General features: G+C 62.1%; 61 protein-coding genes and 1 pseudogene (1 of these 62 only partly in view). 34 read left to right on the forward strand and 28 right to left on the reverse strand.

The features are described from left to right. Nucleotides 1-149 (reverse strand): MerR family DNA-binding transcriptional regulator (locus tag AOT83_RS27525; RefSeq protein ID WP_131726956.1); only part of this gene is annotated, 149 nt, incomplete at its 3' end. A gap of 159 nt (nt 150-308) precedes the next feature. Between AOT83_RS27525 and AOT83_RS24645 the strand changes: the two genes are divergently transcribed. Beyond that, nucleotides 309-797, forward strand: coding sequence for an Hsp20 family protein (locus AOT83_RS24645; RefSeq protein ID WP_078313492.1), 489 nt, complete (start codon nt 309-311; stop codon nt 795-797). 686 nt (nt 798-1483) lie between these two features. Beyond that, nucleotides 1484-1657: a hypothetical protein gene (locus AOT83_RS27970; protein ID WP_157858393.1), complete on the forward strand. Its 174-nt coding sequence runs from the start codon at nt 1484-1486 to the stop codon at nt 1655-1657. Between the two features lie 86 nt (nt 1658-1743). Here AOT83_RS27970 and AOT83_RS24650 read toward each other — a convergent pair whose 3' ends face one another. Then, nucleotides 1744-2682 (reverse strand): SDR family oxidoreductase, encoded by a 939-nt coding sequence (locus AOT83_RS24650; RefSeq protein ID WP_057966478.1) that lies wholly within the window; start codon nt 2680-2682, stop codon nt 1744-1746. Nucleotides 2683-2798: 116 nt separating this feature from the next. On the opposite strand from AOT83_RS24650, the gene AOT83_RS24655 reads away from it, so the two are divergent. Further along, on the forward strand, nt 2799-3656 hold the full coding sequence (locus AOT83_RS24655; RefSeq protein ID WP_109394794.1) for a helix-turn-helix transcriptional regulator: 858 nt from the start codon (nt 2799-2801) through the stop codon (nt 3654-3656). A 764-nt stretch (nt 3657-4420) separates the two neighbouring features. Here AOT83_RS24655 and AOT83_RS24660 read toward each other — a convergent pair. Beyond that, nucleotides 4421-5611 (reverse strand): serine hydrolase domain-containing protein, encoded by a 1191-nt coding sequence (locus tag AOT83_RS24660; protein ID WP_057966474.1) that lies wholly within the window; start codon nt 5609-5611, stop codon nt 4421-4423. A 111-nt stretch (nt 5612-5722) separates the two neighbouring features. Between AOT83_RS24660 and AOT83_RS24665 the strand changes: the two genes are divergently transcribed. Next, on the forward strand, nt 5723-6358 hold the full coding sequence (locus AOT83_RS24665; RefSeq protein WP_052399615.1) for a TetR family transcriptional regulator: 636 nt from the start codon (nt 5723-5725) through the stop codon (nt 6356-6358). Nucleotides 6359-6413: 55 nt separating this feature from the next. Here AOT83_RS24665 and AOT83_RS24670 read toward each other — a convergent pair whose 3' ends face one another. Further along, the gene (locus tag AOT83_RS24670) at nt 6414-6941 is read right to left on the reverse strand and encodes a hypothetical protein (protein ID WP_030097804.1); all 528 of its coding nucleotides are present in this window, start codon (nt 6939-6941) and stop codon (nt 6414-6416) included. A 67-nt stretch (nt 6942-7008) separates the two neighbouring features. Next, nucleotides 7009-7455: a DUF3887 domain-containing protein gene (locus tag AOT83_RS27140; protein WP_078313476.1), complete on the reverse strand. Its 447-nt coding sequence runs from the start codon at nt 7453-7455 to the stop codon at nt 7009-7011. Nucleotides 7456-7700: 245 nt separating this feature from the next. On the opposite strand from AOT83_RS27140, the gene AOT83_RS24680 reads away from it, so the two are divergent. Continuing rightward, on the forward strand, nt 7701-8657 hold the full coding sequence (locus AOT83_RS24680) for a 2OG-Fe(II) oxygenase (protein WP_057966473.1): 957 nt from the start codon (nt 7701-7703) through the stop codon (nt 8655-8657). A 27-nt stretch (nt 8658-8684) separates the two neighbouring features. Further along, entirely contained in the window at nt 8685-9521 is an 837-nt protein-coding gene (locus AOT83_RS24685; protein WP_057966472.1) for an SDR family NAD(P)-dependent oxidoreductase, read from the forward strand. Here the strand turns inward: AOT83_RS24685 and AOT83_RS24690 are convergent. Both AOT83_RS24690 and AOT83_RS24695 read right to left on the reverse strand, forming a co-directional pair. Continuing rightward, complete coding sequence (locus AOT83_RS24690; RefSeq protein WP_057966471.1) at nt 9518-10042, reverse strand: hypothetical protein; 525 nt, start codon at nt 10040-10042, stop codon at nt 9518-9520. The genes AOT83_RS24685 and AOT83_RS24690 overlap by 4 nt on opposite strands. A 19-nt stretch (nt 10043-10061) precedes the next feature. Beyond that, nucleotides 10062-11072, reverse strand: coding sequence for an alcohol dehydrogenase catalytic domain-containing protein (locus tag AOT83_RS24695; RefSeq protein WP_057966470.1), 1011 nt, complete (start codon nt 11070-11072; stop codon nt 10062-10064). 184 nt (nt 11073-11256) lie between these two features. On the opposite strand from AOT83_RS24695, the gene AOT83_RS24700 reads away from it, so the two are divergent. Continuing rightward, nucleotides 11257-11835: a TetR/AcrR family transcriptional regulator gene (locus AOT83_RS24700; RefSeq protein WP_057966469.1), complete on the forward strand. Its 579-nt coding sequence runs from the start codon at nt 11257-11259 to the stop codon at nt 11833-11835. Between the two features lie 12 nt (nt 11836-11847). Here the strand turns inward: AOT83_RS24700 and AOT83_RS24705 are convergent, their stop codons facing one another. From AOT83_RS24705 to AOT83_RS24715, 3 genes are read right to left on the reverse strand one after another with little or no spacing between them, the layout of a single operon-like run. Further along, nucleotides 11848-12267, reverse strand: coding sequence for a hypothetical protein (locus AOT83_RS24705; RefSeq protein ID WP_057966468.1), 420 nt, complete (start codon nt 12265-12267; stop codon nt 11848-11850). Between the two features lie 8 nt (nt 12268-12275). Beyond that, nucleotides 12276-12710 carry a cupin domain-containing protein gene (locus AOT83_RS24710; RefSeq protein ID WP_057966467.1) on the reverse strand — a complete coding sequence of 145 codons (435 nt, stop codon included), beginning with the start codon at nt 12708-12710 and terminating at the stop codon, nt 12276-12278. Nucleotides 12711-12716: 6 nt separating this feature from the next. Further along, nucleotides 12717-13670 (reverse strand): NADP-dependent oxidoreductase, encoded by a 954-nt coding sequence (locus AOT83_RS24715; protein WP_030097810.1) that lies wholly within the window; start codon nt 13668-13670, stop codon nt 12717-12719. Nucleotides 13671-13812: 142 nt separating this feature from the next. Between AOT83_RS24715 and AOT83_RS24720 the strand changes: the two genes are divergently transcribed. Together AOT83_RS24720 and AOT83_RS24725 are read left to right on the forward strand one after the other, a co-directional pair. Beyond that, entirely contained in the window at nt 13813-14700 is an 888-nt protein-coding gene (locus AOT83_RS24720; protein WP_030097811.1) for a LysR substrate-binding domain-containing protein, read from the forward strand. Nucleotides 14701-14961: 261 nt separating this feature from the next. After that, on the forward strand, nt 14962-15648 hold the full coding sequence (locus tag AOT83_RS24725) for a class I SAM-dependent methyltransferase (protein ID WP_057966476.1): 687 nt from the start codon (nt 14962-14964) through the stop codon (nt 15646-15648). Here the strand turns inward: AOT83_RS24725 and AOT83_RS24730 are convergent. Continuing rightward, nucleotides 15645-16073: a cellulose-binding domain-containing protein gene (locus AOT83_RS24730; RefSeq protein WP_030097813.1), complete on the reverse strand. Its 429-nt coding sequence runs from the start codon at nt 16071-16073 to the stop codon at nt 15645-15647. The two genes, AOT83_RS24725 and AOT83_RS24730, sit on opposite strands and share 4 nt — an antisense overlap. Nucleotides 16074-16200: 127 nt before the next feature. After that, on the reverse strand, nt 16201-17085 hold the full coding sequence (locus tag AOT83_RS24735; RefSeq protein WP_057966466.1) for an alpha/beta hydrolase: 885 nt from the start codon (nt 17083-17085) through the stop codon (nt 16201-16203). Between the two features lie 222 nt (nt 17086-17307). Between AOT83_RS24735 and AOT83_RS24740 the strand changes: the two genes are divergently transcribed. Continuing rightward, nucleotides 17308-17520: a TOBE domain-containing protein gene (locus AOT83_RS24740; protein ID WP_057966465.1), complete on the forward strand. Its 213-nt coding sequence runs from the start codon at nt 17308-17310 to the stop codon at nt 17518-17520. 24 nt (nt 17521-17544) lie between these two features. Here the strand turns inward: AOT83_RS24740 and AOT83_RS24745 are convergent, their stop codons facing one another. Together AOT83_RS24745 and AOT83_RS24750 are read right to left on the reverse strand one after the other, a co-directional pair. Beyond that, entirely contained in the window at nt 17545-17736 is a 192-nt protein-coding gene (locus AOT83_RS24745) for a hypothetical protein (RefSeq protein ID WP_057966464.1), read from the reverse strand. A 94-nt stretch (nt 17737-17830) separates the two neighbouring features. Next, nucleotides 17831-19192, reverse strand: coding sequence for an FAD-dependent oxidoreductase (locus AOT83_RS24750; RefSeq protein WP_057966475.1), 1362 nt, complete (start codon nt 19190-19192; stop codon nt 17831-17833). Nucleotides 19193-19448: 256 nt separating this feature from the next. On the opposite strand from AOT83_RS24750, the gene AOT83_RS24755 reads away from it, so the two are divergent. Next, complete coding sequence (locus tag AOT83_RS24755; protein ID WP_030097818.1) at nt 19449-19979, forward strand: FKBP-type peptidyl-prolyl cis-trans isomerase; 531 nt, start codon at nt 19449-19451, stop codon at nt 19977-19979. A gap of 1 nt (nt 19980) precedes the next feature. Here AOT83_RS24755 and AOT83_RS24760 read toward each other — a convergent pair whose 3' ends face one another. Next, nucleotides 19981-20865, reverse strand: a complete 885-nt coding sequence (locus AOT83_RS24760; protein ID WP_057966463.1) for a hypothetical protein — start codon at nt 20863-20865, stop codon at nt 19981-19983. A 44-nt stretch (nt 20866-20909) separates the two neighbouring features. Next, complete coding sequence (locus AOT83_RS24765) at nt 20910-21269, reverse strand: Rv2640c family ArsR-like transcriptional regulator (RefSeq protein ID WP_030097820.1); 360 nt, start codon at nt 21267-21269, stop codon at nt 20910-20912. A gap of 101 nt (nt 21270-21370) precedes the next feature. On the opposite strand from AOT83_RS24765, the gene AOT83_RS24770 reads away from it, so the two are divergent. The 4 genes and pseudogenes from AOT83_RS24770 (at nt 21371) to AOT83_RS24785 (ending at nt 24654) form a co-directional block, all read left to right on the forward strand. Further along, entirely contained in the window at nt 21371-21802 is a 432-nt protein-coding gene (locus AOT83_RS24770) for an ArsI/CadI family heavy metal resistance metalloenzyme (RefSeq protein WP_030097821.1), read from the forward strand. Continuing rightward, the gene (arsB, locus tag AOT83_RS24775; protein WP_057966462.1) at nt 21799-22890 is read left to right on the forward strand and encodes an ACR3 family arsenite efflux transporter; all 1092 of its coding nucleotides are present in this window, start codon (nt 21799-21801) and stop codon (nt 22888-22890) included. Before AOT83_RS24770 ends, arsB begins: the two co-directional genes overlap by 4 nt. Before the next feature lie 8 nt (nt 22891-22898). Beyond that, nucleotides 22899-23312: pseudogene (locus AOT83_RS24780) on the forward strand (arsenate reductase ArsC); the annotation flags it as partial. 358 nt (nt 23313-23670) lie between these two features. Continuing rightward, nucleotides 23671-24654 carry an acyl-ACP desaturase gene (locus tag AOT83_RS24785; protein WP_030097824.1) on the forward strand — a complete coding sequence of 328 codons (984 nt, stop codon included), beginning with the start codon at nt 23671-23673 and terminating at the stop codon, nt 24652-24654. Between the two features lie 6 nt (nt 24655-24660). On the opposite strand, the gene AOT83_RS24790 is transcribed toward AOT83_RS24785, so the two are convergent. Both AOT83_RS24790 and AOT83_RS24795 read right to left on the reverse strand, forming a co-directional pair. Beyond that, entirely contained in the window at nt 24661-25527 is an 867-nt protein-coding gene (locus AOT83_RS24790) for a formate/nitrite transporter family protein (protein ID WP_057966355.1), read from the reverse strand. A 178-nt stretch (nt 25528-25705) separates the two neighbouring features. Then, on the reverse strand, nt 25706-29794 hold the full coding sequence (locus AOT83_RS24795) for a bifunctional nitrate reductase/sulfite reductase flavoprotein subunit alpha (protein ID WP_057980055.1): 4089 nt from the start codon (nt 29792-29794) through the stop codon (nt 25706-25708). A gap of 187 nt (nt 29795-29981) precedes the next feature. Between AOT83_RS24795 and AOT83_RS24800 the strand changes: the two genes are divergently transcribed. The 5 genes from AOT83_RS24800 (at nt 29982) to AOT83_RS24820 (ending at nt 34154) form a co-directional block, all read left to right on the forward strand. Next, the gene (locus tag AOT83_RS24800; RefSeq protein ID WP_057966357.1) at nt 29982-30380 is read left to right on the forward strand and encodes a PPOX class F420-dependent oxidoreductase; all 399 of its coding nucleotides are present in this window, start codon (nt 29982-29984) and stop codon (nt 30378-30380) included. Nucleotides 30381-30903: 523 nt separating this feature from the next. Next, on the forward strand, nt 30904-31956 hold the full coding sequence (locus AOT83_RS24805; protein ID WP_057966358.1) for an acyltransferase: 1053 nt from the start codon (nt 30904-30906) through the stop codon (nt 31954-31956). A gap of 104 nt (nt 31957-32060) precedes the next feature. Next, nucleotides 32061-33050 carry a phospholipase D-like domain-containing protein gene (locus tag AOT83_RS24810; RefSeq protein WP_057966359.1) on the forward strand — a complete coding sequence of 330 codons (990 nt, stop codon included), beginning with the start codon at nt 32061-32063 and terminating at the stop codon, nt 33048-33050. Next, nucleotides 33043-33612, forward strand: coding sequence for a chromate transporter (locus tag AOT83_RS24815; RefSeq protein ID WP_057966360.1), 570 nt, complete (start codon nt 33043-33045; stop codon nt 33610-33612). The genes AOT83_RS24810 and AOT83_RS24815 overlap by 8 nt, the downstream gene beginning before the upstream one ends. Next, nucleotides 33609-34154 (forward strand): chromate transporter, encoded by a 546-nt coding sequence (locus tag AOT83_RS24820; RefSeq protein WP_057966399.1) that lies wholly within the window; start codon nt 33609-33611, stop codon nt 34152-34154. The genes AOT83_RS24815 and AOT83_RS24820 overlap by 4 nt, the downstream gene beginning before the upstream one ends. 7 nt (nt 34155-34161) lie before the next feature. On the opposite strand, the gene AOT83_RS24825 is transcribed toward AOT83_RS24820, so the two are convergent. Continuing rightward, the gene (locus AOT83_RS24825; RefSeq protein ID WP_057966400.1) at nt 34162-34380 is read right to left on the reverse strand and encodes a hypothetical protein; all 219 of its coding nucleotides are present in this window, start codon (nt 34378-34380) and stop codon (nt 34162-34164) included. 138 nt (nt 34381-34518) lie between these two features. Between AOT83_RS24825 and AOT83_RS24830 the strand changes: the two genes are divergently transcribed. From AOT83_RS24830 to AOT83_RS24845, 4 genes are read left to right on the forward strand one after another with little or no spacing between them, the layout of a single operon-like run. Continuing rightward, entirely contained in the window at nt 34519-35142 is a 624-nt protein-coding gene (locus tag AOT83_RS24830) for a class I SAM-dependent methyltransferase (protein ID WP_057966361.1), read from the forward strand. Beyond that, entirely contained in the window at nt 35132-36025 is an 894-nt protein-coding gene (locus AOT83_RS24835; RefSeq protein ID WP_196325574.1) for a DUF1295 domain-containing protein, read from the forward strand. Before AOT83_RS24830 ends, AOT83_RS24835 begins: the two co-directional genes overlap by 11 nt. Continuing rightward, entirely contained in the window at nt 36022-37182 is a 1161-nt protein-coding gene (locus AOT83_RS24840; protein ID WP_057966362.1) for an FAD-dependent oxidoreductase, read from the forward strand. Before AOT83_RS24835 ends, AOT83_RS24840 begins: the two co-directional genes overlap by 4 nt. Nucleotides 37183-37186: 4 nt before the next feature. Then, a complete protein-coding gene (locus AOT83_RS24845) occupies nt 37187-37600 on the forward strand; it encodes a cupin domain-containing protein (protein ID WP_057966363.1) in 414 nt (137 codons plus the stop codon). A gap of 5 nt (nt 37601-37605) precedes the next feature. Here the strand turns inward: AOT83_RS24845 and AOT83_RS24850 are convergent, their stop codons facing one another. After that, nucleotides 37606-39426 carry an amidohydrolase gene (locus AOT83_RS24850; protein WP_057966364.1) on the reverse strand — a complete coding sequence of 607 codons (1821 nt, stop codon included), beginning with the start codon at nt 39424-39426 and terminating at the stop codon, nt 37606-37608. 19 nt (nt 39427-39445) lie between these two features. Then, on the reverse strand, nt 39446-39898 hold the full coding sequence (locus AOT83_RS24855; RefSeq protein ID WP_081343749.1) for a TIGR03618 family F420-dependent PPOX class oxidoreductase: 453 nt from the start codon (nt 39896-39898) through the stop codon (nt 39446-39448). 161 nt (nt 39899-40059) lie between these two features. Between AOT83_RS24855 and AOT83_RS24860 the strand changes: the two genes are divergently transcribed. Genes AOT83_RS24860 through AOT83_RS24875 form a run of 4 tightly spaced genes read left to right on the forward strand, consistent with a single transcriptional unit; the run spans nt 40060 to nt 44553 of the window. Then, nucleotides 40060-40740 (forward strand): TetR/AcrR family transcriptional regulator, encoded by a 681-nt coding sequence (locus AOT83_RS24860; RefSeq protein WP_030097840.1) that lies wholly within the window; start codon nt 40060-40062, stop codon nt 40738-40740. Between the two features lie 14 nt (nt 40741-40754). Beyond that, nucleotides 40755-41732: an SDR family NAD(P)-dependent oxidoreductase gene (locus AOT83_RS24865; protein WP_057966365.1), complete on the forward strand. Its 978-nt coding sequence runs from the start codon at nt 40755-40757 to the stop codon at nt 41730-41732. Beyond that, the gene (locus AOT83_RS24870) at nt 41722-43374 is read left to right on the forward strand and encodes an AMP-binding protein (RefSeq protein WP_057966366.1); all 1653 of its coding nucleotides are present in this window, start codon (nt 41722-41724) and stop codon (nt 43372-43374) included. Before AOT83_RS24865 ends, AOT83_RS24870 begins: the two co-directional genes overlap by 11 nt. A 24-nt stretch (nt 43375-43398) precedes the next feature. Then, on the forward strand, nt 43399-44553 hold the full coding sequence (locus AOT83_RS24875; RefSeq protein ID WP_057966367.1) for a lipase family protein: 1155 nt from the start codon (nt 43399-43401) through the stop codon (nt 44551-44553). A 12-nt stretch (nt 44554-44565) separates the two neighbouring features. Here the strand turns inward: AOT83_RS24875 and AOT83_RS24880 are convergent, their stop codons facing one another. Next, nucleotides 44566-45924, reverse strand: coding sequence for an amino acid permease (locus AOT83_RS24880; protein ID WP_057966368.1), 1359 nt, complete (start codon nt 45922-45924; stop codon nt 44566-44568). A 172-nt stretch (nt 45925-46096) separates the two neighbouring features. On the opposite strand from AOT83_RS24880, the gene AOT83_RS24885 reads away from it, so the two are divergent. From AOT83_RS24885 to AOT83_RS24900, 4 genes are all read left to right on the forward strand, one after another. Next, nucleotides 46097-46792: a GAF and ANTAR domain-containing protein gene (locus AOT83_RS24885; RefSeq protein WP_057966403.1), complete on the forward strand. Its 696-nt coding sequence runs from the start codon at nt 46097-46099 to the stop codon at nt 46790-46792. Between the two features lie 493 nt (nt 46793-47285). Beyond that, entirely contained in the window at nt 47286-47819 is a 534-nt protein-coding gene (locus tag AOT83_RS24890) for a DUF6328 family protein (protein WP_057966369.1), read from the forward strand. Between the two features lie 200 nt (nt 47820-48019). Beyond that, nucleotides 48020-48319: a protein UsfY gene (gene usfY / locus AOT83_RS24895; RefSeq protein WP_057966370.1), complete on the forward strand. Its 300-nt coding sequence runs from the start codon at nt 48020-48022 to the stop codon at nt 48317-48319. Nucleotides 48320-48799: 480 nt separating this feature from the next. Continuing rightward, nucleotides 48800-49255, forward strand: a complete 456-nt coding sequence (locus AOT83_RS24900) for an anti-sigma factor (protein ID WP_057966371.1) — start codon at nt 48800-48802, stop codon at nt 49253-49255. A 28-nt stretch (nt 49256-49283) separates the two neighbouring features. Here AOT83_RS24900 and AOT83_RS24905 read toward each other — a convergent pair whose 3' ends face one another. From AOT83_RS24905 to AOT83_RS24920, 4 genes are all read right to left on the reverse strand, one after another. Next, entirely contained in the window at nt 49284-49706 is a 423-nt protein-coding gene (locus tag AOT83_RS24905) for an STAS domain-containing protein (protein WP_057966372.1), read from the reverse strand. A 443-nt stretch (nt 49707-50149) separates the two neighbouring features. Beyond that, entirely contained in the window at nt 50150-50968 is an 819-nt protein-coding gene (locus tag AOT83_RS24910) for a SigB/SigF/SigG family RNA polymerase sigma factor (protein ID WP_057966373.1), read from the reverse strand. 483 nt (nt 50969-51451) lie between these two features. After that, a complete protein-coding gene (locus tag AOT83_RS24915) occupies nt 51452-51967 on the reverse strand; it encodes a flavin reductase family protein (protein WP_057966374.1) in 516 nt (171 codons plus the stop codon). A 62-nt stretch (nt 51968-52029) separates the two neighbouring features. Continuing rightward, entirely contained in the window at nt 52030-53268 is a 1239-nt protein-coding gene (locus AOT83_RS24920; RefSeq protein ID WP_057966375.1) for an oxygenase MpaB family protein, read from the reverse strand. 88 nt (nt 53269-53356) lie between these two features. Between AOT83_RS24920 and AOT83_RS24925 the strand changes: the two genes are divergently transcribed. Then, nucleotides 53357-54004, forward strand: a complete 648-nt coding sequence (locus AOT83_RS24925; RefSeq protein ID WP_057979794.1) for a TetR/AcrR family transcriptional regulator — start codon at nt 53357-53359, stop codon at nt 54002-54004. An 11-nt stretch (nt 54005-54015) separates the two neighbouring features. Here AOT83_RS24925 and AOT83_RS24930 read toward each other — a convergent pair whose 3' ends face one another. Both AOT83_RS24930 and AOT83_RS24935 read right to left on the reverse strand, forming a co-directional pair. After that, nucleotides 54016-54252, reverse strand: coding sequence for a YdeI/OmpD-associated family protein (locus tag AOT83_RS24930; RefSeq protein WP_198530414.1), 237 nt, complete (start codon nt 54250-54252; stop codon nt 54016-54018). A gap of 23 nt (nt 54253-54275) precedes the next feature. Further along, nucleotides 54276-54788 (reverse strand): hypothetical protein, encoded by a 513-nt coding sequence (locus AOT83_RS24935; protein WP_057966378.1) that lies wholly within the window; start codon nt 54786-54788, stop codon nt 54276-54278. A gap of 67 nt (nt 54789-54855) precedes the next feature. Between AOT83_RS24935 and AOT83_RS24940 the strand changes: the two genes are divergently transcribed. Next, a protein-coding gene (locus AOT83_RS24940; RefSeq protein WP_057966379.1) for an alpha/beta hydrolase crosses the window boundary here: on the forward strand, nt 54856-55239 show its 5' end (the start). It continues 618 nt past the right edge of the window; 384 of the gene's 1002 nt are visible here — the first part of the coding sequence; its start codon is at nt 54856-54858; the stop codon falls past the right edge of the window.

Raw genomic sequence — 55239 nt, forward strand, 5'->3', positions numbered from 1 at the left:
CCTCCATCGGTCCGCGCCGGGGCAAGCAGGCCGTGGCGTTCCCACAACCGCAGCGATTGTGTTGGCGCCCCAGATAATTCGGCAGCCACCGTGATCCCATATACCCCTCGGGTCGGCGCGGGAAGCCCATAGCCGGGGGTTGAGCCCAGCGGGGACGCACCGTCGTCGATCACGTTCAAATTTTTCCCGTTTCCCTACTTGCACTCAACGTTGGTGAGTGCTAAATAGAATCTATACCAACTGGCATAGATAAGCTAGTTGGGAACGCAGAGATGGCACAGGAGAAAGGACAGATGGAGGTGGCTACCATGCTGCTGCGTACAGACCCATTCCGGGAGTTGGACCGTCTCGCCCAGCAGGTGCCGGGCACGGCGGCCCGGCCAACGACGATGCTGATGGATGCGTGGCGCGACGGGGACGAGTTCCACGTGGAGTTCGACTTGCCGGGCATCGCGGCAGATTCGCTGGATCTGGATATCGAGAACAATGTCGTCACGGTGCGCGCCAACCGCGCTCCAGTGGATTCGTCCCGTGAAATGCTCGCCGCCGAGCGGCCCCGTGGCGTGTTTTCTCGCCAGCTTGTGCTGGGCAACAACCTGGACACCGGCCGGATCACCGCCGACTACCGTGACGGGGTACTACGGCTGGTAATCCCTGTGGCAGAGAAGGCCAAGCCCCGCAAGATCACCGTCGACCGGCGCGAATCCGCCAGGGCGATCGATGACAACACGGTGATCACCGAGGACGGTGAGCGGGTGCACGGCAACGCTGCCGCCAAAGAACCGGTCAGCGCCTGATCTGGGAGCGGTCACCCTGAAGGGTGTCCCGGGGTGACCGGGCAGCTCGCTTCGCTTGCCCGGTCACTCCCCCGCCAACGGCGGCGCCCGGGGCGCTCTGGGATCCTCATTGGTCGGTCCGACGCTGACAACGGAAGGAGATAGCGATGACGCAGTGCACCACGATGGCAGCGCCAAGTTCCATCGAGCCATACACCCTGGCCACGTCCCTGACCGTGGACGACCCGCCGGTGGTGCTGGCGCTAATCGACGAAATCGATGCCATCTTCGCGTCCGCTGCGCCCGCCCCTGTCAGCCAGTGGCCGGCGCCACCAGCGGTTGGGTGTGCCCTGTGTGGGCCCCGGCGTGCTGGTCGGTCTTACCCTCATCGACAGGCCGCGCACAGCGAACCGGTTCAGCGGATCGACCCGACACAACGCAGCCCTCCGCGCCAGCTGAAGCACCCTTGAAACCCGACGACCGTATTGACTGACACGTGAAAGCGAGGTGGTGGCATCACAACCGCGGCGGTCGGCCGCCCGCCATCTGGACCACACCCTCGGCGCCGATGCATCAAGCGCGCCAACGCCTAACCTAGGCAACACTTCCCATGGCTGGGGCGGCCCCGCCACCACAAACTTGAAGCCCTGCAATCGTCACCCACGACCGCATTGTTGTCATCCTCCCGACACAGGAGAGGCCGAACCATGCTCAAACACGACGACATACCCACCGGCAACACCCGCGTCCTCATCGTGGAAGCAGACCTGACCGACTGGTCCGAACAACACCACGCCGTGGCGCTACCCGACGACGAATACCCCCATACCGCCCATCGACATATTGCAGCAGCTGACGAGCCGTATGCGAAAGGTTGTTAGACGGCAGCACTCACACCTACGACGGGCCTGGTGAACCGATACGTCGAGCCGTCGACCTACCTTCGTACATATCCCGGTGCTCAGTCTCAGGTGAATGTGAGTCCGGTGAGTTCCTCAGACACTGTCCAGATCCGTGATGCACTCTCGTTGTCGCGCAGCGGCTTCCAAAGTTTCTGCGCGCCTGCTGGTCCGCCGACATTACCTGGCCACTGCGGGCCGTAGAACCCACCGTTTTGGGCCTGAAGCGACGTGGCCGCCAAAAGCGCCGGCAGTTTGGCGCTTTCCACTGTCCCGACCACGAGCCCTCGCTCTGATAGCCAGCGGATAATTCGCACGCCGGCGGCGTCGTCGGGCCTGTCAATCTCCGGGCGCGCAGCCAACAGGCTGGTTGGGGCGACACCTGGATGCGAGATATTGCTGGTGATGCCCCACCCTCCGGCGTGGCTGCGTCGGCTTAGTTCAAGCCCGAACAGGCCGAACGCGATCTTGGATTGACGATAGGCGCGCATGCCGTCATAGCTGCGCTCCCAGTTCAAGTCATCCCAGTTGATCGCGCCGCTGCGCGCTGCGACGCTCGTCTGCGACGTCACGTGGGCGTGTCCCGCCTTCAACAATGGAAGAAGATGAGCGGTGAGCGCGACGTGGCCCAGATGGTTCGTACCGAACTGGATCTCGAACCCATCGGCGGTGGTTTGCCGATCCGGTGGTGTCATGACGCCTGCGTTGTTGATGAGCAGGTGGATCGGCGCCCCGTCCGCGCGCATCCTGTCCCCGAACGCCACCACCGAGGACAGTGAGGACAAATCCAATGTCTCCAGCGACAGCTTCGCATGCCAATGTTGATCACGGATGGCGGCGACTGCCGCCTCCCCTTTGCGGGGATTTCGTACCGGCATGATCACTTCGGCGCCAGCGCCAGCCAGCGCCGAGGCGATCCCGAACCCGATACCGTCGCTCGCCCCAGTCACCACTGCTCGCTTGCCGGATAAGTCAGGAATCTTGATGTCGTACTTCGTGCGTGTCATATGTTCGCCCCTATGATCGGCCTGCGTTGACGCACCGATGCGGTGCTTGATAGCCAGGGTTGCCGACATGCGCAAGGTTATCCATGGTCTGTCGATCCCTGGCTGAGCAATTCGGCATGGGCGAAGATGGCCGTGTGATTGATCGAGTAGGTCTGGCGGAATTTCTCGTACACCGCCGCAACGCGCTGCAGCCGGAGGACGTCGGACTCCCGCGTGGGCAGCGCCGCCGAACGACTGGCTTGCGCCGGGAGGAGGTCGCGGCGTTGTGTCATATGTCGACGGACTACTACTCGCGCCTGGAGCAAGAACGTGGACCGCAGCCCTCAGAACAGATGATCGCATCGATAGCTCAGGGGCTACATCTCTCTCGGGACGAGCGCGACCACCTGTTCCGGCTTGCCGGACACCAACCGCCAGTTCGCAACTCGTGCAACGAGCACGTCAGTCCCGGCATCCTGCGTATCTTCGATAGGCTCACTGACACCCCTGCTGAGATCGTTACTGAGCTCGGTGAGACCCTGCGCCAGACGCCACTCAGCGTCGCGCTCCTGGGCGATCTGTCCAGGCACAGCGGGGCGTCGCGAAGCAGTGGGTACCGGTGGTTCACCGACCCGGCTGCACGTGACCTTTATCTACGCGAGGATCACGAGTTTTACTCTCGCATGTACGTTTCGGGGCTCAGAGGTGTACTCACTCTCCGGGGCTCCGAGTCGAAGGCGGCCCGGTTTGTGGAGTTACTCATGGCCGAGAGCACGGAGTTCCGCAGCCTGTGGAAGCAGCACGAGATCGGCGTCACGCCACGAGAGATCAAGCGCTACCAGCACCCGGAGGTCGGGCTTCTGGAACTCCACTGCCAGATCCTGATGGACCCGTACGAGTCGCACTCGCTCTTGGTCTATACGGCAGTGCCAGGGAGCGAAAGCTACGAGAAGCTCGAACTGCTCTCGGTTATCGGCGTGATCCCGTTCGGCTGACTAACAGCGCCTACTTCGTGATCGATGGGCCGCTGCACTAGATCAACGAGCCGGGCGTAGACGAGGGTGAGCGGCCTTACCGCGGTGGACCGATCGACAATCTCCTAATGGATGCCCTGTCGAGGCCGCAATGAACGCAACCGACCGAGACTTATCAGCACCATGGCTAGAAACGCCGCCCCTTCCGGACGGTAGCACCCGGCTTCTCGCATCAACCCTACGAACTCTCCCGCAGGGAAGCTGTGAAGGAACGCGGCACGTCGTGAAGTGACCATTTGGCAAGAGCCGGTGAACATGAGGGCAGGCCGCTCCCCTAGATGCGGTTGTACGACGGTTGATCTCAACGGCGACCTCGATCGCCCGATCGCCTTTATGTTCCGCTGCCCTTGTCAGCTCCTTAGCGGATTTGCCCCAGGCGTACAGTCGGGACGTTCTGCCGGACCAGTAGGCAGTGGAAGGTGCTGCAGCACCGAGAACGGGGTCATCGTCGTCTCTCGGGGGCGGCGGCGGAAAGGATAAAGCCCCAGTCGCATCCGGCGCTTTTGGGCAAGACGTCGACGCTGAGCCGCCACCGCGCGACTGGATCGACCGGTTTGGGCAGCAATCTCATGCTCGGTGAGCGTGTCGGCTGTTATGAGCGCTATCTCGGCGGGCGACCAACGCCTACCACTGACCCGACCTAGCGGACTCGCAGCCACAGCGCACCTTTCTCTTGCTGGAATTTATACTGCTACAAAGCATTTCGATGAAATTGATTGTTTTAGTTAGAGAAGCCGGCAGGCTATCGAAGCGAACGTCGGCAGCCGAAGGTCGCCAACGGCGGTGAGACGACTGCCGAGATGGTTGGTCACGAACGCTATTGACAAACCCGACGCAGGAAACGCCATGCCACCTGAGCCGCCGGTGCCGTAATGCCCAAACCCGCTGGAGGTCGGCCCGCCCCGCAGTAGCGCGCGGTGGTAGCCCAGCCAGTGGTGCGGCGAGACACCGAGCACGTAGTCATAGCGGCTGTTGGGACGCATCTCCGCGATGTGCTCAACGGTCCCTGGCCTGAGGTACCCAATGCCTTCGACTTCACCGGCGTTGGCAAGCGCGCCATACATCTTGGCGAGAGCACGAGCTGTGAACACCCCGTTCCAGCCCGGTTGGACAGCGTCGTGGACCGAAGGGTGATTCTGCGACCCGACCAGTCCAGCGGGAATGCTCTCAACCAGCGCGCTGCCGCGTCGGTACCGTCCAGCTGCCGCCGCGAAGTTCTCATAGTCGAACCCGGCAACGCGAACCGCCGGGAACAGCGGGGCAATCCGAGCACGCTCCTCACGCGGGACTCGGAACCAGAAATCAGCCTCGCCGAGAGGCTCGCTGAGCTCGGTCTGCACAATTTCGGGGAAAGGCATGTTCGTGACACGTTGTGCCAGCTCTGCGACAAGAGTCCCGAACGACACCGTGTGATATCCCTGCAGGCGCAGCCGGCGCGGATCTGGAGAGCTCGCTGCGAGCGCCGCGGCCACGGTGTCGTGGTCAAAGAATCCATTCCCTGGCACAAGTCCACGTTCGCGGTGCAGTCCAGCGCGGTGATTCAGCAGCTCCCGGACAGTGATCGACCCTTTCCCGGCAGAACCAAACTCGGGCCAGTAGTCCGCAACTGGCTGCTCGTAGTCGATCAGTCCGCGGTCAGCCAGGCGGTGGATGACTGTGGCCGCCACTCCCTTGCCGGTCGAGTACGACATCGCCATCGTGTCGCGACGCCACGGGTTGCCGGGCCCGATGTCGCCCGCCCAGATATCCAGCACGGGCCTGCCGCGCAAAAAGACCGCGAGAGCACCGCCACCTGCACGACGGGACCTGAACAACCGAAAGAACTTGATGGCCAAAGGGATAAACCTGGAGTCGACAATCATCGAAGTTTCCTCGCCGCTGTCGATGGTGTCGCGTTCAGCACGTGCGGCAGTCATGGCGATAGCTCCCCTTGTTTTTGGTCCGGCTAGCCATAGTGCACGCCTCAAGCGATTCTGGCAAGAGTCTTGTCAGATACTCCTTCCGTGTCGTTCTACTAACATCGACACGTGGCGGCGCAGCGGACCTACGGCGGAATGAGTGCCGATCAGCGGCGCGCAGATCGCCGGATGCGTCTGCTGGCCGCTACCCGCGAGTTGCTGGAATCGGGAGGACTCGCCCAGATCACCGTCACCGCCGTATGCCGCCAGGCACAGCTGTCCGAACGCTATTTCTATGAGAGCTTTCCCGACAGAGACAAACTGCTCGGAGGCGTCTACGACGCATTCGCCGACGAATACATCAGTGCCGTGCTGACTAAAGTCGCCCTCGCCACCGACCTCACCAGCCGACTACGAGCCGCGCTGAGTGTGGCTCCAGAACTGGACGCCGCACACCCAGGCCTTCGTCACGTTCTCGGGCGTGAGGCCGACGACGGTGAAGCGGCGCGCGCTCGTGCGCACGTCGGGCGCAAGATCCTTGATCTATATCTCGCCAATCATTCGATTCTGTTCCAGGACCAGGCTGTCGACCCCCTCGATGCGGAGCTGGCACTGCGGATAATCGTCGCGGGTGGCTTAGATCTGACTTTTGCTTATTGCCAAGGAAAATTCGATGTTTCCGCTGACGAACTTGCGACTCGAATGGCCAACTTGCTGGAACCGCTCACCCGATCATTTAGCGTTGATGGCCAGGCTAAGCCGTAGACATCAATCGCACACCGCCGTGGGTTCGGACTGCGCTGCTCGCTACCCAACGTTTCTAGAATGTCGAGCTGTCGTCTGGGCCCAGCACGAAACCGTGTGGGGCCCTTGAGGTTGACTCGCCAGGTCCCGGGACGGTGTCGACAACACAGGCGGTCATCGCCTGGTCAACCGCGCACGTACCGGTCCACACCCCGCGGGTGAACACGACCTTGCTACCAGCCTGCAACAGTTTCGCCTGCCCAGGACCGGGCGGAGAATTGCCGAACTTACCGGCTTCCATGTAGCTCGCGGTCACGCTGCTATAGCTACTCCCCGGAATCGGCCCGGTGCACGTCGCGATGTCCCACATTCCTCGAACGTTGATCACCACACTGCAGTTCTGGCCGGCGGGAGTGCTGAACTGCACGCTGCTCACGGCACCGTTGTATCCGCTGGTCGGGATCGCGACCGTGTAGTCGGACGTATTCACCGCGGTGTACCGATCCAGATCCGGCAATTGCGGTTCAGCGACGGCAGGCGGCGCCAATGACAAGCCACTGGCTGCCAGTGCTCCGATACATCCCAAAGCCCGAGCGGACGCCATTCCGCCAGGTTAACAGCATGCGCCAGAGTGGCGACTGGCCCCGGCTACCGGTGCTCGACAAGCGAACTCAGGGTACGGGGACGCCGTCCTTGAGGAAGTACAGACCCGCGACGGATCCGTCCGGGTGAACGGTCAGCCGGAACTGGCCGGGTGCACGCTCCATCTGAAGAGGTATGTTGACCACGGTCAGCTCGCCGCGCTGGACGTCGTCGGGATCACCGTGTGACTGGTATGCGCCCAGCAGCTCCTGGTAGGTAATCCATGCTTGCCCAAGAGCCGGAGCCGACAACATGTCCGCCATGGTTTGGTCGAAATGGGCGGTGGCAGCTGCATTGTCACCCTGCACGATATGGTCCAGCGTTGCCAGTGCCAGTTGGTCCGGACTACCGGCAGGGCTTGCTGTTCGAGTGTCCCCCCGGCCACAGGCAACCGCGCTTACGGCAAGAGCACCCACCGCCGCCAGTGTCACCACAGCGCGAAGCCGGGAGCTTCGGAGCGCTCGTGCGTATCGCATAAGCCTGAAGATACTCCCGTCGACTGTCCCCGGTATCCCGTCCGGGACTCAGAGTCGACGTCAACATCGAGCTTTTTCGCTGTACGTCTCTGCCCTCCCGGACGGCAACCCTCAACCACAGAACATCGATTTGGTTGGAGCCGAAACCATGGCGCTGCGCTACCCCACTGTTGCATCGTGCAGACCCAATGAATGCGGACGGCTGTCTGGGCTCCGCATGCTCTAGTGCGAGGAGCAGATATCTGATGCAGATCCATAGTGAACTTTCCAGCGAGTCAACAGAATCCTTCGAAAGCTATGCGGGCAACGATGGCACACTCCGCGACGCACATACCGTTGTCAGAGTCGAAGAACTCGAACGAAACGCGTCAGATCTTGACCAAAAATTCCATACCGCTCAACCATTTCCGCATCTGGTGGTCGACGATTTCCTCCGCCTGCCCTCCGAGACTGCCGCCGACTTCCCCAGCATCGATTGGCCCTGGTGGAACAAATGGGAAGACGGATACATTCGCAACAAACGATTCTGCGCCGAAATCGACCTCATCCCGGAACCATTCAAAACTGTCATCAGAGAACTCAACGAACCCCGCTTCCTGAGCGTGCTCGAAAAGATCACCGGCATCGGGCAGTTGCTCCCCGATCCCTATCTGTTCGGGGGCGGTATTCACCTCAGCGGCGCGGGCGGTGTCCTGACTCCCCACACCGACTTCCACTATCTTCGCGCGCTAAATCTCTACCGCCGCATCAACGTTGTCGTCTACTTGAATGACAGCTGGTCGCTCGATAACGGAGGTTGCCTGTCGCTCTACGACGCGGAGGGCCGGGCCGTTCAGACGGTCGTTCCCGTCTGGGGCAGGGCCCTCATCTTTCGCACCGATGACCAGTCGGTGCACGGATTCCCCCACCCCGTCGCCGAAGGCTCATGGCGGCAATCGCTGGCGCTGTTCTACTACACCGCCGCGCCAGCCGACAGCTTCGGTGGCGACGAGACGACGTACTACAGGGAGCACGGAGCGCAGGACGGCATCGCCCGAAAGGCCCGGCTACTCGTCTTCAAACGTCTTCTGAACCTCAGCCGCAACATCAGCATGTGCGCGTATGTCGTGAACCCCAATCTCGGCATCCCCGCGGTCAAAGCGCATTTCGCTTATCTCCGCAGGGCCAAAGCCCGTGAGATAGCCAGAAAGTTGCAGCACTAGAGACCAGACCTACATCAGGAGGCAGGAATGGAAGGCTATAGCGGCAAGGTGGCAGTGGTGACCGGCGCAGGCTCGGGCATCGGGCGCGCTCTGGCGATCGAGCTGGCCCGCTCGGGCGCCAAAGTTGCCATCAGTGATGTGGACATCGAGGGACTCTCCGAGACCGAACGACAGATGCAAGCCCTCGGGGCCGAGGTACGCGCCGACCTCCTCAATGTCGTTGAGCGCGAGGCTTTCCTGCTCTACGCCGACTCCGTCACAAGGCAGTTCGGCAAGGTCAACCAGATATTCAACAATGCCGGCATCGCCTATGCCGGTGACGTCGGGGTGAGCCCATTCAAAGACATGGAGCGCATCTTCGATGTCGACTTCTGGGGTGTCGTCAACGGCACCAAGGCATTCCTGCCCCACCTGATCGCCTCCGGCGACGGCCACGTCATCAACGTCTCCAGCCTGTTCGGCTTGTTATCCCTGCCTGGCCAGAGTGCCTACAACGCCGCGAAGTTCGCGGTGCGCGGCTTCACCGAATCACTGCGCCAGGAAATGATCATCGGCAAGAAACCGGTCGCCGTCACCTGCGTGCACCCGGGCGGCATCAAGACTGCCATCGCCCGCAATGCCACCGTCGCCGAGGGTATCGATGTGCAGGCGGCGGCCGCCGTGTTCGACAAGTATCTGGCGATCACCTGCCCAGAGGCCGCCGCCCGCATCATCCTTACCGCCGTGCGTAAGAAGAAGCCCCGCGTGCTCGTCGGACCCGATGCCAAGGTGCTCGATCTACTCGTCCGGGCCATGGGAGCTCGCTACCAGGATCTCTTTTCGGTGTTCACGGGTCTCGCGGTACACCCGGCGACGACAGGCTAGTCCGTGTCGATGGAATGCAGGCTGCCGAGATCGGCGGTCAGCCCGAACCACCCCAGGTGTGTGCGCGTGTTTCTGCGGGTCTTCCACGTGATTGCGCCTACGAAGATTCCGGGTGCGACCTGGCGGATCTCGTTGTAAAGACGTCGCCCGATCGCGTTGTTGCCCGCGTGGTTGTAGTCAAAGACGATGGCGTCGTGGCCGTCGAGGATGGAGGCGTCGATTCTGACTATGTACGGGAAGACATCACGGCCGAATCTCATGCGGTTTGACCCCTTTCCGCTCAATCCGTTATCGATGACAGACAGCCTCTTGCCGATCCATACCGCACGACTCGGGTCGGCGAAGTACCGCACTATTTTCGCGCTGATGCCGTGGTCGCGCCCTCGCATTGCGAGCTGGCGTCCGTCGGGCTTTTCCCCGAGCACATGAAGATCTGCGGGCACGGTTCCGTTTTGGTAGAGAACGCCAAGTTCGGTGAAGTCCAGGCGTGCGATGTCGTTGAGCGTCATGTTGAGTGTCATGATGAAATCCTTTACAGATCTAGGCGGTTGTTTGATTTCGCAGCGCCACGAGCTTGCGGGGTTCTGCGGTGTAGGCCTCGGGTAGGTCTTCCCAGTCGATTTCGGCTGCCCAAATAGTTGATGGTCGAATGAGCCCTTGGGACACGACGTCGATAGTTGGCCGGACGTGCGGACCGTTGTTGCCGAGACCGAAACGCACGGTGGCGCCGTTCAAGTAGGACAGAAATCCGGGCAAGCGCATATCGGCGAAATGTCCACCAACACACTCGATCACGCCCTCGGGTTCAAGCATGCCGATCGTGCCGTACAACCAATCCGCATTCGCACCGACAGCGATAATCAGCCCAAAAGTGCCATCAAGCTGGTCCGGTGAGGCTGCGACGGCGTGTGCCCCTAGATTGCCGGCAATGGATCGGCGCTCAGGGTCTGGGTCAGCGTAGGCGACATAGGGCATACCGAGGGCAACAGCGAAGGCGACCTGATACAACCCGTGCTCACCGCCGCCGAAAACCGCTACCCGTTCGGGTTGCAGGTGCGTGTTCCTGGAGACAATGGCATGGCCAAGGCCCAAACCGTCACCCGCAGCACTGAACTCGCGGGGCTCCACGCCAGCCGGCACCGGGGTCAACATGGCATCGGCGAACGGGACACGGACGAGGTCATCGAACAGACCGCCCCACGGGCCGCCCACGCCGTACCCAGATCCGGGCGGTACTTCACGGCAATGCCCAGTCACACCACGCAGGCAGCGATCACAAACGCCACAGGCGATGTGCCACACCACAACCGCGATGTCCCCGGGGCGCACCGAAGTCACGCTGTCACCGATTGACACCACTCGCACAACCGCCTCGTGACCGATGGGAAAAGGCGGCCGCAGCGGCAATCCCCCGCTAATCAGTGCGATATCGAAGTTACAGCGGCTGGCCGCCACCGGCACAACCAGCGCTTCGTAATCTCCCTGCAGCACCGGCTCGATCGCCTCGTGCCACTCCACCTTCCCCGGTGCGGCGTAGACCAACGACCGCATCACGGCCAGTCACCCATCGCGCGCTGCGCTATTCGACACCCGCGATCCGGCGGGGCTACTCCTGTCGAGAGGCTGATGTCCACCACTGTCTCCTTTGATATGTAGGCCATCCGAGGCGAGGTATACATACCGGTCAGTATACCCAAGGTATACAGATCGGTATACCGCTGATAGAGTGACGCAAGTGACAATCACCGGAGCGCGTGAGCGGCTGTTAGAAGCCGCCGCGCAGCTGACCTACCTCAATGGCATCGACGTGACTGGGGTAGATGCCATTGCCAAACAGGCCGGTGTCACCAAACGCACCCTTTACCAGCACTTTCGATCAAAGGACGAGCTTGTGGCCGCAGCGCTGCAAGCTCGCGATGAGCCCACAATCGCGGGCCTGCGAGCCGCTATCGATCATCACATCTCACGTGGGCTGCGTCCGGTCGAGGCGCTGTTCGCGGTGCTGACGCTAACCTTCGCGATCCCCGGATTCCGCGGTTGCGCATTCCTGAATGCGGGACTGGAGATGCACGCCGATGATCACCTCGTGCGACCGGTCACCCGCTCACATACCGACGCCAGGCGGAACCTGATCGCCGACCTAGTCCATGCCGAAGGCATCGATGATGAATGGGTAACCGATGCGGTGACTCTGCTCGTCGAAGGCACCCTCGCCGCCGGTGCAGCGAGGCGCGACACGGGCCTCGTAGGTCGTGCCGCGCAGTCCGCCGAACGCATACTCAGTCTTGCCCGCGCTACTCCCCCGCAGCCATGAGGGACGTTTTGGCTAGCGTGACGGCGACCTTGTGCCGAGTATCGCGTACGCCGCGCCAGCGCTGGCCGCGGAGAAAACGCTGTAGCTGAACGGTGCCTCCAGTCCGATAGATACCGCCATGCTGGTCCCAAACATGATGAGCAACAGGCATGTTGCCGCACCGACAAGCGCGGGCCTCCATCCGATGAGAAGCAAGACCGCCAGGATCACTTCGGCGGCAGTGGAAGCCCACACAATGACGGACAGTAACCATCCGGAGGCAAACGGAATCAGCTGATGGGTGTACGCGGTGAAGGCACCCATGCTCCCCCAGCTGCCCTGACCGAGCGGTGCCCACCACCCGAATCGGTCGGCAACTGCGGACAGAAAGGCCGTCGCGAGCGAAGTACGCAGGGCTATCCCGACGACGTTGACTCGATCAAGCTTGTACACAAGTTCTCCTACTGCGTGGTGGCGTCATCGGTAGTCAGCGGTCCATCTCCGGTATCGACCAGGAAGACTGCGAGTAACTCGGCAGGTTCTGTGGCGCTGGCGTTTTCGCCGATCGTGTGGTGCGCGCCGGGGTCTTCGTACCAGGTCTCCCCAGCGTGATACACCCGGGACGGCTGACCCTCGACTTGGCTGCGGATCGCACCTGAGATCACGTACGCCATGATGAACGCTGACTTCGCATGACGGTGAGCCATACTTTTTGTGCCCGGCGGATAGCTCACGGTCACTGATATCAACGACTTTCCGGGCACATTGGTCGGCCGATCGAATACTTCTCGGACTACCGGGTTTTCGCCCACATTTTGCGGCGAACGTCCGGCGCAGGCCACAGGCACGAGCATCACGGCGCCGCCCAGGGCGGCAAGCAGAACTTTCGGAACCATATTGGCTCATCCCCTTTCGGATTGACGCGATTTGTCGCCTCGAGCGGCGGGGAGCAACTGGATGATCGTCTTGCCGGGAGTCTTATGGTCGGGGTCGAAAGCGCTCACCGCGTTCTCGAGGGGAAGAATGCACCCGATGTCTTGGCGTATTCTGCCGTCGCGCAATCTCTCTTCCAGAAAAGTCAACTGTGCACGGTCCGGTTCGACGACAAAGAAGATCGCACGCGCTCCCTGGGGAATGATCCGTGGCGGTTCGGCAATGGTGATCAGCGTGCCACCGGCACGCAGCAATTGCGCTGAGCGATCAAGGATCTCTCCGCCAAGGACATCGAACACCACGTCGACCGCGCCAATGTCTTCGATCGCGTCGCTACCCAAGTCAACGAACTCATCCGCGTTGAGTCCCAGAATCTGCTCGCGTTGACCTGTGCGTCCACTGCCGATGACATACGAGCCGGCCTCGTGCGCGAGTTGCACGGCGACGGAGCCGACTGCGCCTGCCGCACCATGTATCAGCACGCGCTGGCCGGCGGTGATCTGAGCATGCACGAACAACGCCTGCCAGGCTGTCAGGCCAGAGATGGGCAGAGCCGCCGCGACCGCGTGATCGACATCAGCCGCGAGCGGCGCCAGATTACGCGCTTCCACCGCGACGTACTCCGCCAGCGTTCCGTTCCGCGCCCAGTCTGTGATGCCAAAGACTCGTTGCCCCACCGTCAGTCCCGTTGTTCCATAGCCCAATTCGACCACCACACCCGATACTTCGTGCCCCGGAATGCTAGGAGCCCGGTCCCGTCCCGAGCGGTCGGCCCAGGTTCCGGGCCAGTCGAGTTCACCGGGAGTGAAGCCGGCGGCATGTACCCGGACGATGACGTCGTTCTCCGCAGCATGCGGGTAAGACATGTCCATCAACGACAGGCTGGTGCCCTCGGCACCTTGCTGCGCGACGATCGCCTTCATCGTCACTGGAGCTTCCAAAGCCTTATCCATGGCAGGCATCCTCATCCTTTCGTCCGCGTCCCTCTCATCACAGTCCCCCCAAGCCATCTAGTCCAACGCATACTTTTGATAGATTCCATCTACTGAATAGATGAGGTGGCATATGGAACTTCGACAGTTGGAACATTTTGTCGCCGTTGCCAGTGAGATGAGCTTCTCCCGCGCGGTCCAGCGTGCCCATGTTGTCCAGTCCGCGCTGTCGACGTCGGTGAGCAAGTTGGAGAAGGAACTCGGGGTAGAACTGTTCGACCGCACGCGGCAACAGATCCGTTTGACCCCAGCCGGAGAGCTGTTCCGCACGCACGCCATTCGCGTCATCCAGACCGCCCGGCATGCCAAAGACTCCGTCGGCGATTTCCGTGGCGCGCTCACCGGGAGGGTCGATCTCGGCGCACTCATCTCCTTTGGGCCACTCGACGTACCCAAGGTGCTGGGGCAGTTCCACCGCGACTATCCGCTGGTACAAATCCGCTTGCGACAGAGCCAAACCGGTTCGAGCGCATACTTGTCGGCCATCGCGGACGGAACCCTCGACCTGGCCCTTGTCTCAGCGCCCGATCGGTTTCCGGCAGGTGTTCAGATGCGGCTCCTCTGCGCAGAGCCCATGATGTTTGTCTGCCGACCCGATCACCGGCTCGCCGAACGCAGCCACGTCGGCATCACCGAACTTGTCGACGAACACCTCATCGGCTTTCCCAGCCAGTTTGGCTTACGACGCTTGGTCGACGACGCCTTCACCGCCGCGGGTGCCACCGCGTTCACGCCGCATGAAGTCGCCCTTGAGTATTCGATCGCTGCGAGCCTGGTCCAACATGGGCTCGGCACCATCTTCATGCCCGCCAGCGAGGCCGCACAGTTCGCACACTTGCGGGCACTCGCCGTTCGCCCCGCCATCACGTGGAAGATCTACCTCGCATCGGCCGAACAATCTCAACTCGGGCCGGCGAGTGCTCAACTGGCGGAACGTCTCATCGCCTCCGCTCACCAATAGCCGCAGCGCCGCCACGTCCCGCCGGAGCGGCCTCCGAGGTTCCAGCGCGTTGTCGAGCCCTCTCCGCCCACGCGCGATCTTTCTCAACCGTCCCGTAAATACACCGTAATACGTTTCCAATTTGTTATCGGTTTTCAGCAGATTGACAACTTTCGCGTAGCCTCTATTCAGCAATGGAGAGTAATTTACCCTTTGAAAAATGCTCGCTTTGAGCAAAACAATTTGTTGCCGTCCATCGGCATCGCACCTAATATCGGCAATATGCCAACATTTGATGTGAATGCCGTGGACTGGGACGAGTTGTACAGGGGCGAAGCGGTTTATGCGCCTGGTGATCCGGGTTGGAATATCGGCGAGATGCAACCCGAAATAGCAGCTCTACACCGGCAAGGCCGATTTGAGAGCCCGATCCTCGATTCTGGATGCGGGGTGGGGTTGACCTCGCTGAAGCTGGCCGGTCATGGGTACCAAGTCGTGGGTCTCGATCTATCTGGCAGCGCGATAGACAAAGCGCAAAGAGCGGCCGCCCAGCTTGGCTTGGATGCTATTTTCAATACAGCTGATCTGACCGCAGATACCGGCTATCACAATTATTTCAATACCGTCATTGATGGCCTTGCATTTCACTGCCTACCCGATGAGCTCAGAGAAAGTTATGTGCGATCACTGGCGCGAGCGCTCAGGCCCGGCGGCAAGTTCTTTGCACTTGTTTTTGCAACCGAGGCCTTTCCGCCAGATGCCGAATTCGGGCCCCGGCCGTTCACCGAACAGCAGCTGCACAGCATTGTGGGGCGGCACTTGGTCATCGACGAGATCCGGCGCGCACGAGCCTGGGTGAATGTCCCCAGCCAGTTGCCCGAGGGCTTCGAGTATCGCGGTGTGACGATTGGCTCCGACGGACGCGCCCAGTTACCGGCCTGGCTGGTTTCTGCGCACCGCAGCCTTTAGCTGCAGGGAACTTGCCCGTTGAGCACACAGTTCAACGGTGGCGTGTAGGAACCGCTCAGCACGCCCCGCAGACCGCCGGTGGCTGAGGCTCCCGGTGCGATGATGCGATTCCAATTCGCGGGGCTCAGAACGTAGTGCGTGCCGGACTGCGTCACGGTGCTGCTCCAGGTGTGCCGGATGGACTCTCCGATTGGCAGATCGAACTCAAGCCGCCAATCGGAGAGAGGCACCGTGCTCAAATTGGTGATTGTGAAGCTGGCGATGAAACCCGTTTGCCACGTCGATGTCACCGACAGCCTCGCCGTGGCCGCGGCCGCGTGAACTTCGGGCGCCATGGGAAGTCCGAGAATGAGAAGCATCAATGCTGACACGGTTACGTGAAGGACTGTGCGCCATCGCTTCACGCACCCGACAAGTCCTGCCATAACCGCCAACATTAGAGCCACTCAGCCGATACACGTCCGGGCATCGCGGTCAGGCTCCAAGACCTTTGCGTAACTGAGACCATCGCGAAATCTGGTCTCGATCTCGCTGATCTCACGCTCGCGGTTCTCAGTGATCCCCGGTTTGTTGCGCAGACGCGGATACGGAATGCACGATACGCAGGATTTCGTCGGCGACTAGATGCGGTTCCGTGAAAACCACGAGGTGCCCGGATTTCCTGGCCAGCACATGTCGGGCGCCCAGGTGTGCGGCGGTGCGCCGGTGGGCGTTCAGGAACTCGGTACGGATGGATCGATCGAACAGCGTGGTCTTGGTTCCCGAAATCACGGTCACGGGCACGCCGCCCAGATGGTGACCTCGGCGGCGCAGACTCTGCAATCCCTCGATGACGTACCGCTCCTCGGCGTCGGCTGCACCCTCGGCATCCACCGTCAAGTCTTCGGCGACCAGATCGCGTACCACGTCGGCTGGCATACCCGGGGCGACCCGGCGCACTGCCAGCGTCAGTACGTGCAAGTGGCGAAGCACGCCAATGAACCAACGCCCTGCCAACGCGATCCGGCGCAACTGTTTGAGTGGGGAGCCGCAACATATGTTCACGTGCTCGTCTGAGTGATCGACCAGCACCAGACCCGCGATGCGGGACGGATCGTGCAGTGTGGCGGCCAGCGCGACGGTCCCTCCGTAGCTGTGACCCACCAGAATGACCGGGCCGCCGTCGAGTGCCGCCAACAATTCGCCGAGATCGCCCGCAAGGCGTTCCAGGGTGCGTGGCGCTGGATCGGGGTCACTGCGCCCCAGATTCGCGCGGTCGTAGACCACCGTTGAGAAGTGCTGTGCGACAAGCGGCGCGACCAGCCCCCACTCCGATCGCGAGGCTCCCAGGCCCGATTCGAAAACCACCGTTGGGGCTCCGGCACCGGCATGCATGTAGTGCAGCGCCCGGCCATCGGCGAGCCGGACCACGCCGCATTGACCAAGTGTGTGCGCCATCTGCACTCTCCTATCCCACCTCGATATCACACAACGGGGGTCCGTCGGGTACTCCCGATCATACCCCATGGGGGTATGTGTTGAAGGGTGGCGCTCTCCCGTGCCAGAGGTTTGCCGAGTCAGATCGTCACGCTATGAGCGCTTTTCACCGCGCGCACCCGATACCGCCACGGCGCTGTGTACGGTCTTCAAACACCGAGACACCGAACGTAAGGAGATGCCATGCGCCTATCTACACGTAATCAGCTGACGGGAACGATCACCGAGGTGAATGTCGGAACCGTGATGGCCATCGTGAAGATCCGGCTCGACGGCGGCGACCAGGTCGTCACTTCTTCGATCACCAAGGACGCAGTGGCCGACCTCGGCCTGACTGTCGGTCAGCCCGCCACGGTCTTCATCAAGTCCACCGAGGTGACCGTGGGGGTCGAATAGGCCAGGTGGACGGCCACAAAAGTCTCACGTGAAGGTGCGGCGCCCGAGTTCGGTGAAATCCACCTCGACCTCGTCGCCGTCCCGCTCGACCTCGCAGTAACCCGTACCCCGGAGCTCGTGCAGCGCCTCCCAGGGCGGCTCTTCGTCTGGCAGATGCCAGCCGATCGCCGTGGGCCACTCGCGATCGTGATGGTGATCAACGAGCTGGTCAACCACAGAAGCGGCTTCAGCGCTGAGCCGAACGGGCTCGCGGTCTTCGCTGCGCCTCCGTGAGAACCATTTCATGGCAGCAGTTTACGAGTAGCCCCGGCTAGCGCGATACGCCCTCCGCGGACATCGCCTCGGCCGCGGCGCGCTCGCCTGAGCGGATGGCGCCGTCGACCCACCCCAACATGACGGCGGAACTCTCGGTTCCGGCCCAGTGGATGCGGTCACACGGCTGACGCAGCGCGGAGCCGAACTCCGTCATCACCCCGGTTGGCGCATGGCTGATCATTCCTCCGCCCGAATACCTGTCGGTGGTCCAGTTCTGCTCGTGATAGCCCTGCGGTGACGCGGCTTTGGGCCCGAACCGGTCGACGAGTTCCCTCATGACCGTCGCCCTGCGTGCGGACCCGTCGAGGCGCCCAAGAGCACGCGCGGCCGGTCCTTCGGTAATGACACACATGATGCCGGGCGTTCCGGTGTCGGTGCAGGCGTCGATCGTCAATGTCGCGGGAGTGCCCGGTGCGGCGGACTGTCCGCATAGCCCGTCCCCGCGCCAGAACGGTTCGTCATAGATCACTGAGATTTTCACGACTGCGCCGCCAGGCATACGTTGCTGCAGCAGGCTGCGGTCCGCGCTCAGCATCGGCTCATAGGAGATCTGCCCGGCGATCGCCAACGGGACGGCCACGATGGCCCGCCGCGCCCGCACCGTCAGGTGGTCGGCACGAACCGTCACCCCGTCGGCATCTTGCGCAATACTTCGTACCGGCTGCGAAAGGTGCAGTGTCTCAGCGAGTTCGCTCGCGATTGGACGGTAGATCGCGCCCATCCCACCCACCGGCCGGGCATCCTGTGAGCCGTCTTTGGCTGAAATCACGAAGACTGGGCCGCCCCCCGAGGCCATCTGGGTCAGCATCCACAACATCGATGTCTCCGACGCCGCCGACGTGTACGTGCCTGCCAACGCCATCTCGAGCATCTCTCGGGCTTTCCTGGACCTGATGCGCGTGCCAAGCCAGTGCCCAACACTTATTCGATCCCACTGTGCGGCCCTCTTGGCGTTCCACGGTGTTTCCAGCGGAATCGACTTGCACATCTGGATGACCTCGAGCAGGCCGGCACCAAGGTTCGCGATGGCCCATGGGCTCATGCTCCACGGAATGGTTCCGTGATAGCGATGCGTCGTGCTGTCGACGATCATCATCGCGTCACCACCGGTGTACTGCTTGTACTCGGCGACACCGAACTCGTTCATCAACGCGTAGATTCGGTCCTGGCCGGGGCCTATCCAGGCGCCGCCCCGGTCGACCCACGTCCCGTCGGGTAAGACCTCGGTGAATGTGCGTCCACCGACCCGGTCACGGGCCTCCAGCAGCGCGATCGAGCATCCCGCCCGTTTCAGGCGCAGTGCGGCCACCAGTCCGGCAAACCCCGCACCGACGATGCAGTAATCGACGTCCGTCATCATCCACCTCGTATCGGCAGTTGACTCGGCAGCTCCAATCTGAAAGTTACTCGCGGACCGACGGGAGAAACGCACGATTGAGCGAGTTCGTCGAGGCATGCTGATGCCCGGGCAGGGCCGCCTCCCCTCGCGCTGCTTGGGCGCCATCGACTCGGCACTCGTAGGCGGTCACCGCGCAGCTGTTAGCGTGGCGACCGTGAACTCCTCGCGCGTGTACCCGTCCGTCGCACTTGCCGCCTGCGCCGCCTCATTCGTTGTGACGCTGGTTGCATGCGGCTCCGATACGGAGGCCAAGTCAGCACCTGCCGACCCGCCCGCCACGACCAGCGGATGCCCCACGGCAGCGCCGCAGGGCGCCGGCACACCTGAGTGGACGCTGGCGGGAAGCACCGGAAATGTCGCCGTCTCCGGCTCCACCGACACCGCGGCGCCGAGCGTCAACGTGACCGCCCCATTCAGCGTGGCCGAGACCCAGGTGCACACACTCCAGGCCGGATCCGGACCGATCGTCGGAGATCTGGCCACAGTGTCGGTCTGCTACATGGGCGTCAACGGACGTGACGGCTCCGTGTTCGACAGCGCCTACACGCGTGGCACACCGGCCCAGTTCCCGCTTAATGGAGTGGTACCAGGATTCAAGAAGGCCATCGCCGGGCAACATGTCGGCTCGACTGTTGCCGTCGCGATGGTCCCCGCCGACGGCTATCCGTCCGGGCAGCCCAGCGCCGGTATCCGTCCGGGCGACACACTCGTCTTCGCGATCAAGATTCTCAACGCATCAAACTGATTTAGCGCGCCAGCTCCGGTGCCGTCGACTGCGTGTTCTCGACGGCACCGAACGCGGCCACACTCACCGCCGAGACGACCGCAACCACGAACGCCAGGGCAACAAGCCAGCCCAATCCCGGGCGCGCGCCGTCGCCCAACAGCAGTACACCGGTCACACCGGGTATGACCGTCTCCCCCACCACCAATGCCGCAGCCGCGCCGTTCACCGAACCCACTTGCAGCGCAACGGTAAACAGGTAGAAGCCGCCCACCCCCGCAAGGATCACCGCGTAGGCAGCGGGATCGGACAGCAGGACCTTCACCCGTAGCGGATCGAGCCCGTCAAGCACTCTGACCGCGACAGACATTGCGCCATAAAGAATCCCGGCCAACAACCCCGCCGGGATCGCCGCGCGTGAGCCCAAGAGGCGAATGAGGCCCAGGCCGGTGAGCAGCACTGCCACCGATGCGACCAGCACACCCCAGTGAACCGATGGCGTCGCGGAATCCTCCCCACGAGGACCGGCGGTCAACGCCAGCACACATAGCGACAGCAATACGGCCGAGATGGCGAGCCAGTCCCGTCGTTGCAGCCGCACACCCAGTACGGCGATGCCGAGTACCGCGGTGACCGCCAGGTTCGCACTCATGATCGTTTGGGAGAGAAACAGTGGAATCAACCGCGCCGACACCAGGGTGCCCGCGAACCCGACGAGATCGAGAACCATCCCGGCGATGAATGCCGGCGTCAGCATCGCGGCAATTGTCGAACTCAGTGACGGTGCTCCGTTATCGGAGCGCCCGTGAACGTTCGTCGCGGATTGGCGGGCACCGTATCCCTGGAGGACAGATGCGGTTCCGTACCCCAGGCAGGCCAGCACGGCCGCCGCGATACCGATCAGCATGAACGAGCGCTATCACTGTGGGCTGTCGTCGACATCGGTCGATTCTATTGGCAGCAGCTGGGATCCAGGACCGTGCACAACGCGGTCAGCGCATCCGGAACCGGCCGGTGATAGACGTTCATTCCGCGGCGGTCCGATTCCACCAGCCCCGCCTTTCGCAGCTGATTCATGTGGTGACTGACGGTTGACTCGGTGAGTCCGAGGATGCCCGCGAGGTCACCGCTGATGATCTCTCCTGTGGGCGCGCCAAAGAGCTGGGACATGATCTTGACCCGTACCGGATCGGCGAGCGCCTTGAGCCGCAGCGCGACCTCCAGCGCCTGTTCGTCGCTCATCGGACCGGCCGCCACGGGTGCGCAGCACACGGGAGCGGTGGTATCTACCACGGGAAGAGCCTTGGGCATGCTTTCAGCATCCCGAATTCTTTGACATATGTCAAAGACATGGCACACTGAGCGCATCCAATAAGTTCGATGAATATCTCATTAGTTCCGGAGGTGAACCGGTGTCCCGCGTACAGCTGGCTCTCAACGTCAACGACCTCGATGCGTCAATCGACTTCTATTCAAAGCTTTTTGGTGTACAACCGGCCAAACGTAAGCCCGGATATGCCAACTTTGCGATCGATTCCCCACCGCTGAAGCTGGTGTTGTTGGAGAACCCGGGCCACGGCGGCACCATCAACCACCTCGGGGTACAGGTCGAATCCAGCGAGCAGGTCCACGCCGAGATCGGCCGATTGACTGATGCAGGCATGTTCACCGAGGAAGAGATCGGCACCACGTGTTGTTTCGCGACACAAGACAAGGTCTGGGTCACCGCACCTGATCGTGAAAAGTGGGAAATCTATACGGTTTTGGCGGATTCGGAAACATTCGGCACCAGTCCAGAACTCCTCGCCGAAGACAACGACTGCACCTGCGGGCCTCCCGAATGACTACACCCGCTGCACCGAGATTATCGATGCTGGACCGGTTTCTGCCGATGTGGATCGGACTCGCGATGGCGGCCGGGTTGCTGCTGGGTCGCTGGATCCCCGGGCTGAACAGTGTGCTGGAAAGAGTTCAGGTCGAAGGGATCTCGCTGCCTATCGCGGTCGGACTACTCATCATGATGTACCCGGTATTGGCCAAGGTGCGCTATGACCGCCTCGGTGCCGTCACCGCCGACCGCAAGCTGCTGATCGGCTCGCTGGTCTTGAACTGGGTGCTCGGCCCGGCGTTGATGTTCGCGCTCGCATGGCTACTACTACCGGATCTGCCCGAGTATCGCACCGGTCTGATCGTCGTCGGACTGGCGCGGTGCATCGCCATGGTGATCATCTGGAACGACCTTGCGTGCGGCGATCGGGATGCGGCGGCCATCCTCGTCGCGCTGAATTCTATGTTTCAGGTGCTCATGTTCGCGGCCCTGGGCTGGTTCTACCTATCCGTCCTGCCCGGTTGGCTGCATCTGCCGCAAACCGTCATCGCAACCTCGCCGTGGCAGATCGCCAAATCTGTACTCCTGTTCCTGGGGATCCCACTCGCGGCCGGATACTTCTCCCGCCGTATCGGCGAACAGGCCAAGGGACGCACCTGGTACGAAACCCGATTCCTGCCGATCATCGGCCCCTGGGCGCTATGGGGACTGCTGTTCACCATCGTGATCTTGTTCGCGCTCCAAGGCGCTCAGATATCTTCTCGGCCTTGGGATGTTGCACGTATCGCGGTGCCGCTACTCGCCTACTTCGCGATCATGTGGGGCGGCGGATACCTGCTCGGCGCTGCCCTGCGGCTGGGCTACCCACGCACCACCACGCTCGCGTTCACCGCCGCCGGTAACAACTTCGAACTGGCCATCGCTGTGGCGATCGCCACCTGGGGCGCCGCCTCCGGCCAGGCCCTAGCCGGTGTCGTCGGCCCCCTGATCGAAGTACCTGTGCTGGTCGCCCTCGTATACGTGTCCTTGGCGCTGCGGCGCCGCATTATGCATGCCCCTCAACCGGATTCGATCGGCACCGTAGGCCAGAAGGTGACCCAATGACCCAAGTCAAGCCCACTGTGCTCTTTCTGTGCACGCACAACGCGGGCCGCTCTCAGATGGCACTTGGATTCTTCACGCATCTAGCGGGCGACCGGGCGGTTGCCTGGTCGGGCGGCTCAGAGCCCGGAAAGGAAATCAACCCCGCCGCGGTCGCAGTCATGGCCGAGCTCGGCATCGATATCACCGGCGAGTACCCGAAACCGTGGACCGAAGAGATCGTGCGAGGAGCCGACGTCGTCGTCACCATGGGCTGCGGTGACACCTGCCCGTACTTCCCCGGGAAACGTTACGAAAACTGGGAGCTGGCCGATCCTGCCGGCCGGCCCCTGGAAGCGGTGCGCCCGATCCGGGACGACATCGAACAACGGGTCCGCCACCTACTCACCGAACTCGGACTCGGTCAGCGAACAGCGGAAGCATGACCGCCTCAGGAGTCGGCCAACCGAATCCGTATGAACCAAACCCGTGGGCACTAGCCCCTTCCATGGTGATACTTGGCCAGAGAGCACCGCTCCCCTTTGGATCGACTGGATAGTGGCGAGATGAAAGTGGCTGACAACCAGCAACTTGCGATGAATGGGATCGCATTCGGCCGACACCGTGTGCGAACACGCGCCTGCGTCGGCCAATCATGGGCGCGATCACGGAATGCTCTCAATTAGACGAGTAATCGCTGTACATACCTGCGGGGCGTCCAGGCATGCTAAATTTCTGTAACTGCTGGATACGGGTACTGCTAGTTGCGGTTTCTGTCTGGCCCCCCACTACGAGGAAGTATTCATGCAGAAGGCCTTCACCGACCTGGAGCTGCTCCATGAGCTTGAGCCCGTGGTCGAGGAGAATGTCCATCGCCACCTCGGCGTCACCAAGGACTGGAACCCGCATGACTATGTCCCCTGGTCAGAGGGCAAAAACTACAAGGCCCTAGGCGGCCAGGACTGGGATCCTGAGCAGTCCAAGCTCTCCGAGCTGGCCAAGATCGCCATGATCACCAACCTGCTCACCGAGGACAACCTGCCCTCGTATCACCGCGAGATCGCCATGAACTTCACCATGGACGGACCGTGGGGCACCTGGGTGAACCGGTGGACCGCCGAGGAAAACCGCCACGGCATCGCCATCCGCGACTACCTGGTGGTGACCCGCTCGGTGGACCCGATCGAACTCGAGAAGCTGCGCATCGCGCAGATGACCAGCGGCTTCTCCCCCGGCCAGAACCGCCAGAACATACCGTTCTCCGAGAGCCTGTTCGACTCGGTGGTGTACGTGACCTTCCAGGAGCTGGCCACCCGCGTCTCGCACCGCAACACCGGCAAGGCCTGCGCCGAGCCCATCGCCGATGAGCTGCTCAAGCGCATCTCCACCGACGAGAACCTGCACATGATCTTCTACCGCAACATGGTGACGGCCGGCCTGGAGATCGCCCCGAACCAAGCGGTCAAGGCTGTCCACAAGGTTCTCGACAACTTCACGATGCCCGGCTACACGATCCCCGGCTTCCGCCGTAACGCGGTCACCATCGCCACCGGCGGCGTCTACGACCCGCAGTCTCACCTCGATGAGGTGGTGCTGCCGGTGCTGCGCAAGTGGCGCATCTTCGAGCGTGACGACATCAACGGCGAAGCCGAGTGGTACCGCGAGGACCTGGCCCGCATCGTCGGCGATCTCAGGAAGACCTCCGAGGACTTCGAGGAAGTCAAGGCCAAGTACCTGGAGCGCCAGGCCAAACGCGCCGAACGCAACGCCGCCAAAGTGCTCGTATAGACGGGATTACGCGTTCGCTACCGCGCTGCCCTGTGTGGTTGACGAAGCGTTGCGCTTCGGCGCCGTGCGATAGTGCGTCAGATAAATCATTACGCCGGTGAAGAACAGCCCGCCGACCAAATTGCCTAGTGCGGTGGGAAATTCGTTCCACAAGAAGTAGTCGGCCCAGGTGAAGTCGGCGCCCAGCAGAATGCCGATCGGAAACAGGAACATGTTCACCACGGAATGCTCGAATCCCATCGCGAAGAACAGCATGATCGGCATCCACATCACCAGAACCTTGCCGACGACGTCCTTGGCCAGCAGCGCGCCCACCACACCCGTGGAGACCATCCAGTTGCACAGCATGCCCCGCACGAAAACGGTGAGCCATCCGGCGGCGCCGTGATCGGCGTACCCGAGCGTGCGGTCGGATCCTATGTGCGCGAGTTTTTGTCCGTACGCGGCGAACTGATTGCCCGCATCATTGATCGACACATCGAAGCCGTACGTGATGTACACCGCCATGAGTACCGCGACCGTCAACGCACCGGCAAAGTTTCCCAGTAACACCAGCACCCAGTTCCGCAGAACCCCAACGGTTGTCACGCCCGGCCGCTTGGCCAGATAGGCCAATGGCGCCAGCACGAACACACCGGTGAGCAGGTCGTAGCCCAGGAGGTAGAGCAGACAGAAACCCACCGGGAACAATGCCGCGCCCAGAATCGGAGACCCGGTGTCGACGGTCACTTTGACTGCGAAGGCAGCGGCCAGTGTGAGCATCGCACCGGCCATGTACGCACGAATCAGGGTGTCCCGGGTCGACATGAAGATCTTCGACTCGCCGGCATCGATCAGCGCTTGGGCCAGCTCGGGCGGTTTCACGTACGTCAACGGTGGCTCCTTCAACTTTGGCGTCAGCGCAAGGCGGTCTGAGCACCGTACAAATCCGGTGTTTCATCGACCGGCTCTCACTTGTCGTCGGGATGACAAGGTTCTCTCCGCCGCCTGTATCGTCACCGTGAGAAGTGCTGTACACCTATGATTCTCGGTCAGATGTGTCAAGTCGGGTCTAGTAGACGTCTCGCAAATACCGCTTACTGGCGACCAGTTCGCGCTTGTAATCGTGGGCACCCTCGGCCGAGAGCCTGCCATGTTTTTCAATAATTGATGTCAGTGCGGCGTCGACGTCTTTGGCCATCCGGGATGCGTCGCCGCACACATACAGGTGGGCGCCGTCTTGCAGCCATGCCCAGAGCTCGGCGCCTTTGTCCACCATCTTGTGCTGCACATAGACCCTGTCCTTCTGGTCGCGAGAGAAGGCGACGTCAAGCTTGGACAGAAAGCCGTCATCGGCCATGGTGGACAGATCGTCTTGATAGTAAAAGTGTTGGGCCGCATGCTGGTCGCCGAAGAAGAGCCAGTTACGGCCGGTGTGGCCGAGCGCGCGACGCTCATGCAGGAATCCGCGAAACGGTGCGATCCCGGTTCCCGGGCCAATCATGATCATCGGAGTCCGCGACTCCTCCGGGGGCCGGAAATGCGGGGACTTCTGCAGAAACACGGGTACTGGTGTGTCATCGGCGCGGTCGGCAAGGAACGTCGAGCACACACCCCCTCGTTCGGCGCCGCCAGTCCCCCGGTACCGGACCACGGAGACCGTCAACTGAACCTCATGCGGGCTGACCAGAGGGCTGGACGAAATCGAATAGCAGCGGGGGGTCAACCGCACCAATACGTCCTGCCACTGCTCGGCGGAGGCGCGTACCGGAAACTCCTGCACGACGTCCACGCCGCTTCGGCCAATCACCCATGACGCAAGGTTCTTTCGTGCCTCTCGGAGGTCCTTGGCCGCTGCCGTGTTGGTGGTGTTGTCGGCGAGGAAGCTCAGCAGATTCGGGGTTATCCGCCCGATGTCGTAGGAGTACGTCAGCGCATCGCGCAGGGTCCGTTCTGTACCGTCGACCTCGACGATTTCGTCGGCATGCAGCCCCGTGCCGGAGAGCCAGGCGTCGACGGCGCTGTCGCAGTTGGTCGGGCAGACCCCGAGTGCATCGCCGACGCTGTACGCCACGCCATGCTCGGAGATGTCAAACCCGAAATGTCGCACCTCTTTTGAGGAGGAACGCGGTGTCAGCACGGTGTTACGAGTCAAACGGGCCGCGACGGGACTGTTGCGGGTGAACGGTTCGGGTGCGCCAGTCCTCGAAGGCCGGGGGCTCGCGACGGGGACCGCCGCCGGGGCGACCGGCTCCTCCTGGGTCGTGATCAGATCCGTCACCTGACGTGCCCATTGCGCCAGGGGCTCGTCATCGTAGATCTCGCAGTCGAGCCGGTCTATCAAACGTACCGCGCCCAGACTTGCCAATCGTTCGTCGATGGATTTGGCGTGCCCGCAGAAGTTCTCGTACGCACGATCACCAATTCCCAAGACCGCGAATCGGATCCCGGTCAACTGCGCATCCGATGCATGCAGGCGGTCCCAGAAGTCGGCGCCGTTATCGGGAGGGCCGCCGTCTCCGAACGTGCTCGTGACGACCAGGACGTCGGTGGCGCTGGCGAGATCACCTATCCCGCAGTCATCCATGTTGATGATCCGTGGCGGCGCACCCGTGGAACTCAGCTGTGCCGCAAGGTTGGTGGCATAGTCCTCGGCATTGCCCGTCTGGGATGCCCACAGCACCAAGGGCGTCGGCCGTGCGGCGGGTAGCGGTGCGCCGACCGGGCCTGGCGCCGAATCGACGGTGCGGGAGTACATGCCCGCCAACGCTCCGTCGACCCAGAGCCGGACCAGATCACTAACGGGCGCCCCCGCGGGCAAGACGGGAACTCCCTCCCCTCCTCGCTCCAGAGTGGTGAAAAACCCAGCCAGGTAGGCCTGTTCGCTCTCGACCAGATCGGGCACGGGCTGCGATGCCAGGCCGAGCGCTTCTGCGACGGGGTGCATGGATGTTGCCTCCGGTCGATCGGGTTGCTGGACGACCGCGATGGGGCGCATCCTGACCGCACACACTTTCAGCTCAGGCTGCAGCGAGTCGGGGTCCACGGCATCGCTCGTGAGTGCGTTGATAGCGAGGTACTCGCCGTGCTCGTCGTTCCAATGAAAGGGCACAAAGCAGTTGCCTGGCCGCACACGGTCGGTGATGAGCGCGGGCAGCACAGCGCGCCCGCGCCGCGAGTGCAATTCGATCGGTTGGCGGTCAGCGATGCCCAGTTCGGCGGCGTCCTCGGGATGGATTTCGACGAAGGGGTCACTGTTGAGCTTGTTGAGCTTAGCCACCTGCCCCGTCTTGGTCATGGTGTGCCATTGATGTTGCAGGCGGCCCGTGTTCAAGATGAACGGGTAGTCGTCGTCGGGCAGCTCGCGCGCATCCATGTGCGGGCGTGGGTGAAAGACCGCTCGGCGCGACGGGGTCGCGAACGCCAACCGCGGTTGATGTCCGGCAGCGTCGACGAAAAGACTCTGGCTGACACCGTCGTTCAGGTAGCGAATCGGGTGCCGATCGTTCGCATCGTCTGGGGGGCACGGCCATTGCAATGGAGTCTCGCGCAGGCGCTCGTAGCTAGCGCCGCGAAGGTCGTAGCCCGTCTTTGGATTCCAGAACCGGCGAATCTCGTCGAACACCTCCTCACTAGACGAATAGCTGAACTGCTCACCAAATCCCATGGCGGTGGCGACTTGGCAGATCAACTGCCAATCGGGTCGGGATTCACCCATCGGGCCGATCGACTGCTGGAGCAAGGTGAGGTTGCGTTCCGAATTGATCATCACCGCGTCGGCTTCTGCCCACAAGGTGGCGGGCAGGACGATATCCGCGTAGCGGTTTGTGGCCGTGGCCGCGTAGGTGTCCTGGGTAATGACCAGTTCGGCGGTCTCCAGCCCGGTGATCGTGGTGCCCCGATTTGCCACTGTTGCAACAGGATTAGTGCAGATGATCCAGCACGCCTTGATATTGCCCGCCGCCATGCTGTCGAACATCGCGATAGTTCCCGGGCCCACCTCGGTTCGGATGGTCTGCGGCGCCAGGCTCCACTGCTGTTCCACGAACGCTCGGTCGTCGGCGCTGACCACGGATCGCTGGCCGGGCAGGCCCGGACCCATGTAGCCCATCTCCCGACCACCCATGGCGTTCGGTTGACCGGTCAGCGACATGGGGCCACTTCCCGGACGGCAAATCGCGCCGGTCGCGAGATGAAGATTGCAGATCGCGTTGGTGTTCCAGGTGCCGTGCGTGCTCTGGTTCAAACCCATGGTCCAGCACGTCATCCACTCGCCGGCCTGCCCGATCATGGCGGCGGCAGCACGGATATCGGCTTCGGGGATACCGGTGATCTCGGCTACCACCGCGGGCGGATAGTCGGCCAGGAACTCGGGCATTGCCGCCCAGCCTTCGGTGTGTTCGGCGATGAACTCCTCATCGATATCGCCGGACTTCACCAGAAGATGAAGCAATCCATTGAGAAGCGCCAGATCAGTACCGGGGTTGATCTGCAGGAACAAGTCGGCTTTGTCGGCGGTCGCGGTGCGCCGCGGGTCCACGACGATCAATTTCGCGCCGGCCTTCAACCGGTCGGCCATCCGAAGAAACAGAATGGGGTGGCAATCAGCCATGTTTGCGCCGATGACGAAAAACACATCAGCGCTGTCGAAGTCGGTGTACGAACCCGGTGGGCCGTCCGCTCCGAGCGACTGTTTGTATCCGGTCCCGGCGCTCGCCATGCAAAGTCGTGAATTGGACTCGATGTGCACGGTACGGATGAATCCCTTGGCCAGCTTATTGGCCAGGTACTGTGCTTCGATCGACATCTGACCTGATACGTACAGCGCGATCGCATCGGGCCCGTGCTCGTCGAGTATCGAACGCAGCCTCTGCCCAGCTTCGGTCACTGCGATATCCACCGGCGTCTCGACAAGCTCCGCACCACGGGAGGGCCGGACCAGCGCGGTCTTCAGACGACCGTCGACCGCCTCCATCAACTCGGCGTGGGTGGCCCCCTTGGTGCACAGGCGGCCGAAATTGGTCGGGTGAAGCTTGTCGCCCGACACCCGTGCGATAACCGTGCCCCCAGGACCGGGCTTCGTCTGGACCTCGATACCGCAGCCCACACCGCAGTACGAGCACGCGGTACGCGTCGTACCCATCTCCCCTGGAGTGGCCATGTCACCACAGTGACTGGGATGTGTTTCCCCATCGTTTCCGTGGACATTATGGAAAAGAAAAACCCACCTCACAGTGCGGCCAACGCTCCTGTAAGCCTCGGCCGACCGCTCGGGGCCGGAGGCGCCCAGTGCGATCGGGCGTCGTCTGCGACAGAATCGGGTGGACTGGCCGAGGAGAGGACAACGAATGACGGATTGGGATGTGGTCGGCCGGGCGAACTATGTGTCGTTGACGAGCTACCGCAAAGACGGTGCGGCGGTATCCACGCCGGTCTGGATTGCTCCCGCCGATGGCAAGCTCTACTTCTTCTCGGAGGTCGCGGCGTACAAGATCAGACGTATTCGGCGCAACCCAGCGGTGACGTTGCAGCCCTGCGGTATTCGAGGGCAGCTCATCCCCGATGCACCGGTGGTCGCGGGCACCGCGCGCGTCCTGGACTTCGATGACACTCGCAGGGTCCGCAAGATCGTCAATCAGAAGTACTGGCTGTTGGGGCCGTTGAGTGAGTTTGGAGTCTGGATTACCCGTCGTCAGCAGGCATCGGTGGCCATCGAGATCTCCCCGGCCCCGAGGCCTCGTAGCTGAGCTACGCGTTTATCTGAACTCCTGTTCCACTCAAGCGGCAAAAGCGCTGTATCCAAACTCCGTCGGTACGCAGCGTGCGGATAAGCAATGTTGAGCAGCGTGGCCAAGCAAATCTCTTCTACGAATAGTTATTGCGGCGGGCCCCGAACGCGACCACATTCGGTCGCCGCGACGCATCACTATGCTTCTCAACCCTCCGGATACCGCTTTGCGATAGCTCGATAGCAATGAATCAATGCGTACCGCGAGATTCTTGCCGCTTGCCCTCACCGTGGTGAGCCCAAACAGACATATCCGCTGCTATCGGCCATCGCGCACCGCTGCGGACGCAAGCAGGTAAAGCGTGATGTGGAACCAATGGAATTCGCTCGTTCGATCTCAGAGAAGCCGGAACAATTCGCAAACAACTTGAGCACTTGCGGTCTGAAGATTCATCCCGCGAGGTAAGCCGGGTGCCACTCGGGATTGTGCAGTATGTTCATTCGCAAAAGTAAACACACAGCATCGGCGCCTCGGGGAATTTATGAAGCTTGAGCAGGTATTTGATCGACAGCACAATGCGCTGACGCTGTGGCGTCTCATTCTCGCGATCGGCGTGGTCTTCTACCATTCCTGGCCCCTTACCGGCCGCGAGATTGCCTACGAGCCGATCGTGCGGCTGCTCAGCAATATTTTTGCCGACGGATTCTTTGCCATCTCAGGTTTCCTCATCACTGCCGCGTGGATGCGTCGCCCGTACCTGAAGGAGTATTGGGCCTCACGCGTTTTGCGTATTTTCCCCGCACTATGGGTGTGTCTGCTCGTAATCGCCTTCGTGATCGCTCCGATCACGGCCAAGGTCCAGAACACGCCGATTTCGTTATCGGCAGAGCTCGGATACGTCATCAACAACGCGCTGCTCAACGTGGCCTACATCGGTATCGACGGCACTCCCGCCGACGTGCCGTTTCCCGGGGTCTGGAACGGATCTATCTGGACTCTTTTCTTCGTCCTGCTCTGTGACGTAATGGTCTCCGTCCTTGGCTTCTTGGGACTTCTGAAGCGCCGTTGGGTTATTCCCACTCTGTTCGTCTTGGCGACAGTCTGGGCGGCTTACGTCTCCTACACCCCGCCGATGTTCAGCTGGCCACAGATGCTGGCCCGGTTCTTCGTCGTTTTCCTCGCGGGCGCGATGTTCTACCAGTACCAGGACCGGATACCGGCCCGCTGGTCCTTGGTCGTGCTCAGCGCCGCCATTGTCATGGCGTCCGGATTTACCCAGAACTATCGAGTCATCGGTGCCCTACCCCTGGCGTACGCCATCATCGTTTCGGGTGCGCTGATCCGTAGAGCTCGGCTGCGCAACGATCTTTCGTATGGCGTGTACATCTACGCATTCCCTATCCAACAGATGCTTGCCAGCTTCTGGCTTGTCCGCTTGAACCCTGTTGTGTTCTTCGTCATCGCCACGGCGGCCACCTTGCCGGTAGCCGCATCGAGTTGGTTCGTGGTGGAAAAGCGGGCCACCGAGCTCAAAACCCGGATCTTCCGCAGGTCCCCCACACCGGCCGCGGCGCAACGGCCGGTGACGCCGTAACGGCGCCACCAGTTGCATTGGGGTTCAATGAGGTTGCCAGCCGGATCGAAGTGTTCATGTGAATGGCAGACCACTGCGCGATCTTGGTGCTAGCTTCTGCTCTTGTGTCTCCCTTCGCGCCTCGCCTCATCGTCGAGCCGGACGACGGCCTGGAACCGGTTCGTCAGTTCATTGAGAGCGCAGAAACATCGCTTCTCATCAAACAATTCACTTTCACCGAGGAAGGCTTGATCGACGCCGTCATCGCGCGGCGTCAGGCGGGTGTCGACATTCGGGTGATGCTCAACCCGCAGCGATCCGGGGGCGATCGCGCCAACGACGACACCTTCGGCAGGCTCACCACGGCCGGGGTGAACGTCGCCTGGTCTAGTCCGAAATTCTATGTGACGCACGAGAAATCGATAGTCGTCGATGGCAGGGCCGCACTGGTGGCCACCTTCAACCTATGCGAGAAATACTTCACGCGGACACGCGACTACGGCGTCATTACGGTCGTGCCCAGTCATGTGAAACAGATCGTCGAAGTGTTCGAGGCCGACTGGGAACACCGCGACTGGGTACCTTCACTCTTCGACGGCCTGCTGTGGAGTAATGCGAACTCCCGGTATCACATGGCGGAGTTCATCGACGCGGCTGAGCAGAGGCTCGACATCCAACATCCGAAGTATGTCGACGCTGTGATCTTGGACCGTGTCGCCGCGGCAGTAGACCGGGGTGTCAGGGTGCGCGTGCTGTGCGGGGGCAGGCACGGCATCAGTGAATGGGACATTCTGGACACGTTCGCATCGCTGCGGACATTGCGTCGCATCGGAGTGAAGGTGCACAAGCAGAAGAATCTGAGGGTGCACGCCAAGCTACTCATCATCGACAACAACCGGGCTCTGGTGGGCTCGATGAACATCGACCGCAGCGCCTTCGACCTGCGTCGTGAACTTGGGATCACGATCACCGACCCACCCGTGGTCGCCCGGCTGAAAGACGTCTTCGACACCGACTGGGATCTCTCCCATCAGTACGATCCGCCCGATCCGCTGGATTCACGTCAACACTATGAGGACGACTTCCCACACGATCCGGAACTCATGCATGAGTAGCGGTGACAACGATCCCCCATTGCCGCGGGTGTCCCTGTTTCGCTTGGCGTGGACGTTCAACCACATAGCGCTGGCCTCGTTCGGAGGTGGTTTGTCGGCGTGGTCGCGTGAGGTGCTTGTCGTCGAAAGGAAGTGGCTGGGCGAGGAAGAATTCCTGTCCGCGATGACGATGTGCCGAATCCTGCCGGGCGCCAACCAGATCAACATGGCCGTATTCGTTGGCACCAAGATGCGCGGTGCACTGGGCGCCATCGCGGCCGTCGTCGGGCTCTGCCTGATACCGCTGGTTCTGGTGTTAACGGTGTCGTACTTCTACTTTCGCTTCAAAGAGATACCCGCCGTCAAGGGCGTACTGCATGGCGCTTCCGCCGCCGCCGTAGCGCTCACCCTGGCGATGGTGATCAAGACCGGACAGAAGTGCCTCACCAGCCTGATCCCGGTGCTCCTGTTCGCCGCCAGCTTCGCGCTCAACGGGCTGATGCGCTGGCCCCTGCTGGCGACACTCGCACTCCTTGCCCCGCTGGCCCTCTTCTGGGCGTGGCCCAGGAAGGCGGCCGCGTGAACACCTACTGGCAGCTGGTGGTGTTGTTCGGATCGCTGTCACTGATGTCCATCGGCGGCGGTAATGCGGTGCTGCCGGAAATGCACCTACGCTCAGTGCGCGACGAACACTGGTTGACCAATTCGCAATTCGCCGACATCTTCTCGATCTCCCAGACCACACCTGGTCCCAGCATTCTGATCGTGGCGATGGTCGGGTATGCCGCAGGCCTTCCTGTCGGTGGCATCGCGGGAGGCATCCTCGGCGGTGTTATCGCGACGGTCGCCATGGTGTTTCCCGCCGCATCCCTGGTGTATGCGGTAACGCGGTTCTGGCAGCGGGCACAGAAGTCGAAATGGCGCACCGCCGTTGAGAGGGGCTTGGCGCCGCTGACAGTCGGGCTCATCCTGGCGACCTCCCTGGTGATGAGCCGAGCCGCGGATCACGACTGGCGTGCCTACACAGTCACCGGAATCTGCACCCTGATCTTCGTCTTTACGAAGACAAATCCGTTGATCGTGGTCGCCACGGCCGGAGTGCTCGGCTATCTAGGTCTTGTCTAGTACCAGATCAGCGCCAACCGAAGCCGGGTCCACCAAACCCGACCCCGAATCCGTCGTCGCCCGGCCACATCCACGGCGTCGTGAGCTCATCGTCATCGGTGCTTTGGGTGCAGGCGGCGTCAGGGCCCAGACCTCCCGAGAACTGACACTCGGGCTCACCCCGAGCCGGCGTTGTAAGAATCAGCATCGCCGCCAATGCTGCTGTGGCACATGCGCTGTAACGCATTTCCATCCCCCTCCTTCGTCACAATAACGTGCGGGGTTGGCATGAGATTAGCACCGCATTCGCGGCTCGGTAGGCCATCGAGTGAGGTATTCGCGTGCCCTGATCTGCGACGCTACCCCCGCTTGCGACAATGGCTGCATGGTTGAGCAGAGTCTTTGGATGCAGAAAGTCGCGGCCAATCCGAACCATTCGCATTGGTACATCGAGCGGTTTCGCGCCATGGCGCGTGAGGGTGCGGATTTGGCGGGCGAAGCTCGCTTTGTGGACGCGATGGTTCCTCGTGGCGCCCGGGTCCTCGACGCGGGGTGTGGCTCCGGCCGGGTGGGCGGGTTTCTGGCGGCCGCCGGTCACCGCGTGGTCGGCGTCGACGTCGACCCGGTGCTCATCGAGGCGGCCGAGCAGGACCATCCCGGTTCACGGTGGATCGTCAGCGATCTCGCCGACCTTGACCTGCCGGCGGCCGGTATCGCCGAGCCATTTGACGTCATCGTGTCAGCGGGCAACGTGATGGCGTTTCTCGCCCCGAGCACACGGGTTCAGGTGTTGAAACGCCTGCGCGGACACCTCGCGGAAGATGGCCGCGCGGTGATCGGCTTCGGCGCCGGCCGCGACTACGAGTTCGCCCGATTCATCGACGACGCTGCCGAAGCAGGTCTCGCTCCGGACCTCCTGCTGTCCACCTGGGACCTGAGGCCCTTCACCGATGACTCGGACTTTCTCGTCGCACTGTTGCGAAGGGACAACACCCCGCATGAGCTCTGAGGCCATCGTCCGAAGCAAGTCACAATCGTTGGTGCTCGTGAGCATCGCCTATCTCATCGCCGTGGGCGTGGCCGCTGGCTGGCTCATCTGGGGTCCAGGTACCGGCCGCATGTGGCTGGACACTTTGATCGCCGATGTGCTGGCCACGGTGGTGATATTCGTCTTCAGCAGGCTGTACCGCAATTCGAGCTTCTACGACGCCTATTGGAGCGTGATACCCCCGCTGCTGCTGGTCTACTGGTGGAGTCAGTCCGGGGTACATGAGTTGCGTTGTTGGCTCATCGCGATGGTGATCGCGCTGTGGGCAGTGCGCCTCACCGCCAACTGGGTGTATTCGTTTCCTGGTCTGCACCATGAGGATTGGCGCTACCCGATGCTGCGCGCCAGTGCCGGCCGATGGAGCTTCCTGGCCGATCTGGTCGCCATCCATCTCATCCCCACGCTGCTGGTCTTTCTCGGGATGGTGCCGGCGTATGTCGCGGTAACGCGCCCCGGCGGCGACCTGGTCTGGCTGACGACGATCGCGTGTCTGGTCGGCCTCGCGGCTGTAGCTCTGGAGCTGGTCGCCGATGTGCAGATGCACCGCTTCACCGGCAACCGTCGTCCCGGTGAGGTGATGGACCGCGGCCTGTGGTCATGGTCTCGGCATCCAAACTATTTCGGAGAGTTCAGCTTCTGGCTCTCCCTGGCACTCTTCGGTATTGCGGTCTCCCCCGCTGATGCGTGGTGGCTATGCCTCGGCGCCGCGGGCATGTTGGGAATGTTCCTGGGCTCGAGCATCCCGATGATGGAGCAGCGCAGCCTGCAGCGACGGCCCGAGTACCGAGATGTCATCGCACGGGTATCCCAATTTGTGCCCCGCCCTCCACGGAAATCGGCGTGAGCCGCAGACGGGTCCTTGTCGCCGGGCTCGGCGACAGCGGCCTGCTCACGGCGATCCGGCTCGCCAGCCACAGCGATATTGTCGGAATCTCCGCCAAACCCGGGTTGGTCAGTGGCCAAGAGTTAGGGATACGGCTTTCACGCCCCGACGAATGGGCACGGAACTACTGGGTGCCGTTTGACCGGTTCCTCAGACTGGACCGTGTCCGTACCGTGCATGCCCGGCTCACCGGCGTCGACTTCAGCGCCCGAACGGTTTTCGCCCACAGCAGTAACGGCGTATCACTTGCGGAACCATACGACACTTTGGTCATCTCGACCGGTGTCAGTAACGGCTTCTGGCGACAGCCCACACTGCAATCCAATGTCGAGGTCGCTGCGGAGTTGCGCGCGGCGCACCTGCGACTGGCCGCGGCGGGCACGGTAACTGTCATCGGTGGAGGGGCAGCCGCTGTGAGTAGCGCGGCCAACATCGCGATCACATGGCCCAACCTGCGTGTCGATCTGTATTTCCCCGGTGAGCGTGCGCTCACACAGCACTCGCCGCGCGTGTGGCACCGGATTCGGCAGCGGCTCAACGACCTCCGCGTCGGGCTGCACCCCGGACACCGGGCACTCATCCCCGACGGATTCACCGGCAACCGAATCACCGGCGAGCCGGTTGAATGGAGTTCCGGACAGCCGCCGGTCTCCTCCGATGCGGTGCTATGGGCAATAGGTCGCGTCCAACCCAATACAGACTGGCTGCCCGACGAGATACTCGACCAACACGGATTTGTCCGTGTGACACCACAACTGCAGGTTCCCGGCTACCCCAACGTCTTCGCCGTCGGGGACGTCGCGGCCACCGATGCGCTACGCACCTCGGCTCGCAATCGAGCCGACCGGCTGGTGGCTCACAATGTTCGCGCCGGAGTATCCGGGCGGCCTTTACGGGCCTACCGCCCACCCAGGTACCGGTGGGGCTCGGTTCTCGGCGTACAGCCCGACGGGCTGGAAGTCTTCGCCCCCTCCGGTCACGCCTTCCGCTTCCCCGCGTGGTCAATCGACCGCGTACTGCAACCCTGGATCATCAAACGCGGTATCTACCATGGCATCCGCGACAACACGGCGCTGCCGTCGGGCGTCGGCACACTCAAGCCTCTCCGGAAGGATTAACCGCATGAACATCGGCAGCACGATCGTGATGGGCGCATGTGCCGGGCTGGCGACACTCGCCGCGGCATGCGGGTCATCTACCCCCGTGTCCGAACGTGAGCCGGTGAGCCGCACCGACTTACAGCGCCATGATCTGAGCATCCCGGGCCGCGAGGCACTACAGACACGTGTCGATTTTCAGCCGGGAGCCACGGCTGCCCGCCACAAGCATCCCGGCGAGGAGATCATCTACGTGCTCAAGGGCACGCTGGTCTACGACATCGACGGTCAGGGTTCACAGAGCGTCACCGCCGGAGATGTCCTTTTCGTCCCCGCCGAGACTTTCCATTCCGTTCGCAATGTCGGTGATGACGAAGGTTCGGAACTGGCAACCTACGTCGTCGACAAGGACAAGCCGCTCTTGGTACTGGCCAAGTAGGCCGGTCAGTGCTTGATCTCGTGACGGATCTGGCCGTTCATCATCGTCATCGTGACCGTCGCCTTGTGGATGTCGTGTGGGTCTCCCTCAAGGATGTTGCGGTCGAGCACGATGAGATCGGCGAGCTTGCCGGCCTCCACCGAGCCGACCTTGTTCTCCATCCGGATCTGGTGCGCGGCACCCAGCGTATTGGCCTGCACCGCCTGCGCCGCCGACAACTTCTGGTTAGTGGGGCCGAGCACCTCGGCATTGGGGTCACCGACCAGCTGACGGGTCACACCGATCTGGATTGATTCGAGTGGCTTGTAGGTGGAGAAGTACCCCGCCGCAGGCCAATCCGTTCCCAGTGACACTCTTCCGCCGGCGTGCAGTATGTCCTGGATCCGGTAGAAGTTGTCCTTGCGGGGCGCGCCATATCGGGCCGCCAGGTTGACCACGGTGTCGGGGTCGGCGGAGAACCAGTTCGCGGAGAACTGGGCTCCAACCCCAAGCTTGGCAAATCGGGCGTTGTCCGCGTCATCGACATAGATCAGGTGCGCGATTGTATGCCGGCGGTCCCGGGCGGGATTCTTGGCGATCGCCGCCTCAAACGCATCCAGTGCCGCCCGTACCGTGCGCTCCCCGCACGCGTGCACATGCATGTCGATACCCGCGGCATCAATCTGGCCGACCAGCTGGCCCCACTGCTGCTCGGTGAACGGTGACGTTCCGATCGAATCGGGTTTGTCCGCATAAGGATCGAGCAGCCAGGCGGTGTAGCCGCCTTGGGTGCCGTCGCCCATGATCTTGATCATCCCCACCTGAACGAGATCGCTCGCGATCTCGTCACGAGTCTGGGTGAACATCGATACCGCATCATCGAAAGGGGGCGCCTTCACAACATAGGACGCCACCACGCGGAACGGTAACGCGCCCCTGCGCTCAATGTCGTTGTACAGCCCAAGAAACGCCGCCTGACTCCCGACCGGAGGAACACCGGCATCGAACACCGACGTGATGCCGGCCGCAGCCGCCTTCGGCAGCCAGTCCTCAAGTGCTCGCTGCATGCTCTCGGCGGTAACCGGTTCGATGGCATCGATCAGGTCAAGCATCGCGCTGATCTCCAGGATGTAGCCGCTCGGCTCGCCCTTGCCATCTTTTGCGTAGTAGCTGAAGCCTGGGACCGGGTCGGGCGTATCTCGATGTATGCCAGCGACTTCCAGGGCCTTACTGTTGGCCCACATGCTGTGCGCATCGACGGCGAAGAAGAAGCCGGGCCGGTCCGGCAGGACACTGTCCAATTCTTGACGGGTCGGCCCCTCCGGCCCGAACATGTCGATACGCCAGCCAAATCCGCGTATCGGCCCATCCGGATTCTCCTCGGCGTATTTGGCAATAGCCGCCAGTGCCTCTTGTTTGGTCGAAACTTGCAGATTCACGCCGCTGCTGAGGAAGGCACCGAAGAACGGATGAATGTGCCCTTCCACAAACCCGGGCATGAGCAGCTTGCCGTCCAAATCGATGACGCGGGTGCCCGGGCCCACCATCGCCATCGCGCCCGCCTCATCACCAACATGTCTGATGGTATTGCCCTTCACGGCAACCGCTTCGGCCCATTCCTGATGCCCGGACACTGTGTAGACGCGGCCGTTCCGGAAGACGAAATCCGCCTCGGCACTGTCGGGGTTGGCACTACCTGACGTGGACGACGAATCGGCCCCTGTAGAGCATGCGGCGACGGCCCCCGCCCCGAGCGCCACCGCGGCCACAGCGCGTAGCGCCGTCCGGCGGGTGGTCTTCGTGCTCAACGCCGAGAAATGCGGGGTCCACTCGCATGCGATACACATACCTGCACAATATTGCGGGCTATCCCCGCGTGGGATTGGAATAGACGCGGCCGGGTGCGATCAGAACTGCGGCGCGTCGTTCCTCTGCCATCACCCGGTCGTAGGTATCCCAGTCGTCGTGGGTACCGCCGGCCACCTGGAAGATGTTGCGCAACAACAGCCTTAACGTTTCCTCGTCGATACCGGCTTGTTGGTCGTCCGGGCCGATGATCTCGGCGACTCCCTCCACGGTCACCCACTGCCATCCGGCGCGCACCACGATGGTGGCCCGCGGGTCCACCCGCAGATGATCGAGCTTCCGGGTGCCCCCGGCCGCCACCAGCGCGACGGCCGGTTCGCCGGTTCGCGGGTGGCGCATGACGCCGGCATTGATCACCGATGACTGGACGCTGCCGTCGCTTCGAATCGTGCTGAGCACGCACAGCCCATGGTCACGATCGACCAACTCGGCGAATGCGGATATGTCTGTCACGACTGGAATCCCTTCAATGTACGGCCACGACCGGCGCAATTCCAACTGTAGGCGCCGATCGTCTCGAGGGCGCGGGAGATTTTGAATCTGATTCAGAAAGATCTTGACGCCCGCCTTCCCGATGACTACTTTCTGAATCAGATTCAAATACTGGAGGTGTCATGGTCGGCAACAAACGTGGTGTCGCCTCACGTGCCGCCCTGCTGGAGGCCGGTCGCGTCGCCTTCAGCACGCAACGGTACGACGAGGTCTCGATCGTGGATCTGGCCCGCGCCCTTGGCGTGGCCGCGGGTTCGATCAGCTACCACTTCGGTGGTAAGCGCGGCTTCTACCTGGCCGTGGTCGAGCAGGCGGCCGACGAATTCTGGGGTGAACTCGTCCAGATGCGCGGTCCGGCGCTGGAGCGATTGTCCGAGGGTGTCGGCAAGTTTCTGGATCGGGCACAGCAGGAGCCCGGCGCCTTCGAGGCGCTCCTGGCCGACGTGTCCGATGCCGAAGTACGGCGTGTTCGTGAACAACATCGCCAACGTCTGGCACACGCGTTGGCCGTGGAGATCACGGGAACCGAATCGACGCCGGTGCTGCGTGCGGCGATCAGTGGCTGCCTCTCATTCATCGAGGGCATCGTGCTGCATTGGATGCATACCGACGAGATCTCCCGCGACACTGTTCGCGATCTGATCATGGCCAACTTCTTCGGCACTGTCCTGAGCGCCGTGCAATCAGACCCTGATATCGAACTCAGCCAACGTGTGGTCGATGCCGTGGTGTCCGATGCGCAACTACGAACTGTGCTCGCCGGTCTGGCCTCCATAAGTCCCTCAACTAACAACACCAAGTAGCCGAAAGCACCGAGATGTCAACGATTTTGCCCACTGGGCCCTCCCCCGTCGTACACCATCCGATCGCACGCGCGGCCGCCTATCTGATCGGCCCGCGCGGTTTACGGGACATCGATCGGCTCCGCGGCGAGGTGGCGGGAAAGGTCGTCGTCGTCACCGGTGCCTCGTACGGGCTCGGCGCCGCCACCGCTGAACTCTTCGCACAGGCCGGTGCCAGGGTCGTGCTGGCCGCACGGTCCATGGAACAGCTCCGGATGGTTGCCGCCGGCATTACCGAAAGGGGCGGCGAGGCAGCGGTTTACCCACTCGACTTGACATCCGAAGCCTCGATCACAGAGTTCGCCGAGGCGGTTCTCCATGATTTCGGTGCGATCGACTATCTGATCCACAACGCCGGTAAATCACTGCGCCGGTCGGTACACCTCTCCTACGACAGGCCCAAAGACGTCAACGCGACATCGGGCGCCAACTACGTGGGGCCCATGAGGCTCACCCTGGCGCTGCTACCCGGTATGCGGGCCCGGGGCGCCGGCCATATCGTCAACGTCTCGACAGTGGGCGTGATGTTCGGGGTGGTACCCAAGTGGGGCTTCTACCTGTCGTCCAAGGCCGCGTTCGACATCTGGATGCGCGCTGTCGGAATGGAAGCCCGCGGCGATGGGGTGACCCTGACAACTTTCTACGCGGGTCTGATGCATACCCGGATGAGCGCACCGAGCCGGTGGATGCGGCTGCTTCCGGGACAGACCCCCCTCGACGCGGCTCGCGTGATCGCCCGCGCCGTCGTGGACAAACCCAGAACGTTGACGCCGGTGTACGGGCATCCCTCCGCGATATTAGCTCCGGTGCTGCGCTTTCCGATGGAACCGATCCTCGGTTTCGTCTATCGGCGATTGGGTGATACCCAGGCTTCCCTGGCAAGGGTTACCGCAGGCCGGCCGGCTCCGACTCGTGTCCAGACATCGGACCCGGTGGGTGCTCATGCCGAATGAGTTCAGGCAAAGCCTCAGGCAGTGGGCTGCCGCGGTGCCTGCGGCGCTCACCTCAGGCGCGCTCACCCCGATGGGTCCACGGGCCGTCGCCGCACTTGCCCGCGCCCTCTGTCAGTACGGGCCGACACCGGCACTGTTGTTGGCGGCCACCGCGATTCGATTTCCCAACAGGGTCGCGCTGATCGACGAGGCGGGGCACATCACCTATCGCCAGTTACATCAGCGCGCGGAGGCGATCGCCGCTGCCGTCTACGCGCTGGCGCCTTCGGCCCCCACTTCGGTCGGGATCGTATGCCGCAACCATCGAGGATTCGCCGAGGCCATGCTGACCGGTGCACAGCTCGGGGCCGAACTCATCTTCATCAACACGGAACTGACTCCTCAACAGTTGCACGCGATCCTGCAACGCCACGAACCGGACGTACTGATCTTCGATGCCGAGTACACCGAAGCGGTCGATGCCGCCAACTACCGTGGCTTGCGTGTACTGGCCTGGCACGAGACTCCGGCCGCAGAGGGACTCCTGAGCTTGGATGCACTCGCGACACAAACGCATCCCAAGCCGCCACCGGTGCGCCGTCCGGTGAAACTCACCCTGCTCACTTCCGGCACCACCGGGCTGGCCAAGGGAGTGCCGCGCGCCGTCAAACCCCGACAGTTGGTGCTCATGTGTGTGACCGCGATGGCCACCGTGCGGCTGCGTTCCCGGGACAGGGTGCTGGTGGCACCGCCGTTCTTCCACGGATTTGGCTTGGCAGCGCTGCTTGGGCCACTGGCGCTGGGAGGCACCGTGCTGTGCCGACGCCGATTCGATGCCGCGCAAGCCATGAACGATATTGCGCGTCAACATGTCACGGTACTGTTCGCGGTACCGGTCATGCTGCAGAGGCTGTTGACGGCGCTCCCGGAAATAGGCAGGCGAAACGCCCAAGGGCTGCCATTGCGGATGATCGTGACTGGGGCAGCGCCGATATCACCGGCCACCGTCTCCGGCGTGCTGGCAGCCTTCGGACCGATATTGGTGAACGGTTATGGATCCACCGAAGCCGGAGTGGTCGCGATCGCCTCCCCTGCGGACCTCGTTGCCGCACCGAATACTGCGGGGCGCAAGGCACTTGGAGTGTCCGTGCGCATCCTTGGGGACAACCGCCGAGAGGTTGGGGCCGGTGAGACGGGAATGATCTTCGTCCGTGGTGGCCTGGAGTACGAGGGTTACACACCCGACAAAACGGTGCACGCCGCTTCCAAGGAAGTCGTCGATGGGCATGTGAACACAGGCGATATGGGCCATTTCGACGCGGAAGGCAGGCTGTACATCGACGGTCGCTCCGACGACATGATTGTCTCGGGTGGCGAGAACATATTCCCCGGGGAAGTCGAGGACCGACTCACGGCGCACCCCGCGATCGCTGATGCCGTCGTCATCGGCGTACCCGACGACGAATTCGGTCAGGTATTGCAGGCTTTCGTGGTTGCGGCGGCGGGGTCCTCAGCGCCCCGGGAGGACATGCTCAAGGCTCATGTTCGGGAGGGTCTCGAGCGCTACAAGGTTCCGAAACGGTTCGTTGTTCTTGACGAGATACCGCGCAATGCCAGTGGCAAAGTACTTCGTGCGCAACTGCATTCACCCGACGCTTCATAGCCGCACCAACCCCGGAGGACAACGATGTCTTATACCCCGGCCACCCGCCGAGCGCGTGATCGGTTCTACGATCCGCCCGCGCTCGACAACACCGGGTCTCCCGGCGATCTACTGCGTGCCACGCCCATGGCCGCGCGTGTCTTCCCCGGAGTCAGGATGCGGGCCCAGGCCTGGCGCGTGCTGTATCGATCGACGACCGCCACCGGCACCCCTATCGCGGTATCCGGTGTCGTGCTCATCCCCGATGCTCCGGCCCCGATGACTACACGGCCGTTACTCGGATTCGCCCCCGGCACCCAGGGTCTGGCGCGCTCCGCCACCGTGTCTCGCCTACTTGAACTCGGCCTGGAGTACGAGGCCCCCTTCCTCACCGCGGCCGTACGGCGCGGGTGGGTAGTGGCCGTCACCGACTATCCGGGGCTCGGCACCCCTGGCGTGCATCCCTATGTCGTCGGAAAAACAAACGGACGCGCGCTTTTGGACATCATGCGCGCCGCAAGACAGCTACCTCAGGCCGATCTCGAGGCGCAGGGCCCAGCAGGCATATACGGCTACTCCGAGGGCGGCAACACTGCCGGCTGGGCCGCGCAGTTGCAGCCGAGCTACGCACCCGACATGCCGCTGCGTGCTGCGGCCGTTGGCGCGGCTCCGGTAGATTTCCCCGAACTCGCCACCGAACTGGACGGTGGACTTTTCGCATTTCTCTTGCTGTACACCGGGATTGGACTCGACAGCAGCTATCCCGAACTGCGATTGCATGATTACCTCAACCGAGGCGGGCGGCTGGTCACCGCGCTATTGCGACGTACCCATATTGTCGCGGCGATTGTCCTGGGCCTGCTTCTCCCCAAGAATCGACAGCGCTATCTCGCGGGTGTGGACCCCTTTACCGAGCCGGCATGGGTCACGCAACTGCACGACAACAGCCTGGGGCACTTCGCGCCCGCGGCTCCGGTGTTGGTCGGCACCGGACGGCAAGATCAGGTGATTCCCTACCGTCAGGCCGAGCTGTTGGTGCAGCGGTGGAGCGCTCTCGGTGTCGACGTGCGCGAGCATCCGATTCGTTTCGGTGAGCACCTCACCGCTGCACCACAATTCGCCAGAGCGGGATTCGCCTTCCTCTCCGATCATTTCGGCCGCGCCGAAGCAAGCACAGCCACCGCAAGGGAGGCGGGATGACTCTAATCTCGCCTACGCAACCCGGCGCGACATGCGATACCCGGCCGCGAGCAGTAGAAGCCACACCGCACCGACGATGAGCGCAACGCGGGTATCCGCACTGAAGCCCAGCAGAATCATGACGAAGACCAGGAATCCGGTCGCGAACACCTGCAGGTACGGCCATGCCGGTACCGGAAAGCTCGGCCCTGACATATCTCCGGCGCCCGTTTCCGATCGGAACCTGAAGTGGGACAGAAGGATCATCAGCCAGACGAAGATCGTTGCAAAGGTGGCAACTGAGGCGATGATGACGAAAACACGTTCCTCTATCGCATAGTTCAACACCACGCCGACGAGCAAGGCCGCCGTCATGACGACCACGGTCATCCACGGGACGCCGTTACGCGATACCCGCCGCATGATCGCGGGTGCCTGTCCCCGCTGAGCCATGCCGTAGATCATTCGTCCAGCGGCGAAGACATCACTGTTGATCGCCGACAACGCCGCCGTCACCACAATGACATTCAGGACGGTCGCCGCTGACCTAAGCCCCAACCCCTCGAATATCTGGACAAACGGGCTGCTGTTCGAATCGATGGAGCGCCAGGGATTCAGGGACATGATGACAGCGAGTGTCAAAACGTAGAAAAGCATGATGCGTATGGGAACCGTGTTGATGGCCCGGGGAATCGTGTGCGCCGGGTCCTTGGCCTCACCCGCAGTGATTCCGATGATCTCGGTGCCTCCGAACGCGAACATCACGATCATGAAGCTGCCCAAGAAACCTGCCAACCCGTTGGGGAAGAAGCCGCCGTCATTCCACAGATTGGCGATACCGTGCTGCGCCCCATGGCCGGTAGATGTCCCCCACAGCAAGATCGCTATGCCGCCACCGATCATCGCGACAATGGCAAGCACCTTGACGAGGCTGAGCCAGAACTCAACTTCCCCGAACACCTTGACGCTGAGCAGATTTATCGCACCGATGAAGAAGATGATCGAAAGGACCCAGATCCAGCGTGGCACGCCCGGGAACCAGAACCCCATGTACACACCGAACGCGGTGACATCGGCCAAACAGACGACGACCATCTCCAGGGCGTACGTCCAGCCGGTGAGAAACCCGGCCAGCGGGCCCATGTATTGCGTCGCGTATTCGCCGAATGATCCCGCGACCGGGCTGCGCACCGCCATCTCCCCCAGCGACCGCAACACGATGTAGATGACAGCCCCGCCCAGCATGTATGCCAGCAGAACCGAGGGGCCCGCCTGCCTGATCGCTTCGGCCGATCCATAGAACAGACCCGTCCCAATGGCCGAACCCAATGCGATGAAGCGGATGTGGCGCGCGGAGAGCCCTCGCGTCAGCGTCTCCGACGTGCTGTTCACAGGGCGAGCTCCTATCGCGTGGCCTATTCGGGGTTATGAGATAACCGGGAAGTTAGCTGAGTTTAGGTGCTCTGCCGCTGGCCGCACTCATCGGAGCTGATCGACCTGCCGCCGTGAACCCATGTGCAGGAGAATCGCGCTAAGCCCGCCGCCAACTGGCACGATGGTCATCGTGACCGACGACCCTGTTCCCGGCGCATTCAGCGCGAAGATGGCTGACGTCGCCCGCCGTATGCAGCAAGAGCATTCCAGCGTTGAGATGACGCTCAGATCGATCACCGCCGCAGCTCTGGAGAATGTGCCCGGTGTTGAGCAGGCCGGTATCACCTTGGTGACCGGTCAGTACACCATCGAATCCCGGGCAGCGACCTCAGAGGTGCCCCGCATTCTCGACGAAATCCAACAGGAGTTGCGCGAGGGGCCTTGTGTCCAATCGGCGTGGGAGCACGAGACGGTATACGCCGAAGATCTGGCCGAGACCACGCGCTGGCCGGAATTCGCGAAGGCCGCGGTCAAGCTCGGTGTGCGATCAATGCTGTCTTTCCAGCTGTTCACGTATGGCGAAAACCTTGGGGCGCTGAATCTCTACTCGCGAAGCCCGCAGGCATTCGGCGCGGATTCCTATGACGCCGGACTGGCACTGGCCACCCACGCTGCGATCGTGCTTGTCGCCGCGCAGCGCGAATCACAGTGGGTTTCGGCGCTAGCCTCCCGCGACATCATCGGTCAAGCCAAGGGAATGCTGATGGAGCGATTCGCCATCGATGCCGCCCAGGCCTTCACATTGATACGGCAGCTATCTCAGGAGTCCAACACCAAGCTCGTGGACGTGGCGCGCGCAATCGTCGATGATCGCCCGTCGCGTTGACGCGCGGCATCGTCAAACCAGTGCGCAGATCGCCTCGGATGCCGCCGAGATAGCAAGGGCTGCAAGGATAGTCTTGCCACTCCTGCCATGACCTCCGTAATCGGATCGATCAAGGTATGTTTACACACCCCACATTGGGGATGCATCCGCTTCCACCACCCGGCCCACCGGACCCAGTCGGGCCGCCGGGGATACTTCCGGCGCCACCCTCAGGTCCACCGCCACCGGTCGGACCACCGGGAATGCTTCCGGCGCCCCCCTCAGGTCCGCCCCCACCCGTGGGCCCTCCCGGCACGCTGCCGCTGCCCCCGGGCGGGGGCGGTGTTTGAGTGGTGGTGCCGACGCTAGAAGCGGACGTGTCGCTACCGCAGCCAACTAGCGAAGCAATCACCACCATGGAGCCGATGACGACACTCACTGAATTTCTGGCTTTTGTGTGCATACATTGCCTCTACCCAGGTTTCGTCCGGCCCAAACGGGGAACTACCGACGGGTGGACGTCGACCACCCGGAAAGCGACCAGCTGTGGGACGTGCGGGCTCGCCATGAGAATGTGACCGAACGGCTTGACCGAAACTGGGCGAGCCTCCTGCAGGAACTGCGGGTCGTGGAAACCGGCGTCCAGTTGCTGACGGGCCTGCTGCTCACGCTCCCCTTCCAACAGCGCTTCATCGTGCTCGATCACCCGATGCGGTTGGTCTATCTCGCGACGGTGGCTTGCTCGGTTGTGTCCACGGTGCTGTTGATAGCACCCGTTGGCATCCACCGCGTGTTGTTCCGCCGGCATCGTCTGCCGGTGCTTGTCTCTGCGGCACACCGGTTGGCGCTCGCCGGTCTGCTGTCACTGGGACTGGCCATGGCCGGAGTCACCGACATCGTCTTCGATACTGTCTCGGGGCGCCGCGCCGGTATCGCTTCGGGTGCCGTGGCACTCGTGGCATTCACCTTCTGCTGGCTCGTGTTGCCGCTGATCCTTCGTTCGAGAATCACCCCGCGGACGCGGCGTGGGCCGCGGCTGCCCTCCTAGCAGAGGCATTGCGGCCCGGGCGGCGCCGCGACGTTTGTTCATGCCGCGGGCGGGTACCCGGGGGCAATACATTTCGCGCGGCAGCCGTATGGGTTGACAAGCCACCTGGCGAAAGTGAGGCCGACCGTGCCGTGCGCCGGTCGGCCTCACGTCTGCTCTAACGCCAACCACCGACATCCGTCCCTTCGAAAGGAGATCACATGCGAGAAGCAGACGAAGACCCAGTGGATCATGAACGCACCTTCCGCCCCCATGCTGGCGAGTCCTTGAAGGACAGGGCGTCATGGCCCGGATTGGCGCTCATCGCACTCGGTGTGATTTCAGTAGTGCTGGGACTCACAGCGGCTGGCTATCGCCTCTACACCTGGACATCGATCGCGGGAGCACTGGCTCTTGCGCTGTTCTTCCTCGGATGGCTCTGGCTCCATATCGAGCGGAAACGAGTGCGCCAAATGGAATCCGTTTGGCAGAAAGAACATTCAGATCGAAGACGCGACTAGCGTGCCCGCAAAAGGGAGAGGTCCTTCTAGCGATTCTCATCACCTTTCACGTTTTTGACTACGCCGGCGCGCTGCTCAAGATGCTCCGGCACCGCGCGAATCTGCTAGACGCCTTGGGCCCGAGGTGCATGAGAGCACAGACTCCCCATGAGTTGCGTAATCGATGATTGGGTCCGCGGCGCTGCGGGTAGGCCATACCCATCATGAACGAACAAACACTGCTCAAGATGACCGAATTCCATTGTTGCACTGCATACGTAACCATCCACACTGCAGATATCCACCCGTGCCGCCCCACGAGCGGCGGTCAGCGATGAATTCCGTTGGCGTGTCCTGTCGCGACAGTAGAAGACGTATACTCACGTCACCTAAAATCATCGGCGACACGCAGGTCGGCGTGGATACCCAGCGGTTGCTCGCAAGCATTGGTTACGCATCGATGATCGAGGTAATCTCGAGCACAGGAACCTTGGGAGAGACATGACCGAGACACACACCACGCAATGCGGCAGTCGTCCGGACGAGCGGTCTCTCACGTTCGAAATATCCGCTCGGCTAGACAATCTGGCGATGATACGGACGGTCGTTGCGGCGGCCGCAATGTTTGATGACATGGACATAGATACAGTGGCCGATCTGAAACTGGCTACCGATGAAGCGTGCACTCGACTCATCAGAGCGTCAGTACCGGAGGCGATCCTCACTGTTCGATTGAATTTTCATTCGGACTGGTCAGCCATCGAAGCGTTTACCCACTGTCTGTCCGGAGATGTCTTTCCGCTCGAAAGTTTCAGCTGGCACGTCCTCAATTCCCTCGTAGACGACGTCAAGACCTTCGAGCGGGACGGCCCGGACTGCGGTGATCGACGAGTTGTCGGTATCACCATGACCACACGGCGCGACAGCAATGCAGCGGCGCGTGTAGCGCACGGGTAATCGCTGCCGCTCTGACGCTCGGTCTTCGCTAGAGCGCCAACTTGTTCCATACGTCGGGAACCGAATCGCTCAGCGGGAAGGTATCGCTGTCGCCACTGATCTCGAGCAGTTTCATTACCGATCTACCCGGGATCACCGACCATTCGATCCCTTGCATCGCGCAGTGACGACGTATGTCGTCCAGGGCCACCAGACCGTCAGTTCCGAAGAACCGCAGCCCTTCTAGATCCAGTACCAAGGCGCGATGTCCGTCCAAATAACGTGTTGCATACTCCGCCAAATGGCGGGCGTTCACCGCGTCAATCTCTCCGGTGGCGCTTACTAAGATCGCCGATGGACGATGCCAGTGGGCAGTAAACCGCGCAGTGTCATCAGTTGACGAAAATAATGAAATGACACCGGTTTTGGATCGAGCCGCAAAACGATTTGCATTCTGGTCAATGATAGACATACCTGACTCCATCGATCGAAGCGTTCATTCTTCGGATTGGAGACACCAGGCTGCTCGCCTGACATAGAAGCCCAAGCCGTGCACTGGCATCTACATATCCTGCGCGGCTGTGGACTCAACCTGTTGACGACGTTACGCCGACTCGTGTTCGTGCACAATGCGTCTAGCCATCACCGCGCTCCATCGCAAACCTCGGTGCCCGGTGTTGTCAGGTATTCGTGCCAACAGGCTAATTTTGACGATCTTGAGGCCGGCCAGTCTGGACGGTGCACGGCATGAGCGCCACGAGCGGGCAATGTCCGACGGCCGGAGCGTTCTGCGGGTAGTCCTGCCGCATGAAGCCGGCGACGCGTCGTAACAGCCCGAATAAGTCCATAACTCACCTCCGACAGGTGGATCTATACCCGTCGACGGCACGGTCTAATCAGTTGCGATGAAATCGCCTACTGCAACTGTTCCCGGAGCTGCCGCAGAGTGTCGCTGAGGATCCGCGACACATGCATCTGGGACACGCCGATCTGTTCGGCTATCTGGCTCTGCGTCATGCCCTTGAAAAATCGAAGTTCGAGGACGGTGCGCTCCCGCCGCGGCAATCCTGCCAACAACGGGCGCACGGCCTCGCGATTCGTTACATGTTCGAGCGCCGGATCGGTGTCGCCGAGTACGTCGGCCAAGTGCTTGGAGTCGTCATCTCCCTGAGCCACCGGTGCCTCGATCGATCGAGGCTGATAGGCATCTGCCGCAACCAGGCTCTCGACGACTGCTTCATGGCTGATACCCAACTCAGCTGCCAGCTCGCCGGGAGTGGGCGCCCGCTGCAACGTCTGGGTCAATTTAGCAGTGGCCCTGGCTATCTGAACGTGTCTATCTCGAATAGCGCGAGGAACGTGCATCGACCATCCATGGTCGCGGAAGTAGCGCCGCACCTCCCCCATCATGGTGGGAACAGCGAAACCAAGGAAACTCGAACCCTTCTCGGGATCGAAGCGGTTAACCGCGTTGAGCAACCCGAGGCGTGCCACCTGTACCAGATCCTCGAGATCCTCACCACGTCGATCAAAATGACGCGCGACATTGTCGGCCAGAGGCAGGCACCTGGTCACGATCTGCTCGCGGCCGCGGAGGTATGCGCTGCTGTCCGTGGATAGACCCACAAGGGCCAGGAACATGTCGGGAACGTCCGAGTAGTCGTCGGTCGCACCATTTGGTCTGGATCTAACCTCCGCGCGCCCGGCATCCGGAGCATCCACAGGGCAATCCATTTATGAACCCTCTCAACGCTGTCCACGACACAGCTCGTTCGATTTGGCCGACCACATCCGTGCCGGCGAGCTGCGCCTGTCTTCCAAAGTTGGCCATTACTGTTCTTGTACCGGCAGAACCTGCCTCATACGCCAACCACGTGCGCGCTACATCTACTTCTCCCACACTAAGCGGATCTAGCGATGCGCACCACCTTCTGCCGCGTCCGCATCCTCAAGGAAGGCGACATATGGAGGTTTGAATTCAGGCTGACAGGGTATTCAAGCCGTATCGCTGCCGTCAGAATCGCAAGAGGAGGGCAGTTAAGCACCACAACATGATTCGATGACTCGGGTCAGTCGGATGAGGAAACCAGAATCACCTACATGGCACCATGTGGACGAATTACACACCAGTAGTGGATATTTGATGTTGGATCAGATGAAACGGCCCAGCAGGCGTTGTTTCGGGGGCTCCCTCAACAGGTGTACCTTCTTCGGCTCTCACGCTTCGTGCCCGGGATGGAGATTTTTGGCATCGCGGGACGCGATGTAAGCAGATACCTCAGGTTTCTGGTGCACCGCGACCGGCACCAGCACGTGACCAACGTGGTCGCCGAGTTCAACACGCATCGTGATCTCACCGACGAACCACGCCGAAGAATCTTGCAGTATGGGAACACCGTGTGGACCCACACTCCACGTACACGCGGCGAACTTATCGATGCGGTCGCCCGTCTCTTCTCCAAAGAGCCGTACCAACGCGGAGGCTGTCCGAGGTATCAGGTGCACGGCGAGATGTCTTACCCCGGTCGAGACTCGCCAGGTGTGGTTCTGCTTGGACAGCCCTACGAGAAATAGCGGCGGATCGATACTGACCTGACTGGCGAAACCGACGAGACATCCCGACGGACCATCAGAGCCCCACACAGTAACCACGTACATGGGGTGGTCCAGTTGACTCATGAGATCAGCGAAATCGGCGGGCACATCCGATTCCGACGAGGCCGCGCCTACCATTGCCGTCTCCGATCCTCGGCGCCACACGGGGAGCCATACCCGCATGCGTGGCAGAGCCCACTCTAGGCGGCGTCCCCGATCCAACGGGCGGAATGCCCGATCTTGGAGTGGCCCTCGGTACTGAGGGCGTGCATGAACTCGTACTGCCGGCGCGAGCCGTTACGCGCCTGCCTGAGGCGGCCACCGGGCAGCACGAAATTCGCGCCGGTACGCAACAGGTTCACCGGAATTCGCAGCATCGGATACCACGGAGGCATGTACGTGGGCAGCCCGAGTCTGCGCATCTGCGCCCGGCCGATGTACGTCGTGGTAATCGAAATATGCTGTGCCCATGCGATTCTGCGGCGAATAGCCTCGAGATTCGAGTAGCGCCAACGCAGCGGATCTTCGGCCATCGGCACTGCCATTGCCCGGCTGGTCTCATCGGGGCGATGCAACGACATCAGGTAGTGGTAGAGCCGCTTCATCGCGTCGCGGAAACTCGCCGGAAGGTATTGCTCCTCGACACCCATGAGCCACCCCACATACCGCGTCAGGTGCGCGACATCTTCCAGTTCGCCGGGTGTCGCTACGATGCCAAACGACACCGATAGCACCGCCGGCACGTAGATCGCACCGAGAATGGTTGCCGCCATATCGGTTTGGTTGATCGGCACGCCCCAGTCCTGGCCCCGCCATTCCGGTAGGGCTTGGACATGCCGCCTCACCAGTGCATGAATCAGCCGAACGTGCAGAGTCGCCTGGTAACCGTCCCCCTGGGGCAAGAGACCGTCATCGGCAATCGTGCTGAGCGCCCATTGCATGGTTTCTGCGAAGCGCTGAGCGCTCCCACTTTTCCCACTTTGTCCCGTCTTGGTGAGAAGAAGTGTCCGATTGATACCCGACGCGGCGAAACCGCCCAGGAATGGGACGTCTCTGGCCAGGAAGATCGTGTCGAGGCCGCCACGCTGAAAGAGCTTCTGCCCGGCCCGAATTCGTGCCCAGTCAACCCAATCCGGCGTTGCCTCGAGGCGCTCGAAGAAGACGCGCAGCGGTTCGGGAGGATTATCGAGGCCGCGGATCCCTTCGGCCATCGCCTGGTTGAAAAGCACTCGTGCGGAATCCATCCCGTGCGAGTACATCCAATCGACCAGGTCGTCCGCCGGCTGGTCCCCCACGTTCAACGCGTCGCCGATGGTGCGCCATTCGGTGTCGGTTGGCGGGCCGATCAGCATTGCCCTGGCGAGCAGGCCGATGACGGGCACCTTGCCGCGGTCTCGAGGATGGCGGGCCGGGACGGAGGTGGCTGCACGGGGCGCCATAAGCGGTTCCTTCCGGAGTCGGAGGCAATTCTGGTGGAAGTCTCCACCAGAATTTGTATTTGTGCAAGCACTCCACCACAATGGGTACATGGCAGCCATACGCGGTTACGGTGGGATATCTGCTGATCAGCGACGTACCGAGCGCCGCGCGCGCCTGCTGGACGCCTCGCTGGAAGTTGTGGGCTCACAGGGCTACAACAGCCTCTCGGTCTCGGGTTTGTGTCAGACCACGGGATTGAATGACCGGTACTTCTATGAGCACTTCGAGAATCGCCATGCGATTTTCATGGCATTGGTCGATGAACTGGCGACGCAGACCTTGGCAGCCATGACCGATGCCATCGCGGCATCGGGGACCGACGAGCGTCAGGTCGTACGTGCCGGGTTGGGCGCCTGCATTGATCTGCTTACCGGGGATCCACGTAAGGCCCGTGTGGTGTTTGTCGAAGCCCCCGCGCACAGCTCACATCAACATCGCACCCAGGTACGCGACATGTTCATCGCGTTGATGCGCGCCCAGGCGAGCCGCATGTCTGCCGGCGTCTTGTCGCAGGATCTGGACCAGAGAGTCACCGTTGCGGGCGTCCAGTTGTTCGGTGCACTCATGGAGAGCGTGACGAGTTGGCTTGCCGGTGACCTTGCCATCAGTAAGAACCAGCTGATCGATCTCAGTGCCGATCTCCTGTTGACGGTGGCCAATCACGCCCTGGCCGTTGACAACATCTCCTCTGCCTGACGCTGTCGCGGCTACTTGCCGGTGCGCTCGCGATGCTTGCATCCGGGCCAACAACAGGGCCGTCGCTTTCCTTCTTCGAGCTCCTCTTGGGTCCGCCGAATCCGGCGTTCCCGCGTCGCGTCCTGCTTGACATCCTCCACCCAGCAGATGAACTCATTGCGCCCCAGCGGGGTGATGTCTTGCCATAGGGCCAGAGCCGTGGGATTCCCGATCAGCGCGGTGCGTAAGTCTGCGGGCAGCGTGTGCACCACCCCGCCAGGCACCCGCTTACTCACGGCGCAGGGCTGCCCTGGGCCGGGGCCGCGGGTTCATAACCGGGCGGCGCAGGATCCTTCAGCGAGGTATATCCGGGAGGCAGCGGGGGCCCCGAGGGTGCCGGTGCATACGGGTCCCTGATCCTTCCCGGATTCGAGGACTCTGGAGCATTTGTCGAGATGTATCCCGGCGGCAGCTGCGGAGCGGGACCCGCACCGGCGGGCCGCCCGGCGACACCTTCGGGAGTATCGAGTGGACCGTCGTGGGCTTGATGCCAGAGGTCGCGGATGGTCCCCAACGGGCCGCTCGACCCCGAGCCGTAGGTGGGGTTCGCGATCTCGGGAACCGCAGGCTGAGCCGGTGGCGGAGGTGGCGGGCCCAGGGGGCCGGTGGCAGGTGCTGTCGCATCCGGAGTCGAGGGTCCCGGCGCAGGTCCGGGCACCCCGGGATCCGCGATGGCGGGGACCGACAGGGTTAGCGTGGCACCGGCGACGATTACGCCAGCGACAATCAGCTTGGCTGCGTCCATCGGCTCATCGTCGCATAGTCGTTCTGCAGCCGCTGGTCAGCGACACCGGATGGTTAGGCTCCCCGACATGATCAGCAGACGCGGATTTTCTACAGTGGCGCTCGCTGCGGCGGTCGGTGCGACGAGCCTCGGGGCATGCTCGAACGGTGCCCGAGTCGACGCGACGCGACCGCGCACACAGTTCCCTGCGCTCAAACAGATCGACGCGGGCCCGCTCAACGTCGGGTACGTCGATGAGGGGCCACCCGATGGACCACCGGTGATTCTGCTGCACGGTTGGCCCTATGACATTCACAGCTATCTGGACGTGGTGCCGCTTCTGACCGCCAAAGGATTTCGGGTTCTGGTCCCCTATCTGCGTGGATACGGTAGTACCCGCTTCAGGTCCGCCGACACCGTGCGCAACGGTCAACAAGGCGCACTTGCCAGCGATGTCATCGACTTCATGGAC

The sequence above is a fragment of the Mycobacteroides sp. H001 genome (genome assembly GCF_001440005.1).
GTDB lineage: Bacteria > Actinomycetota > Actinomycetes > Mycobacteriales > Mycobacteriaceae > Mycobacterium > Mycobacterium gwanakae.

What these genes read in the sequence shown, in the direction of transcription:
- AOT83_RS24655 (WP_109394794.1), top strand. Translation starts at nt 2,799, where the DNA reads ATGGGCGAAGATGGCCGTGTGATTGATCGAGTAGGTCTGGCGGAATTT.
- AOT83_RS24685 (WP_057966472.1), top strand. Translation starts at nt 8,685, where the DNA reads ATGGAAGGCTATAGCGGCAAGGTGGCAGTGGTGACCGGCGCAGGCTCG.
- AOT83_RS24870 (WP_057966366.1), top strand. Translation starts at nt 41,722, where the DNA reads ATGCCGAATGAGTTCAGGCAAAGCCTCAGGCAGTGGGCTGCCGCGGTG.
- AOT83_RS24830 (WP_057966361.1), top strand. Translation starts at nt 34,519, where the DNA reads ATGGTTGAGCAGAGTCTTTGGATGCAGAAAGTCGCGGCCAATCCGAAC.
- AOT83_RS24835 (WP_196325574.1), top strand. Translation starts at nt 35,132, where the DNA reads ATGAGCTCTGAGGCCATCGTCCGAAGCAAGTCACAATCGTTGGTGCTC.
- AOT83_RS24680 (WP_057966473.1), top strand. Translation starts at nt 7,701, where the DNA reads ATGCAGATCCATAGTGAACTTTCCAGCGAGTCAACAGAATCCTTCGAA.
- AOT83_RS24785 (WP_030097824.1), top strand. Translation starts at nt 23,671, where the DNA reads ATGCAGAAGGCCTTCACCGACCTGGAGCTGCTCCATGAGCTTGAGCCC.
- AOT83_RS24765 (WP_030097820.1), bottom strand. Translation starts at nt 21,269, where the DNA reads ATGCCCAAGGCTCTTCCCGTGGTAGATACCACCGCTCCCGTGTGCTGC.
- AOT83_RS24805 (WP_057966358.1), top strand. Translation starts at nt 30,904, where the DNA reads ATGAAGCTTGAGCAGGTATTTGATCGACAGCACAATGCGCTGACGCTG.
- AOT83_RS24660 (WP_057966474.1), bottom strand. Translation starts at nt 5,611, where the DNA reads ATGACTGCCGCACGTGCTGAACGCGACACCATCGACAGCGGCGAGGAA.
- usfY (WP_057966370.1), top strand. Translation starts at nt 48,020, where the DNA reads ATGCGAGAAGCAGACGAAGACCCAGTGGATCATGAACGCACCTTCCGC.
- AOT83_RS24850 (WP_057966364.1), bottom strand. Translation starts at nt 39,426, where the DNA reads ATGTGTATCGCATGCGAGTGGACCCCGCATTTCTCGGCGTTGAGCACG.
- AOT83_RS24860 (WP_030097840.1), top strand. Translation starts at nt 40,060, where the DNA reads ATGGTCGGCAACAAACGTGGTGTCGCCTCACGTGCCGCCCTGCTGGAG.
- AOT83_RS24670 (WP_030097804.1), bottom strand. Translation starts at nt 6,941, where the DNA reads ATGGCGTCCGCTCGGGCTTTGGGATGTATCGGAGCACTGGCAGCCAGT.
- AOT83_RS24920 (WP_057966375.1), bottom strand. Translation starts at nt 53,268, where the DNA reads ATGGCGCCCCGTGCAGCCACCTCCGTCCCGGCCCGCCATCCTCGAGAC.
- AOT83_RS24875 (WP_057966367.1), top strand. Translation starts at nt 43,399, where the DNA reads ATGTCTTATACCCCGGCCACCCGCCGAGCGCGTGATCGGTTCTACGAT.
- AOT83_RS24725 (WP_057966476.1), top strand. Translation starts at nt 14,962, where the DNA reads ATGCCAACATTTGATGTGAATGCCGTGGACTGGGACGAGTTGTACAGG.
- AOT83_RS24865 (WP_057966365.1), top strand. Translation starts at nt 40,755, where the DNA reads ATGTCAACGATTTTGCCCACTGGGCCCTCCCCCGTCGTACACCATCCG.
- AOT83_RS24905 (WP_057966372.1), bottom strand. Translation starts at nt 49,706, where the DNA reads ATGTCTATCATTGACCAGAATGCAAATCGTTTTGCGGCTCGATCCAAA.
- AOT83_RS24690 (WP_057966471.1), bottom strand. Translation starts at nt 10,042, where the DNA reads ATGACACTCAACATGACGCTCAACGACATCGCACGCCTGGACTTCACC.
- AOT83_RS27970 (WP_157858393.1), top strand. Translation starts at nt 1,484, where the DNA reads ATGCTCAAACACGACGACATACCCACCGGCAACACCCGCGTCCTCATC.
- AOT83_RS24935 (WP_057966378.1), bottom strand. Translation starts at nt 54,788, where the DNA reads ATGGACGCAGCCAAGCTGATTGTCGCTGGCGTAATCGTCGCCGGTGCC.
- AOT83_RS24730 (WP_030097813.1), bottom strand. Translation starts at nt 16,073, where the DNA reads ATGGCAGGACTTGTCGGGTGCGTGAAGCGATGGCGCACAGTCCTTCAC.
- AOT83_RS24695 (WP_057966470.1), bottom strand. Translation starts at nt 11,072, where the DNA reads ATGCGGTCGTTGGTCTACGCCGCACCGGGGAAGGTGGAGTGGCACGAG.
- AOT83_RS24720 (WP_030097811.1), top strand. Translation starts at nt 13,813, where the DNA reads ATGGAACTTCGACAGTTGGAACATTTTGTCGCCGTTGCCAGTGAGATG.
- AOT83_RS24750 (WP_057966475.1), bottom strand. Translation starts at nt 19,192, where the DNA reads ATGACGGACGTCGATTACTGCATCGTCGGTGCGGGGTTTGCCGGACTG.
- AOT83_RS24825 (WP_057966400.1), bottom strand. Translation starts at nt 34,380, where the DNA reads ATGCGTTACAGCGCATGTGCCACAGCAGCATTGGCGGCGATGCTGATT.
- AOT83_RS24645 (WP_078313492.1), top strand. Translation starts at nt 309, where the DNA reads ATGCTGCTGCGTACAGACCCATTCCGGGAGTTGGACCGTCTCGCCCAG.
- AOT83_RS24910 (WP_057966373.1), bottom strand. Translation starts at nt 50,968, where the DNA reads ATGGATTGCCCTGTGGATGCTCCGGATGCCGGGCGCGCGGAGGTTAGA.
- AOT83_RS24800 (WP_057966357.1), top strand. Translation starts at nt 29,982, where the DNA reads ATGACGGATTGGGATGTGGTCGGCCGGGCGAACTATGTGTCGTTGACG.
- arsB (WP_057966462.1), top strand. Translation starts at nt 21,799, where the DNA reads ATGACTACACCCGCTGCACCGAGATTATCGATGCTGGACCGGTTTCTG.
- AOT83_RS24760 (WP_057966463.1), bottom strand. Translation starts at nt 20,865, where the DNA reads ATGCTGATCGGTATCGCGGCGGCCGTGCTGGCCTGCCTGGGGTACGGA.
- AOT83_RS24925 (WP_057979794.1), top strand. Translation starts at nt 53,357, where the DNA reads ATGGCAGCCATACGCGGTTACGGTGGGATATCTGCTGATCAGCGACGT.
- AOT83_RS24900 (WP_057966371.1), top strand. Translation starts at nt 48,800, where the DNA reads ATGACCGAGACACACACCACGCAATGCGGCAGTCGTCCGGACGAGCGG.
- AOT83_RS24650 (WP_057966478.1), bottom strand. Translation starts at nt 2,682, where the DNA reads ATGACACGCACGAAGTACGACATCAAGATTCCTGACTTATCCGGCAAG.
- AOT83_RS27140 (WP_078313476.1), bottom strand. Translation starts at nt 7,455, where the DNA reads ATGCGATACGCACGAGCGCTCCGAAGCTCCCGGCTTCGCGCTGTGGTG.
- AOT83_RS24815 (WP_057966360.1), top strand. Translation starts at nt 33,043, where the DNA reads ATGAGTAGCGGTGACAACGATCCCCCATTGCCGCGGGTGTCCCTGTTT.
- AOT83_RS24740 (WP_057966465.1), top strand. Translation starts at nt 17,308, where the DNA reads ATGCGCCTATCTACACGTAATCAGCTGACGGGAACGATCACCGAGGTG.
- AOT83_RS24715 (WP_030097810.1), bottom strand. Translation starts at nt 13,670, where the DNA reads ATGAAGGCGATCGTCGCGCAGCAAGGTGCCGAGGGCACCAGCCTGTCG.
- AOT83_RS24795 (WP_057980055.1), bottom strand. Translation starts at nt 29,794, where the DNA reads ATGGCCACTCCAGGGGAGATGGGTACGACGCGTACCGCGTGCTCGTAC.
- AOT83_RS24915 (WP_057966374.1), bottom strand. Translation starts at nt 51,967, where the DNA reads ATGGTAGGCGCGGCCTCGTCGGAATCGGATGTGCCCGCCGATTTCGCT.
- AOT83_RS24735 (WP_057966466.1), bottom strand. Translation starts at nt 17,085, where the DNA reads ATGGCGCACACACTTGGTCAATGCGGCGTGGTCCGGCTCGCCGATGGC.
- AOT83_RS24845 (WP_057966363.1), top strand. Translation starts at nt 37,187, where the DNA reads ATGAACATCGGCAGCACGATCGTGATGGGCGCATGTGCCGGGCTGGCG.
- AOT83_RS24710 (WP_057966467.1), bottom strand. Translation starts at nt 12,710, where the DNA reads ATGGTTCCGAAAGTTCTGCTTGCCGCCCTGGGCGGCGCCGTGATGCTC.